This window comes from Plantactinospora sonchi, from assembly GCF_036422035.1.
Classification (GTDB): Bacteria; Actinomycetota; Actinomycetes; order Mycobacteriales; family Micromonosporaceae; genus Plantactinospora; species Plantactinospora sonchi.
Map to the genome: position 1 here is coordinate 115,344 of NZ_JAZGQK010000024.1, position 50,238 is coordinate 165,581.

Consider the following 50,238-nt stretch of genomic DNA (forward strand, 5'->3'; position numbering starts at 1 on the left):
GCCCGGCCAGCACGAACGGCTCGTCCGGCAGCTCGTCCCGGTGCAGCGCCGCCGCATACCGGCTGAGCCCGTCCAGATCCGGGCCGAGGTGGACGGTGCCGGCACCGACGACGTCCCGATTCCGCCACGGCACCGGGCCGGACAACGCCCAGTCCACTTTGACCGTGGAGCCGTCCCAGCGGAAGTGCGCCAGATCCTCCACCAGCCGGGGCGGCAGGTGGGTGGCACCCACCAGGTCGAGGAGGAGCGACGGCGCTGGTACGTCGGCGAGCACCGCCCGCCGGGCCCGCCACAGTGCACCGTCCGCCGTACGCGCGCCCATCGCCCGGCCCCGGGCGACCAGGATCCGGTCGACCGGGGCGCGGTAGTGGATCCGGCCACCCTGGTCCAGCAGGCGGGCGACCAGGGCGTCGGTGATCCGTTGTGCGCCTCCGACCGGCACCGGCCAGCCGACCTGCTGCCCGAGCATGGCGAGCAGCCAGCCGTACACCCCGGAGCCCGCCTCGTCCGGGGAGAGGTCGGTGTGCAGCGCGCAGCCGGCCAGCAGCGCCGGACCACCCGCACCGGTGAAGAGCTCCGCGCCGAGCCGGCGGACCGGCAGGACGAGGCGACGGGCCAGTCGGAGCGCCCCCGCGGTACGCAGCCGCCGGACCAGCGCCAGGCCGGTGCGTACCGGCGGAAAGGGGGTGAAGAGCGCGTCGAGCAGCGGTCCGGAGAGCCCGCGCCACTCGGCGTACGCGGACAGCCACCGCTGCCCGTCCCCGGCGCCGAACCGCTCCAGGGAGGCCGCCGTGACCTCGGGATCGCGGTTGAGCACCACCGCCCGGTCGTCCGGGAATAGGTGCGCCAACACGTCCGGGGCGTGCCGCCAGGCCAGGCCGTGGCGGTCGAGGCCCAGCCCGCGCAGCACGGGCGAGGCGAACCCGAGCGGGTAGAACGCGCTGTAGAGATCGCTGAGGTACCCGGGCGCGGTCACCTCCGCCGACCGGACGGCACCGCCGGCACCGGCGGTCGCCTCGAGGACGAGAACGTCCCAGCCGGCGTCCGCGAGCAGGTTCGCCGCGACCAGGCCGTTGTGTCCGGCGCCGACGACGACGGCATCGGCACTCTCCCCCGCGCCCGTCACCCGGGCACTGTATCCCGCCGCCGGGCCGGCGTTCCGGCCCACGCCGTGACCGGCCCGGCCGCCCGGCCGCGTGACGGCGGCCGGCCCGTCGGCGCTACCCGCGTTGGATCGGCACAAACGACCGAGTTTGGCCGACGCGGACCCGGGCAAGCTGCGCCTCATGTATCAGGTCCAACAACTCATCGCCGGGGTGTGGGGTGCCGGCGGCGACGCCGGCCGGTCGACCGTGCTGGACCCGGCCGACGGGACACCGGTCAGCGAGGTACCGGTGGCCAGCGAGGCGGAGGTCGCGGCCGCGGTGAAGGCGGCCCGCTCGGCGTTGCCCCGCTGGGCCCGGAGCGCACCGGCGGAACGGGCCGCCGCGCTGCGACGGGCCGCCGACGCGGTCGAGGCGGCCGCCGACCAGCTCGCGGAGGCGCAGACCGCCGAGATGGGCCGGCCGCTCGGCACCGCGCGGGGCGGCGTCGAGGCCGGGGTCGCGACACTCCGGCAGTACGCCGAGCTCGCCCCGGTACGTGGCGGTCGTGCCCTGGCCGGCGACAACGACGCGATCGACCTGATGGTGCCCCAGCCGCGCGGTGTCGTCGCGGTGATAACGCCGTGGAACGACGCGGTCGCGGTCTCCTGCGGTCTGCTCGGCGCCGCCCTGGTCACCGGCAACACGGTGGTCTACAAGCCGAGCGAGCGCAGCCCCGCCAGTGGTTGGCTGCTCGCCCGACTGCTCGACGAGCACCTGCCGTCCGGGGTGCTGTCGCTGATCACCGGTGACGGTTCGGTCGGCGCCGCCCTCGCCGGTCAGGAGGTGGACGTGGTCGCGCACGTCGGCTCCACGGCAACCGGCCGGTCGATCGCCGCCGCCTGCGCCCGCACGGGCGCGAAGGCCCTGCTGGAGAACGGCGGCAGCGATCCGCTGATCGTGGACGAGGACGTCGACCCACGATGGGCCGGCGAACAGGCCGCGATCGGCGCCTTCGCCAACTCCGGGCAGCTCTGCGTCGCGGTGGAGCGGATCTACGTACTGCGGTCGATGGCGACCCGTTTCCTCGGCGCGCTGGTGCAGCAGGCCGAGGCACTGCGGATCGGACCGGGACGGGATCCGCTCACCGAGCTCGGCCCGCTGGTCGACCGGCGACACCGGGACCATGTGGACAGCCAGGTGCGGGCCGCCGTCGCCGATGGCGCGCGAATCCTCGTCGGCGGGTCCGTGCCGGCCGGCCCGGGCGCCTTCTACCCGGCGACCGTGCTCGCCGAGTGCACGGACCAGATGGCGGTGATGCGTGACGAGACCTTCGGACCGGTGGCCCCGGTGATGGTGGTGGACTCGTTCGACGAGGCGTTGTCCCGGGCCTCGTACTCGCCGTACGGGTTGGCCGCCACGGTGCTCACCGGCTCGATGAGCCACGCGCAGCGCGCCTGGCGGGAACTGCCGGTCGGCACGGTGAAGATCAACGCCGTCTTCGGCGGCGCGCCGGGCGGGGCCGCCGAGCCGCGCGGTGGCAGCGGTCAGGGCTTCGGGTACGGGCCGGAACTGCTCGACGAACTCACCGCCGTGAAGGCGGTACACATCGAGGCGCCGGGAGGCGAGGGCGGCGGACGCTGGTGACCAGGTCCGCGCCCGCCCCCGCCGGCCAGCCGGTACGGCCGCCGGCCGGCCGGTACGGGTCAACGCCGGTTGCGGCCCTTCTCCCGGCCCCGCGCCTCGGCGGTACTCCGGTTGTTCGCCTTCTCGATCGCACCCACGAGTTCGGCCTTGGTCATCCGGGAGCGTCCCCGCACGTCCAGCTTCCTGGCGACCTCCAGCAGATGGTCCTTGGGCGCGTTGGCGTCCACACCGCCCGCGGTCGGCGCCCGTCGCGCCGGCCCACCACCGGCGGCCTGCCGGTCGCTGGGTCCCTTGCGCCCCTTCTGCTCCCAGTGGTCGCCGACCTTCTCGAACGAGTGTTTGAGCGCGGCGAAGGCCGTCCGGTGCGACCGCTCCCCCTCGCCGTACGTCTCGACGGCCGAGTCGTGGGTCTTCGCCCACGTCCGCTGGGCCTTGTCGGGCGAGCGTCGCACGGTACTGGGCAGAACCTCGCGTCCGGGCATGATCCCCTCCTCCGGCTGGCGATTGGCTTCCCGCCCGGATTCCCGGCCCGGCATCGGCGCTAACCCGTCGCCCCGGACTTCCCACCCGTGTGTCGCCACCCGGCGTTTGTCCGGTTTCCGCCGGGGGTACCGGGCAGCACAGAACCCGCAGGTCTCCGCGCGGCGCGCCACCCGGCTCACGCGCAGGCGCCACGCCACCCGGTCCCCACCGGACGACGGCAGCGGGCGACCCGCACGCCCCGGTCCGGCGGGGCAGACAGGGGAACGACCATGGCCTCCACCACCGATCCCGGTCCCACCGCCGCCGCCGAACACGCTCCACGGCCCCCCGGCCACCTGCGGCAACTGCGGTGGTCGACCTGGCGCGGGGTGCTGGCGCGCAGCGTGAAGAACTTCGTCCAGGACAACTGCGCCGACTGGGCCGCCGCGTTGACGTACTACGCCGTGCTCGCGCTCTTCCCGTCGGCGATCGTCATCGTCGCCCTGGTCGGCCTGGTGTCGAACGGGGAGCAGACGGTCGACACGATCGCCGGGCTGGCCGAGGACGTCGGCGCCGGCTCGGTGGTGGCCAACGAGACCTTCCTCGGCGTACTGCGGGACGTCGTGCACGACCAGAGCTCGGCGAAGGTGCTGCTGAGCTTCGGTCTGCTCGCCGCCCTCTGGTCCGCCTCCGGCTACGTGGGCGCGTTCACCCGGGCCTCCAACGCGATCTACGGCGTCGAGGAGGGGCGTCCGTTCTACCTGCTCCGCCCGTTGCAACTGGGGCTGACCGCGATCGCGCTGATCCTGCTGGCGGTGGTGGCGGCCGGTCTGGTGGTCAGTGGTCCGGTCACCGACGCCGTGGGCGACGCGCTCGGGCTCGGCGACGCGCCCCGGACCGCCTGGACGATCGCCAAGTGGCCGGTACTGGTCGCCATCATGATGCTGCTGCTCTCCCTGCTGTTCTGGATCGCGCCGAACGTACGGCAGCCGCGGTTCCGCTGGCTCACCGTCGGAGGCGCGGTCGCGCTGCTCGCCTGGGCGCTGGCCTCCTTCGGCTTCGGGTTCTACGTCTCCCGGTTCGACTCGTACAACGTGACCTACGGCAGCCTCGGCGCGATCATCGCCTTCCTGGTCTGGCTGTACCTCTCCAACTGCGCCGTGATGCTGGGGGTGGAGATGAACGCGGAACTGCAGCGCGGTCGGGCGCTGCAGGGCGGCGCCGAGCCGCCGGTGGAGCCGGCACTGCCACCCAAGGCGTCCGCCGACTCCTGACCTGGCCGACAGCCGGCGCCCCCGGGCCCGAACCCGGCTTCCCGTTCGCTCCCTGACCTGGCCGACAGCCGGCGGCGCCGGGCCCGAACCCGGCGTCGGCCGACCCCGCGGCCCGGGACCGGACGATCGACGCCAGCGGGTCGGGACCGGACAGCCGTCGTTTAGCCCGACGCCAGCCGGGTAGCGCATTAGGCATGGAACGTGGCAGCAGCAAGCACAGCCCCCGGGTGGACGAGGAAATGGGCCGCGAGGTGAAGGGGGCGGTGCAGAGCACCGCCGGCGGCCGCGCCCAGGAGTGGCGCGACCCGGAACCGGCGGGCGAGGACCAGCCGATCGTCAGCCGGGCGCCGGAGAACGACACCCGGACGGGCGTGCCACAGGGCATGACCCCGGAAGAGGTCGAACAGCGCAGCCGGCTGGGCAGGTACATCCCGCTGTCGGCGCTGCCCGGTGACCGGGAGAGCCTGCGGCTCAGCGCCGAGGACAACGAGGCTCCGGACGACATTCTCGCCCAACTCGACCAACTGCCACCGGACACCGATTTCCAGACCGTGTCCGAGATCTGGGCCGCCCTCGGACACGCGAACGAGACCCACCGCTGGTGACCGACCGACTCGCCAGGAAGTGGCCCGACAGGCCGATCAACGAGAAGGAGGATGGCAGATGAGCGGCGTGACCAAGTCAGTGGACGTTGCGGTGCCGATCCGGACCGTGTACGACCAGTGGACCCAGTTCGAGGATTTCCCCGAGTTCATGGAGGGTGTCGAGGAGGTCCGGCAGATCTCCGACACGATGACCCACTGGAAGGTCGAGATCGGTGGGGTGAGCCGGGAGTTCGACGCCAGGATCACCGAACAGCTCCCCGACGAGCGGGTGGCCTGGACATCGACCGGCGGCACCCAGCAGGCCGGCGTGGTGACCTTCCACCGGCTCGACGAGAACCACACCCGGGTCACCGCCCAGATGGAGTTCGAGCCGCAGGGGATCACCGAGAAGGCCGGCGACAAGCTCGGCATGGTGGACCGGCGGGTCGCCGGTGACCTGCACCGGTTCAAGGAGTTCATCGAGCGGCGCGGCGCCGAGACCGGTGCCTGGCGTGGCAAGGTGTCCCGGCCCCAGCCGTGACCGCCGGCGGTGCCCGCGCGCGGCGGTGACGGGTGACGCGGTGACGACGACCCTACCCAGCCCCGGCGGCCGTCAGGTTGATCCTGACGGCCGCCGGGGCGTTCGCGTCTCCGGTCACGGACGTCGACCCGGCCGCGTCCGCCGTTCCGCCGGGGCGGGCGCCGTTCGTCGGGGCAGGCGCCGCTCGTCGGGGCGGGCGCCGCTCGTCGGGGCGGGCGCCGATCCCGACCGGACCGTCCGCCGTTCCGCATGGGCGGGCGCCGTTTGTCGCTCCACCGGGCCGGGTAGGGCCAGAACATGACCGACGAGAACACGCACGTCTGGCGGGACGAGGAACGTTTGCCACTCTCGGAACTCAACCGGGCGGTGGCCACCTCGACGCCGGACGGTCAGGTGGACGACGTCACCGGTAACGACGCGGGCGAGGAGTCGGCGTTCGGCCACGGTGCGGAGGCCGCCGCCCCGGACCAGCCGGCCGAACCGGGGACGGCGCAGGACCGTACCGCCGAGCGCGGCGACGACCAGCGCCGCCACCGCCCCTCCACCACCGGTCGCAACGGACCACACTGAGCACGTCGCGCCACCGTCCCGGGTCAGCTGGCGGGGCGCGGCCCGGGCCCGCCGGCGTCCCGCGTGTCGCCGGGCCGAACGCCGGTCGGTCCGGGCCGGCGCGACGCCCAGTAGAGCACCAGCATCACGATCGCCGCCACGACCAGCGCCGGCCCGAGCGCGGCCACCGACGTACGACCGATCAGCACGCCGAGACCGGCGGGGATCAGCGCCCCGCCCAGCGCCGCCGCACCGATCTGCACCCCGATCGCGCGGTCGGCATGTCGCCGGCCGACCCGGTCCGCGGTGGTGAGGGTGAGCAACGGAAAGACCGGAGCCGCCCCGAAGCCGAGTACGGCCAGACCGGTGACAGCCAGCCACCCCGGGCCGGGCACGGCCAGCAGGCCGGCGCCCACGAGCATGCCGACCATGCTGCCGAGCAGTGTGAGGCGCGTCCCCAGCCGCTCCGCCAGCACACCCTGGACGACCCGTCCGACGAAGAGGCTGCCCCAGTAGAGCGAGACGCAGAGCCCGGCGGTGGCGGCGGTCATCCCCCGCGCCTCGGTCAGCAGGAGGAACGCCCAGAGTCCGGCGGCGACCTCGATCGCGACGTACATCGCGAAGGTCAGCGCACCGAACCACACCGCCGGAATCGCCAGCGTCTCGCGGATCCGCACCGGCCCGCCGGTCGGTCCCGTCGCCGAGGCGTCCCGCACGGCCGGTTCCTCCTGCCGCCCGGCCTCGCCCGTCGGCTCCGCCAGCGGTGGCGTCAGCACGGTCGCCGGATCCGCCGTCGCCGGGTCGGCCGGATGCCCGGGCGGCCCGTCCACCGGGCGGCGGCTGGTCCAGGTACCGGCGGTCAGGACGAAGGCCAGGGCCAGCACCGCCTGGGCTCCCGCGACGACGCCGTAACCCCAGCGCCAGGAGAGGCCGGCGCTGAGTGCGGTCGTCATGACCAGGGGGCCGATGGCCACACCGAGGCCGAAGCAGGCGTGCATCCAGTTCATGTGCCGGGGCCCGAACGCCCCGGCGGCGTACGCGTTGAGGCCCGCGTCGATCGCGCCCGAGCCGAGTCCGAGCAGCAACGCGCAGCCGATCATCACCGGGAGCGCCGGCGAACTGGCGTAGCCGGTCAGCGCGAGGGAGGCCAGCGCGGTGCTGCCGGCCAGCAGCCAGCCGACGCCGAGCCGGGCGATGCTGAAGCCGGCGACCACGCTGGAGACGAGGTACCCCACCGTGCCCGAGGTGAGGAGCAGCCCGACGGCCTCCGTCGGCACCGTGAACTCGGACCGGATCGACGGCCATCCGACACCGAGCAGGCCGTCGGGTAGGCCGAGACTGACGAAGGCCAGGTAGGCGAGGAGGAGCAGGGAGGCCCGGGTCGTCTGGCGGGCCGGGGCGGAGGAGGAGGACACGGCCGCCGATCATGCCCGATCTCGGGGCGATTCACCACGCCGCCGACCTCCGCGCCCGGTCGCCACGAGCCGGCGGAGAACGGCGGAATCGGATCAAGCCGGGACGGGTCACCCGGAAATCGTCCGAACGGGGGACGGCGATCGCGATCCGCCAGGGCAGAATTTCGGGAATGCATCAGGCTCCTGGTTTCCTCTCCGCGCGTCACCGTCGGCTGGCCTGGCTGGGCTTCGTGCTGAGCGCACTGCAGGCCCCGGTCTCCGCCCGGCTCGTCGACGACGGATCGTGGTTGTTCAGCCTCTGCGTCTCCCTCATGGTCGCCACCGTGATCCTGGCCGACGACGCGCTACGCCGTCGTCCCGTCAAGACCGGCGCGACCGAGTAGTCCCGGCAGCCGCCGGACGGCCCGGTCCCGGGCAGCCAGGGTCACCGACCAGCCCAGCTACACCGACAGCGAGCGCCGTCGGCCGTTCCGGTTAGGCTGCTGGCATGCCAGGCACGGTCGGGCGGATCCCCGCTTCCCCCTCCACCGTCGCCGGCTCCCCGCCGGCCACGGATCCCGGGGTCGTCGCACCTCCGGGCGGCCTCCGCTGGGCGGACACGGCGCTCGGTCCCCCCGAGTCCTGGGATCCCGCCGTGCGGGCGGTCGTCGACCTGGTGCTCTCCGTGCCGGTCGCGATGGCGTTCGCCTACGGTGACGACCTGACGCTGATCTACAACACCGGGTTCGCCGAACTCATCGAGCCCAAGCACCCGGGGGCGTTCGGTCGGCCGGCCGCCGAGGTGTTCCACGAGGTCTGGCAGGTGCCTGGGATCGGCGACGTGATCGAGCGGGTCTACCGGACCGGCGAGTCGTCCCTGGAGCGGGAGAGTCCGCTGCCGATCGTGCGCGACGCGCCCGGCGTACCGGACCAGACGATCTTCACCCGTGGCTACTCGGCGGTCCGGGACTCCTCCGGTCGGGTCGTCGGGGTGCTCACGGTGGCCCCGGAGACGCCCCAGGTCACCCAGCGGTTGCAGAACCTCGGCGAGCTCGCCTCGGCCCTGTCCGGCACCCTCACCCTGGACGACGTCGCCCGGGTCACGCTCCGCAACGCCGTCTCGGCCTTCGGCGCGGACCAGGCGGAGTTCGGTGTCGACGACGGCACCGGTTGGCGGGTGGTCCGACGGATCCGGGGCGAGGTGCTCGACGAGGCCGACGAGCGGCTCCCCCCGCTGTGGCGCCGGCTCCCCGCCGACTCCCCCTCGCCGGTGCTGCTGACCGCCGACAGCGGTACGGCGATGTTCACCAGTGACGGCCAGCCGCTGCTGCGCAGCGCGATCGACCGGCACGACGAGAAGATCCGGGCACTGGCGGCGCTGCCGCTGCGTACCCCCTCGCTGCGGGGTGCGCTCTCGGTCGGCTACCGGCAACCGCACTTCTGGCCGCCGGCGGAGCGCGCACTGCTGACCGCGTCCGCGGAACTGGTCGCCCAGGCCGCCGAGCGGGCCCGTCGGTTCGAGACCCAGCACGGCACCGCGCAACTGCTGCAGCGGAGCATGCTGCCGGAGCACCTGCCGGACCTGCCGCTGCTGCGGATCGCCGCCCGGTACGACGCCGGCGTCGACGGCAACGCGGCCGGCGGTGACTTCTACGACGCGTTCGCGTTGTCGGACGGGCGGCTCGCCGTGGTCCTCGGCGACGTCGCCGGCCACGACGTGCAGGCCGCCGCGCTGATGGGGCAGGTCCGCGCGGCGCTGCGGGCGCTGGCGCTGAGCGACCCCGATCCGACCCTGGTGCTGGCCGGGTTGGACCGGTTGGTGGCGAGCCTCGGCGCGGAGGCGCGCAGCGACGAACTCTTCGTCACCGTGGTCTACGGGCTGATCGACCCGGGCGGCTACCGGCTGACCGTCGCCAGCGCCGGACATCCCCCGCCGCTGATCCGGCGGGCCGCCCCGGGACAGCCGGTCAGCGTCCGGTACGTCGAGGTGCCGCCCGGGGTCCCTCTCGGGCTCGACGGACGCCGGGCCACGGTCACCGTGGACTTCCTGCCCGGGGACACCCTCCTGCTGTTCAGCGACGGGGTGGTGGAACGCCGGCAGCAGAGTCTCACCGAGGGCTTCGCCGCGCTCTCCGCGGCGGTGTCCGGATCAGCCACCGGCGACCCCCGTACGCTCTGCGCGCTCGCCACCGGGGCGGTGCTGGGCAGCACCGAGGACGACGTCGCCGTGCTGGCCGTCGAGCACGCCACCACGCCGAGCCGGTCGGCGAGCATGGAGGTGCCGGCGGAGCCGACCGCCCCGGGACGGGTACGACACTGGATGACCGGGCTGCTGAACCGGTGGGCGGTGCCCGAGCAGGTGGTCGGCGCGGCGGTCCTCTGCACCAGCGAGTTGACCACGAACGCTCTGCTGCACGCCGGGACGGCGGCCCGGGTGGAGATCGATCTGAGTCCGGAGCGGTTGCTGGTGTCGGTCGCGGACAGCGGCACCCGGGGCGCGGTGACCCGGGCCCGCACCGAGAAGCTCAGCAGCCGGGGTCGCGGTCTCGGGTTGATCGAACAGCTCAGCGACGCCTGGGGGACCGACCCGACGGTACGCGGGTCGACGGTCTGGTTCGAGATGCTGATCCCGCGCCCGGAGCCGGGGCCCTCGAACACGCCGGTCTGACCCCACTCCGGTCCGCTCCGCCGGTGTCCACTCTGGTCACGGCGGCGTCCGGTGCCGTGCTGCGGCGGGCTCGCGGCGGCCGGGATTCCGACCGGGCAGGCTTACGGCGGCACGGGATTCCGACCGGGCAGGCTTACGGCACCGGCTCCCGGGGAAGGATCTTCCCCGTCCGGCCGCCACAGAGCCGGCGAGAGGTGGTCGGGTGGAACTCTCCGCGCTGGCGTACGCGTTGCTCGGGCTGGGCGCACTGCTCGCCGGGATCCTCCCGCGACTGCTGGAACGCCGACCGCTCTCCATGCCCATCGCCTTCCTCGGGCTCGGCATGGTGGTGTTCCTGCTCCCGCTCGGGCTGCCTGATCCGGATCCGCTGACCCATGCCGGGATCGCCACCCAGCTCACCGAGATCGGGGTGATCGTGGCGTTGATGGGCGCCGGTCTCAAGATCGACCGCCCGTTCGGCCGACGCCGCTGGTCCTCGACGTTCCGGTTGCTGGCGGTCGCGATGCCGCTCTGCATCGCGGCGGTGGCGCTGCTCGGCTGGTGGTGGGTGGGGCTGGCCCCGGCGGCGGCGCTGCTGCTGGCCGCCGCGTTGGCACCGACCGATCCGGTGCTCGCCTCGGACGTGCAGGTCGGCGAGCCGACCGACGTGGAGGACTCGGAGGACGAGGTACGGTTCGCCCTGACCTCGGAGGCGGGACTCAACGACGGACTCGCCTTCCCGTTCGTGTACGCGGCCGTCGCCATCGCGACGGTCGGCCTGGCGCCCGCGCAGTGGGTGGGCAGGTGGTTGACGGTCGACGTGGCGTACCGGACGGTGGTCGGCCTCGCCGGCGGCCTGCTGGTCGGTTGGCTGCTCGGCCGGCTCTTCTTCCGGGTCCGCTCGGAGCGGCTGCGGCTGGCCCGGCACTCGGAGGGCTTCCTCGCGCTGGCCGCCACCTTCCTCTCGTTCGGGCTGATCGAGCTGGTCGGCGGCTACGGCTTCATCGCGGTCTTCGTCACGGCCCGGGCGATCCGGGCCGCGGAACGGTCACACGACTACCACCAGGTGCTGCACAACTTCGCCGAGCAGGTGGAACGGCTGCTCACCGTCCTGTTGCTGCTGCTGTTCGGCGGGGCCGTGGTCACCGGTCTACTGGCTCCGCTGACCTGGTCCGCGGCGGCGCTCGCGATCGTCCTGATCGTCGTCATCCGACCGCTGACCGGCTGGCTGTCACTGATCGGTACGCCCGGACGCCCGGCCGAGCGCTGGGTCATCGCCTCCTTCGGCATCCGGGGCGTCGGCACCTTCTACTACCTGGCGTACGCCGCCAGCCACGCCGACTTCCCACAGCTGGATCTGCTCTGGGCGACGGCCGGGCTGGTGGTGGTGGTCTCCGTCGTCGTACACGGGGTGGCCGCCACGCCGGTGATGCAGCGGCTCGACCGTGGCCCGGGCCGAACCCGGTCCGGTCCCGACGGGGAGACCCCGCCCGCCGAGCCCGGCGGAGCATCGGAAACCGTTCCGGGCCGGTCGGATCTGCCGAAGCCGCGTGATCCCCGACCCGACAACCGGTCGGTCCGGCCAGCCGGCTGACCCCCGGATCCGGCCGGGCCACTGGGTTCGCCACCGCGCGTACCGGCCCATCCGGTCGGGTCACGGCTGCACGGGTGCGCGTGCCCGTCCATCCGGCCGGGCCACGGGTTCACCGGTACATGTGCAGCCGGACGGTGGTCGACGACTCGTCGGTGTGCACCTGTACCAGATCGCACAGGTAGTTGACCAGCAGCAGGCCACGGCCCCGGTCATTGACCGGCGACGGCGGTATCCGGCCGGCGAGTCGGTCGGTGAGCACGCTGGTGCCGGTGATCTCGCAGATCAGGCCCTCTTCGTCGGACCAGACCCGGACCACCGCCGGCCGACCCGAGTGCACCACGGCATTGGTGGCGATCTCGTTCGCCGCCACCCGCAGGTCATCGACCCGGTCGTCCGTCAGGCCCGCCTCCCGCGCCAGGGCGGCCACCATCGCGCGCATCCCGGAGAGCCCCGACGCGTCGAAGAAGAGGGTGGACGCGGACGGCGACGGCGCGGGAAAGGGCACGTTGTAGGCGTCGACCACACTCTCCGGACGGCCGTAGCCGGCGCTGGGCTGGCGGTCGCCGTCGCGGATCAGGAACGGGTGGGTGCTGGCGGCATCGGCGATGACGTCCGCGTCCAGCCGCAGCGCGTCGTACGGGCAGAGGATGTTCACCGGCAGGTCGGCGAGCGCGATGTTGATCAGCGCCTCGTGCTGCACGCACCGGGGATAGGCGGTCGCCGAACGTTCCGGCCAGACGGGTTCCCCGACGATCCGGACCGGGCGCCCGGTCTGCTCGACGGCAAAGGCGTGCAGCACACCGGGAATGATCCACCCGGGGTTCCGGCCGTCCCGGGCCATGTCCACGTACCGCAGCTCGGTCGGGGCGCCGAGGACCGAGCGCAGCAGGTCGAGCCGGGCGCCGGGGACCGCGACCAGGACAGGCTCGCTGTCGGCCAGCCCGGCCTCCACGAAGGACCGGATTCCGGCGACGTAGTCGTCGTCCCCCCGGTAGAAGAGGGCATTGTGCCGGAGCGAGCCGGCTTCCCGTCGAGCGTCCGACCTGAACGTCATGGTCCGCCCGCCACCCGTGACGCGTTCACCCGCACCTCCGACCAGCAGCGTACGCGCTGACGGCAACGGGTAGCCACGGTGAGTACACGGACACGGGCGGCACACCGGGTTCAACAGGGGCGTCCGGGGCGCCTCGACCGGTCGTCACGGGCTCCCACCGTCACGTCCGTGACCTGCGACGACGCCGGTGCGCCGAAACCGGGGCTTCACACGGACGCAACATGGCCTTACCGTTGTCGATGTCTATGGGAGCGCTTCCATCGGCAGTACTCAATCTCCCACCGTCCCCGAGGGAGTACCGCATGCAGCTCAGACCCGCGCTCACCGCAGCCGGCGCCGTAGCCGTGACGGCGCTCGCCGTGACGGCCGCCGTCGGTGTCGGCCTGTTGCGCCCCAGCCCGGCCCAGGCCGCCGACTCGGCCTTCTACGTCGACCCGGACACCAGCGCGGCCCGCTGGGTGGCCGCCAACCCGAACGACTCCCGCGCCGCGATCATCCGCGACCGCATCGCCAGCGTCCCACAGGGCCGGTGGTACACCCAGAACAACCCCGGCACCGTACGCGGACAGGTCGACTCCTTCGTCGGCGCGGCCGCCGCGGCCGGCAAGATCCCGATCCTGGTGGTCTACAACATCCCCAACCGGGACTGCAGCGGCGCCAGCAGCGGCGGCCTGCCCAACCACACCGCCTACCGGCAGTGGGTCGACCAGGTGGCGGCCGGGCTGTCCGGACGTCCCGCCACCGTCATCCTCGAGCCGGACGTGCTGGCCCTGATGAGCACCTGCATGTCCGAGTCCCAGCAGGCCGAGACCCGCGCCTCGATGGCGTACGCCGGCAAGGCGTTCAAGAGGGCGTCCAGCCAGGCCAGGGTCTACTTCGACGCGGGGAACTCCGCTTGGCACGCGCCGTCGGTGATGGCCTCGCGGCTCGTCGGCGCCGACATCGCGAACAGCGCCGACGGCATCTCGGTCAACGTCTCCAACTACCGGAGCACCAACGAGTCGGTCAACTACGCCAAGGCGGTCGTCGCGGCGACCGGCGCCCCGAACCTGAAGATCGTGGTGGACACCAGCCGCAACGGCAACGGTCCCGCCCCCGACTCCGAGTGGTGCGACCCGCCGGGCCGGGCGATCGGCACCGCCAGTACCAGCAACACCGGCGACTCGGCGATCGACGCCTTCCTCTGGATCAAGCTACCGGGCGAGGCCGACGGCTGCATCGCCACCGCGGGCCAGTTCGTCCCACAGCGCGCGTACGACCTGGCGATCGCGGCCCCCAACCCGCCGACCACGCCGCCCACCACCGCGCCGCCCACCACCCCGCCGGCGACGACCGCACCGCCCACCACCCCGCCCGCGACGACCCCACCGCCGAGCGGTGCCTGCCGGGTGAGCTACAGCGCCAACCAGTGGAGCGGGGGCTTCACCGCCGAGATCCGGATCACCAACAACGGGGCGGCCCTCAACGGCTGGACCCTGAACTTCACCGTCGGCTCCGGCGTACGGCTCGCCAACGGATGGAGCGGCGTGTGGAGCCAGTCGGGCACCCAGATCACCGTCGGTAACGCGGCGTGGAACGGATCGCTCGCCTCCGGCGGCACCGTCAGCGTCGGATACCAGGGCAGCTACACCGGCAGCCTGCCGGCGCCCAGCAACTTCACCCTGAACGGATCCGCCTGCGCCAGCTGATCCGGCGGATCCGCCGGGCCGGGTCGTCGTACATCCCTCCGGCGCGACGACCCGGCCCGCCTCTCCCTCGGCGGGCCGGCGCGCACCCCGCGCTTCTCGAACCCCGGACACGCATCCGGACGATCGGAACGGTGATGACGAGATGACGGTCGCCGAGGCCCGGCAGCGGCCGGTCGGTCGGCTGCTGCGCGGCTGGCGGGTGCGGCGACGGCTGAGCCAGCTCGAACTCGCCATCGCGGCCGACATCTCCACCCGGCACCTGAGTTTCGTGGAGACCGGTCGGGCGATGCCGAGCCGGGACATGGTGCTCCGACTCGCCGACCAGCTGGACGTACCGCTCCGGGAACGAAACCAACTGCTGCTGGCGGCGGGATACGCGCCCGTCTACCCACGGACGCCGTTGGACTCCCCCGCGCTGGATCCGGTCCGTGCCGCGGTCCGCCGGGGTCTCGCCGCACACGAGCCGTACCCCGCCGTGGCGCTGGACCAGGGCTGGCATCTGATCGACACCAACCACGGCGCCGCTCTGCTCACCACGGGTGCCGCCGAGCCACTGCTCGCCCCGCCGGTCAACATGCTCCGGCTGACCCTGCACCCGGCCGGTCTCGCACCACGGATCCTGAACCTGGGCCAGTGGCGGGCCCAGCTGCTCGGTCGGCTCCGTCGGCAGGTCGAACTCACCGGCGATCCCGAGTTGGCAGACCTCTACGACGAACTGCGGGACTATCCCTGCGACCAGCCCGAGCCGGAACTGGCGGTACCGGGCCCGGGCGACGTGCTGGTGCCGCTGCGCATCCGGGACGGCGAACGCCGGCTCTCCTTCTTCAGCACCGTCTCGACCTTCGCCACCCCGCTCGACGTCACCGTGGCGGAACTCTCCGTCGAGTCGTTCTTTCCGCTCGACCAGGCCACCACGGCGGCGTTCTCCCCGGCGGACGGCCCCGGAACGCCGGTCGGCACCGCCGTCGTGGGCTGAGACCGGCGGCCCTCGGCGCGAAGCACACCGGGGGCGGCTGGGTACAGGCGCCACGAAACCGGACAATGCGGCCAGAGGTTGGTCGGGGGCGACGCGGCGGGGCCCGGAAAAGCGTTGCCGTACGACCGGCGGGAGCCGGTTGTTTACCCCGCTCCGAGGACGGGGAATCCGCGGCGACAGAGGAGGCGATGCATGATGTCCAGGAACCCGACGATGTCCTGGCAGTCCGGAATGCCGGGGGTACCCGGTCTGGCGGGTGGCAACAACCTCCCGGCCGGGCCGTCCGGTGACCAGTCCCGGGCGCCGGGCAGCGACGGCACCGAGCCGGCACGGGCCACCGTCACGGTCGCCTCGTTCCCCGACTATCCGTCGGCGCAGTACACCGTGGACTTCCTCTCCGACAACCAGTTCCCGGTCGAACGTGCCGCCATCGTCGGCACCGACCTGACGCTGGTCGAGACGGTGCTGGGCCGGATGACCACCGGCCGGGCAGCGCTGGCCGGGGCGGCCACCGGGGCCTGGTTCGGTCTCTTCATCGGCCTGCTCTTCGGGATCTTCACGGTGGGGAACTGGTGGGCGGTGATCCTGGTGGGTCTGGTGATCGGGGCGATCTGGGGCGCCATCTTCGGCGCCATCGCGCACGCGATGACCGGCGGCCGGCGGGACTTCACCTCGGCCAGCAGCCTGCGGGCCAACCAGTACGCGGTCACCGTCGACGCGACCTTCGCGGACCAGGCACGCCAGCTCATCAGCCGGATGAACTGGCCGGAACAGCAGGCCGCGAACCCCGCCCGGTAAAGCTGTCCGCCCACGCCACGCCCCGGGCGGCGACGGATCCACGAGGCGCCGGAGCGCCCGCTGTCTCGCTCGCCGGAACGGTTCTCGCCGGCCCGCACCGCTCGGTGTGGGCCGGCGCTCCTGTTGCGGAATGTGTCGGCTCAGCCGACCTTCGACGCTAACGTCAACACTCCGTTGACACGGGCGCAACGGCCCGCGACGATGGCCGGCATGACACCTCGTCGTCAGGCCACGTCCGACCCGTCCGACGCCGTGCACGGCGACCGTCAGCATCCCCGGCCCGGGTCCCAGACCGGATCCGAGCGGCTCCTCCGTGCCCACGCGGCGGTACTGGCCGCCGCCGTTCCGGCGGAGGGACAGTCGGATCCACTGGCCGCGCTACAACTGCTCGGCGAGGTACGCAGCGGCCTCGACGAGACCGAACGGTGTCTGATCGAGGCGGCCCGGCAGACGGGAGCCAGTTGGGCGCGGATCGCCGCCGCACTCGGTCTGGGCAGCCGGCAGGCGGCGGAACAGCGCTGGCTGCGGCTGTCCGCGGACTCGGGCCGTGATCCGGCGAGGTCCCGCACTCTCCGGGAGCGTCAACGGTCCGTTGACAATCGGTACGGCGCCACAGTCGCCGGGCTGCGCGCCACGGTGCTCGCCGTACACCGGGAGCTCAGCGCGGCCCCGGGCTGGGACGAACTCCACCCGTTGGCCCGGTTGGCACGTACCACCCTCGGGTTCGCCCGCGACGCCGAGGGCGGTGCACTGTTCGCACTGGCCACGCAGGCCGTAGCCGACCTCGACGCGGTGCCCGCCGATCGACTTCCCGGCTGGTCGGCGACCACCCTGGAGAGCCTTCGGCGGGCCGTCCGGGACGCGGCACCGACCCGGGCTGGCGAGCCCACCCACAGTTGAGTCAACCTCACTGAGGTTCCTGTTGACATCGTGGACGGGCAACCCGGAGGATATGAGTCCCTATGACTCATGTTTCACCGGAGGGGTCACGATGCGGTCGACAGCTCCACCCGGCCCGGACCGTCGCAACGCCGGGATGTTCGTCGGGGTGTCCCTTTTCTCGGGGTTCGGCGGCACCGTCATGTCCCTGGTCGCCGGCATGTGGGTGCTGGACCTGACCGGCTCCAGCAGCCTGGCCGCGCTCACCGGCCTCTGCGTGTTCGCCCCGACCCTGCTCGGCCCCCTGCTCGGCGCACTGGTGGACCGCCTCCCCCGCCGACCGCTGGTCGTCTGGACCCACCTGCTCACCGCGGCCGCCGTCCTCTCACTGCTCGCCGTCGACAGCGCGGCCCAGGTCTGGCTCATCTTCGCCGTGATGCTCGGTTACGGCGTCAGCTACGTACTGATCGACGCGGGCGAGTCGGCCCTGCTGCCGGCCGCGTTACCGGCGGACGCGCTGGGTGGTGTCAACGGCATGCGGACGAGCGCGCAGGAGGGCGTGAAGCTCGTCGCGCCGCTGGCCGGTGCCGGGCTCTTCGGCTGGGGCGGCGGGCACCCGACCGTGGTGCTGACCGCCGTGGTGCTGACCATCGCCGCCGGCCTCTACCTGCTGCTCCGGCTCGCCCCCGCACTGCCCTCCCCCGATCCCACAACACCCGGCACGAGCACACCGGAGTCCGGCAGGACAGCGTCGGGCGGAGGCGATTCGCGGCCCCCCGGCCAGCGGGTCGGCGACGCGGTCCGGTTCCTCGCCGGGCTGCCCGAACTGCGGGTCACCGTACTCGTCGGCTCGGTCACCATGGCGATGGCCGCGTTGACCACCGCGGCGACGTACGCCGTGGTCAGCGACGACCTGCACCGGCCGCCCACCTTCCTCGGCGTGCTGACCTCGGCCCAGGGGGCCGGCTCGATCCTGGGCGGCCTGCTCGTCGGTCGGTTGCTGCGGGTCCGGGGCACCCGGGCCACGAGCGTCGCCGGCGCGCTGGTCTTCGCGCTCGGCGCCGCGTTGCGGTGCGTACCCTGGTGGCCCGCCACTGTCGCCAGCGCCTTGGTCATCGGGATCGGACTGCCCTGGACCGTCGTCGCGGCCGTCACCGCCGTCCAGACCAGGACACCCGCACGGATGCTCGGCAGGGTCGCCGCGACCGCCAACACCCTGCTGTTCGCGCCCGTCGCGATCGCCACCCCGGTCGGCGCGGCGATGATCCTGCTCGATCACCGGGTGCCGCTGGCCCTCGCGGTCGCGGTCTGCGTCGGTGCCGGGTTGGCAGCGCGCCGACTCGGCCGTGCTGACGCGGTCCCGCTCGGGCCGACCGACGCGGCGGCCGACGCTGCCGCCAGCGGGGCGCCGCCGGAACGGAAACCCGCCGGGCCGGTCAGCGTCTGACCCCGTGCCGGGACCGCCACGGACCTCGGGCGGTCACCCGGCGTCGCGTGGTCGGGCCGGGACCGTAAGGTCGGACCGGAACCGCGCGATTTCAGGACGACGGCGCGGCACCTCGGACCGGCCGGGACCGCGTGGTCAGGCCGAAACCGCGAAGATACCGGCGACCCCGAGCACGACCATCACCAGTACCGCGACCAGGGCCCCCCGCTCGCTCTCGACCGCCGCCCGCTCTGGCAGGTCCCGCTCACCATCAGTGATCTCGCCGGACATACTGTTCCTCCCCTGGATTCGCCACCGTTCTCCGCATCGGAATTACCGATCTGGGCCAGCGGAAACCCCGGAGAGCCCGCTATCTGCCGGGTAGCATGCTCGCCCTGGCCCGCTCGGAAAGGCCGCCCGCCACCGACCCTCGCGGTCCCGGACACACGTGATCGGCTGATTGGGCCTGCTCCGCACGAACGACCCTGGTGTCCGGATCACCACCGCCGGCACCGGTGGCGCCAGGGCAGGTCGCCAGTTCCTCACCCCGGCTCCTGCCCCGGGGGCCGGACCGTCGTGGACGCCGTCAACGCCGGACCGGGCCACTGCCGAGCTGGCTCACCGGCGTCGCTGCCAGCCCGACGGCACCAGGATCGGGGTCTCCGGGTCGACGGTCGCGACCAGCGGGACACACCACTCGTCGATCCGGGGGCGACCCTCGTCGACCCACCGGTCCCGCAGCGCCAGCGCGTCGGCGGCGTACCCACCGGCGCTCGGCCCCGCCGCCTGGACCGAGCCGTCGGCGAGAATGCCCGCCCAGCTGGTCCCGGCGCCGTCCAGGAGCACACAACCGCCGGGCCCGCCCCAGCCGCCGGCGGGCCCGGCCCCGAAGCCGGCCCGCCGGTCCCAGGCCCCGACCGCGAACCACAGGTCGTGGTAGCCGAAAACGTCCAGCGGGGGCCGCCACACGGGTGGGTGACGCAGCGTGGTCGGTGCCAGCGGCCCACCCCGGGGTGCTACGTGCGACCACGGGTGCCGGGCGGCCAACGGCCCGGCCGCCGACATGAAGCCGGCGCGCAGCACAGCCCGCCCCTCGACCGCCCCGGTTCTGCTCCGCCACACCCGCAGCACCGGGTGGCTGCCGGCATGCGCGACCGGGGCGAGCACACAACCGTCCGGAACGAGCTGCGCCAGCCAGTGCGGCGAGACACCGGTGAGCCCGACCGTGACGACCACCCGGTCGTACGGGCCGGCGTCCGGCACCCCGAGGTAACCATCGCCGAGCCGGACATCCACGGCTCCCGCCAGACCGATCCGGGCCAGCGCCGCGACGGCCCGGTCCACCACGTCCGGCTGGATGTCCACACTGGTCACCCGGGCGCCGACCGCCGACATCAGCGCCGCGTTGTACCCGGTGCCGACGCCGATCTCGAGCACCCGGCTTCCCGGCCGCAGGTCGAGTGCCTCGATCATGGCGGCCATCAGCGACGGCTGGCTCGACGAGCTGACCGGCACCCCGTCGACCAGCTTCGTCACCAGCGGGGCGTCCCGGTAGACCAGGTCCAGGAAGTCGGCGTCGGTCGGGGCGACCAGACGGCCGTCTCCGGTGGTGAACCCGTCCCTGACGAACTCCTCGCGGGGGACCGCGTCAAACGCCCGGAGCACGTCCTCGCGATGGGTCACGCCTTCGCGGCGCAGCTCCTCGACGTACCGGCGGCGCAGTTCGACGGCCTGGCTCACGGCCGGCCCCGCCGGCCGGACCTCCGGTCGCCGCACCGAACCTCCGTCACACGTCGCAGCGTAGTCGGGACGGCACGGTCGGCTCCAGCCCGGTCACGGCCACCACGCGCCGGCCGGGCGGGCGGCCGGCCCGGCCACCTGCCGGGCGTGGCCCGGTGGCAGCGACTCCGACCAGCGCCGCCGCAACCGGTCCCGCTCCTCCGGGGCGAGCCGCCCCGGCAGTCGCAGCCGGGCCATACCGCCGTCCGGGAAGATGTCCAGTCGGACGTCGGTGGTGGTCGCCGCCCCGTCGACCGGAAACCGGTGCCGGGTGTCCGGCTGCAGACGGGTCCGGGGCAGGATCTCGAACCAGGCCGACGGGTCCGCCGGGTCGGCCAGTCGGGCGTCCAGGCCGCGCAGGCACGCGGTCGCCGGGGCGTTGCCCTTGAAATGGCTGGTGTCCAGCTCGACGAGGCGGATCTGACCGGGGGCGGCGAGCCGGATCCGTACCCAGTCGTTGCCGTCGTCGCGGCGGCGGGCGGTCTCCCAGCCCTCCCCCATCGTCCGGGCCAGGCCGGGCGCGATCAGCTGCTGCGGCGCCCCGTAGAACCTGTTGCTGCAGTCGACCACCAGGCCGCCGTGCTCCAGCGCCGCGAGATCGAGCAGACCGTCGGGGAACAGCGCCGGATCCGGTACGACCACACCGTGCACCCGGAGCCGGGCCACCCCACCGTCGGGAAAGATCCGCAGCCGTACGTGGGTGAAGCGGTGCGGTGCGGTCACCGGGAACACGTTGCGGGCGTCGCCGCGCAGTGGTGACCGGGCCACCAGTGGCAGCCACTGCGTTCCGGCCAACTCGGCGGGGCTCGGATAGCCGGCCATCGCACAGCCCTCGACCGAGGCGTACGGCGGGAAGTTGCCGGTGAAGAAGGAGGTGTCGATCACCACCGCGCGGATGGTCCCGGACGCGCCGAGCCGGATCACGGCGTGATCGTGGCCGGGTTCCCGGCGGCGCCGGGTCTCCCAGCCGTCGTACACCTGTCCCTTGGCGCCGAACGTGCCGGCGGCGAAGGTCGGCGGCTCCGGGTTGACCAGGTTGTCCCGGGCGGCGAAGAACTCGTCGTTGGCCGCCACCACCCCACCGCCGAGCAGCCGGGAGGCCAGGTCGGGGAGGTCGCCGGCCTCGGTCACCCCACTGCCCGACCCGGAGGTGACCCCGTCACCCCGGCCGGCAGGCGTGCCGTCCCGACCGGCGGTCACGCCGTCACCCCGGGCGAGAGCAGCCGGCCGCGCGGCGGATCCTTCGGGCTGACCGGCCGTCCGCCCAACCAGGTCCCCCGGATCCGGCCGGTCAACCGGCGACCGGCGTACGGGGTGACCGGGTGCCGGTGGAACAGCCGCTCCGGGTCGACGGTGAACTCGGCGTCGGGATCGAGCGCGACCAGGTCGGCGTCCGCGCCGACCGCGATCCGGCCCTTGCCGGACAGCCCGGCGATCTCGGCCGGTCGTCGGGCCATCCAGCGCACCAGGTCGGCGAGCCCGTGCCCACGTCGGCGGGCCTCGGTCCAGACCAGCGGCAGACCGAGCTGCAACGACGCGACGCCGCCCCAGGCGGCGGCGAAGTCACCGCTGCCGAACTGTTTCAGGGTCGGCGGACACGGCGAGTGGTCGGAGACCACGCAGTCGATCCCGCCGTCCGCCAGCGCCGCCCAGAGCGCGTCGCGGTTCGCCGAGCCCCGGATCGGCGGGCAGCACTTGAACTCGGTGGCCCCGTCGGGCACCTCGGCGGCGTCGAGGACCAGGTAGTGCGGGCAGGTCTCGACGGTCACCCGTACCCCGTCGCGGCGGGCGGCACGCAGCGGAACCAGCGCGTCGGCGGCGGACAGGTGCAGGATGTGCACCCGGGCACCGGTACGGCGGGCCACCGCCAGTACCGCCTCGACCGCCCGCCGCTCGGCCGATGGCGGCCGGGAGTCGAGAAAGTCCCGGTAGCGGGAGGACGGGGGCGCGGCCCGCAGTTCGGCCGGATCCTCGGCGTGTACGAGGAAGAGCGCGTCGACGGCGGCCAGCGCCCGGCCGAGCCCGGCCGGGTCCAGTGGCGGGAACTCCGGCACCCCCGAGTCGACCAGGAACGCCTTGAAGCCGAAGACCCCGGCTGCGGCCAGGGCCGGCAGTTCGGCGAGGTTGTCCGGCACGGCCCCGCCCCAGAAGCCGACGTCGACGTGGCACCGGCCGCGTGCCGCCGCCCGTTTCTGACGCAGCGCCGGCACGGTGACCGTCGGCGGAACCGAGTTGAGCGGCATGTCGACGATGGTGGTGATCCCGCCGGCCAACGCCGCCCGGGTCGCCGTCTCGTACCCCTCCCACTCGGTGCGCCCGGGCTCGTTCACGTGCACGTGCGTGTCGACCAGGCCGGGCAGCAGCGCCAACGGACCGAGATCCAGTCCCGTCAGGTCGTGGTAGCCGGCGATCGCGGTGATCCGACCGTCCCGGATCGAGACCGCCGCCGGCCGTTCGCCGTCGGGCAGCAGTACCCGGCGGGACCGCAGCACCAGTTCGTCGTCCAATCCGCCCGCTCCCCTCACAGCGCCAGCAGGTCGACGCGGTCGAACCCGACCTCGGTCGGGGTGAGCGCACCGCAGTCGAGTCCGCGCAACAGGAAACCGGCGAGCGCGCGGGCCGTCGCCGGCTCGTCCAGCACCCCGGTCGACTGCCGCCCGAGGTACGCCCGCAGCCGCTGCACCGCCGTCGCCCGCCCGTCCCGGAAGAACGCGTAGGTGGCGGCGTACCGGGTCGGCAGTTGGGCGGGATGCAGGTCCCAGCCCTGGTAGAAACCGCCCTCCAGGGACCGGCGGACCAGCGCGGCGTGCAGTGCCCAACCGGCGTGTACCGCCCCGGTGTCGCCGACCGGCAGCACGTTGGTCGAGCCGTCGCTGAGCCGTACCCCGGTCTCGGCGGCGGCGACCTGCATCACCGCCTTGGCGAAGTCGGCGACCGGATGCGCCAGACTCTGCTGGACCGCCGCCACCCCGCAGGCGGTGCTGTAGTCGTAGGTGCCGTAGTGCAGCCCCGCGCACCGGCCCTCGGCGGCGTCGATCAGCCGGGCCGGGGTGGCCAGGCCGTCCGGACCCAGCACCGCCGCCGGGGTCTCGATCTGGATCTCGAACCGCAGCCACCCGGCCGGCAGGCCGTACGCCGTCTCCAACCGGCCGCAGAGCAGCGCCATCGCCGCCGCCTGCGCCGGCACGGCCACCTTGGGCAGGGTGAGCACAAAACCCTCGGGTGGCGACCCGGCGGCGTCGAGCAGCGCGTCGAGCAGGATGTCGAGGGTACGCACCGCGCGGTGCCGCCCCGCCCCGGTCAGGCTCTTGACCCGTACCCCGGTGAACGGCACCGGGACGGTCCGCAGCAGCCGTCCGGCGGCCCGCGCCGCCGCGTCCTCGGTCGGATCGTCCCGGGTCCCGTAGCCGTCCTCGAAGTCGATCCGCAGGTCCTCGATCGGCTCCCGGCGCAGCTTGCCGGCCACCCGGTCGTGCAGGTCCGCCGGGTACGGCAGCGGTGGGTGGTCGTTCAGCGCGGCCAGGGCGGCGGCGCCCCACTCGGCCACCAGTCCGGGACCGCACCGGTCGGCGGGTACGTAGACGGTGTGCACCGGCTGCCGGTCCCGCCGCTCACCCGGGTACCGGCGGCGCAGGTGTGCGTCGACCGGGCCGAGTCGTTCGTCGAGTTCGGCGTAGACGTCCGCGTCGAGCCTGCCCATCAGCAGGTCCCGGTGAGGTGCTCCGGGCGGACCGGCACCCGGCTCAGCGGCAGCCCGGTGGCGGCCCGGATCGCCGCGACGATCGCCGGGGTGGCGGAGATGGTCGGTGGCTCCCCCACCCCGCGCAACCCGTAGGGCGCGTGCGGGTCGGCCAGTTCCAGCACGTCGACCGCCATCGGCGGGACGTCCAGGATGGTCGGGATCAGGTAGTCGGTGAAGGAGCCGTTACGGACGATCCCGTCGACCACCCGCAGTTCCTCCATCACCGCCAGTCCGAGGCCCTGCGCCGTGCCGCCGTGGATCTGGCCGAGCACCGCCCGCGGGTTGACCGCCCGGCCGACGTCCTGCGCGGTGGCGATCTCCACCACCCGGACCAGTCCGAGTTCGGGGTCCACGTCGACGGTCGCCCGGTGCGCGGCGAAGGCGTACTGCACGTGCGCGTCGCCCTGCCCGGTCATTGGGTCGAGGGGGTGGGTCGGCCGGTGCCGCCAGGTCACCGTCTCCTCGACCGGGCCGGCGGCGAGTAGGTCCACCAGACTGGCCAGCACCCGGCCGGTGTCGTCACGCAGCTGCCCGCCGACCAGTTCCGTCCGGTCCGGGACCGGCCCGGGCAGCCGGGTGAGCAGTCGGGCCCGGAGCGCCTGGCAGGCCGCCCGGACCGCGCCGCCGGTCATGTACGTCTGCCGCGACGCCGACGACGACCCCGCGCTGCCGACCGTGGTGTCGGCGGTCGCCACCACCACCCGGGTGACGCCCAGCTCGGTACGGGCGATCTGCGCCTGCACCGTGACGAGTCCCTGGCCGACTTCGGCGGCGGCGGTGTGCACCAGCGCGGTCGGTTCACCGCCGAGCAGCTCCAGCCGGACCCGGGCGGCAGCGGAGTCGTCGAAGCCCTCGGAGAAGCAGACGTTCTTGATCCCGATCGCGTACCCGACGCCGCGCCGCACCTGGTCGGCGGAGGTGGTGCCGCCCGTCCCGCCGGGAAGTTGCCGGGGGTCCGTACCGGCCGGTGGGGGCGGTGGCCGGTCCCGGACCAGCTCCAGCAGCCGGGCCACCGGGGCCGGCCCGTCCACCCGTTGTCCGGTCGGCAGCACCGAACCCTCGGTCATCGCGTTGCGGATCCGCAGCTCGACCGGGTCCAGCCCGAGCGCCTCGGCCAGTCTGTCCAGTTGGGACTCGTAGCCGAAGCAGGCCTGCACCGCCCCGAAGCCGCGCATCGCCCCGCACGGCGGGTTGTTGGTGTGCACCCCGTACGCGTCCACGGTCACGTTCGGCACCTGGTACGGCCCGACCCCGAGGCTGGCCGCGTTCGCCACCACCGCCGGGGTGGTCGAGGTGTACGCCCCGCCGTCGAGCAGGATCCGGGCCCGGACGTAGACGAGCCGGCCGTCCCGGGTCGCCCCGTGCTCGTAGCGCAGCGTCGCCGGATGCCGGTGCACGTGCCCGACGAAGGACTCCTCCCGGCCGTAGACCATCTTCACCGGGCGGCCGGTACGCAGGGCCAGCAGGCTGGCGTGCACCTGCATCGACAGGTCCTCCCGGGCGCCGAACGCGCCGCCGACACCGGCCAGGCTCAGCCGTACCAGCTCGACCGGCAGGCCGAGGGCGGCGGCGACCTGGCGCTGGTCGGCGTGCAGCCACTGGGTGGCGACGTACAGGTCGACCCCGCCGTCCTGGGCGGGTACGGCGAGCCCGGACTCCGGCCCGAGGAACGCCTGGTCCTGCATGCCGACCTGGTACTCCCCGGTGACCACCACCTCGGCGGTGGCGTCCGGGTCGCCGCGCCGGATCGGCACGTGCCGGACCAGCCGGCCGGCGGCCAGCGCCGCCTCGGGGTCGGTGACCGGTCGGCGCACCGCGTAGTCGACCTGGATCAGCGCGGCGGCCCGGCGGGCGGTCTCCGGATGGTCGGCGGCCACGACAGCCACCGGTTCGCCCTGGTAGCGGACCTCGTCGAGCGCGAGCACCGGCTGGTCGGCGACCTCCAGCCCGTAGTGCCGGTCCCCGGGTACGTCGGCCGCGGTGAGCACCGCGTACACCCCGGGTACGGCCAGCGCGGCGGCGACGTCGACACCGGTGATCCGGGCGGCCGGGTACGGGCTGCGCAGGGTGGACCCCCACAGCATGTGCGCGGCCCAGAGGTCGGAGGAGAAGGCGAACTCGCCCCGGACCTTCAGCGCCCCGTCCGGTCGTACCGGACTCGTGCCGATCCCGTCGGCCGTCTCGGCGGTGGCTGCCCGACCGGGCGTCCCCACCGACGGCACCGGACCACCCGACGGCCTGCTCATCGGCGTACCTTCCTGGTCAGGGCCCGGTGTGCCCGTCGGGTACGCCGGACCAGCTCGTGTTCGTCCACCGTGCGCAGCGCACCGTCGGTCACCACCGGCTCGCCCCCGACCAGCAGCAGTTCGAGCGGGGCGGGCGGGCCGAGGACCAGCGCGGCGACCGGGTCGGCGATGCCGGCGTGGCCGAGCCCGTCCAGCCGCCAGAGCGCCACGTCGGCCAGCTTGCCGACCTCCAGCGAACCGATCTGGTCGGCCCGGCCGAGGCAACGGGCGCCGCCGATGGTGCCCAGCGCCAACGCCTCCCGGGCGGTGAGCGCGGCCGGACCGCCCCGCAGCCGGGCCGTGTAGAGCGCCTGGCGCAGCTCCGGGCCGAGTTGGTTCGCCTCCTGCGAGGCCGGACCGTCGACGCCGAGCCCGACCGGTACGCCCCGGTCGAGCAGGTCGCGGACCCGGGCGGTACCGGCACCGAGCCGGGCGTTCGAGCTGGGGCAGTGCGCGACGGCGGTGCCGGTGGCGGCGAGTCTGTCCAGCGCGGTGTCGTCGAGGTGTACGGCGTGCGCGAGCCAGACGTCCGGGCCGAGCCAGCCGAGCCGTTCGGCGTACTCGACCGGGGTGCAGCCGTGGGTCCGCTGGCAGTACTCCTCCTCGTCGACGGTCTCGGCGAGATGGGTGTGCAGCCGTACGCTCCGACGCCGGGCCAGCGCGGCGGCCTCGGTCATCAGCTTTCCGCTGACACTGAACGGGGAGCAGGGCGCCACCGCGACCCGGACCATGGCGTCGTCGGCCGGATCGTGGAAACGGTCGATCGCCTCCTCGGTGGCGACGAGCGCGGCCTCGGTCTCCTCAACGATCCCGTCCGGTGGCAGCCCGCCCTGGGCGGCGCCGAGGTCCATCGAGCCCCGGCAGGGATGGAACCGGAGTCCGACCTCGGCCGCCGCCCCGACCTGGGCGGCCATCAGGTCCCCGGCGCCCCGGGGATGGATGTAGTGATGGTCGGTGCTGGTGGTGCAGCCGTGCAGGGCGAGCCAGCCGAGTCCGGCGGCGGTGGTCGCGGCGACCACCTCGGCGTCGAGGGCGGCCCAGATCGGATAGAGGGTCCGCAGCCAGTCGAACAGCCCGTCGTCCTGGGCCAGGCCCCGGGTCGCCCACTGGTAGAGGTGGTGGTGGGTGTTGACCAGGCCGGGGGTGGCGAGGCAGCCGGTGCCGTCGACACGTCGTACCGAGCGATGCCGGCGGCCGGCGTGGCCGGGGCCGACCGCGACGATCCGGCCCGCGTCGACCACCAGGTGCCCGTCGGCGTACTCGGTGCCTGCCGCGTCGACGGTGGCGACCGCACAGTTCTCGATGACGATCACGACCCGTCCCCCCGGTCTGCGTCCGCCCGGTGATCCAGCCCGTCGTCCCGGTGGTCGGACCGGTCGGCGGCGAGCCGGACCGCGGCCAGGATCGCCTCGTACCCGGTGCACCGGCACAGGTTGCCGGCGAGTGCCTCACGGATCTCCGGATCGCCCGGATCCGGTCGCCGGGTCAGCAGGTCGTGCACCGCGACCACCAGTCCCGGCGTGCAGAAGCCGCACTGCACGGCGCCGGCGGCGACGAACGCCCGCTGCACCCGGTGCAACCCGTCCGCCTCGACCGGCAGCCCCTCCACGGTCACCACCTCGCGGCCCTGGACCTGGCCGGCCGGGACCAGGCAGGCGCAGACCGGCCGGCCGTCGAGATACACCGTGCAGGAGCCACATTCCCCCTGCTCACAGGCGTTCTTCGCGGCGGGCAGGCCGAGCCGCTCGCGGAGCAGGTAGAGCAGGCTCTCCCCGGCCCACACGTCGTCGGCGCGACGCTGTTCGCCGTTGACCGTGCAGCTGATCCTCACCTCGCACCACCGTTCCGGTACGCCGTCCAGACCCGGTCCAGCGTGCGCCGGGCCAGTACGCCCACCGCGTGCCGCCGGTAGGCCGCGGTGCCGCGTACGTCGTCGATCGGGGTGGCCGCCGCGGCGACCAGCTCGCCGAAGCGCCGGGCCAGTGCCTCCGGCAGCGGCGCCCGGGTAGCCCAGGGCAGCTCGGCGGCGAGCAGGTCCTCGGCTGCCGGTGCCCGGACCGGGGTCGGCGCGGCCGAACCGATCCCGGTGCCGACCCGCCGGACATCCGGGCGCAGCGCCAACCCGAACGAGCAGGCCGCGATCACCATCGCGTTGCGGGTGCCGACCTTGGCGAACCGCTCGGGCCCGGTGGCCGGCGGCAGCAGGATCGCCGCGATCAGCTCGTCGGGGGCGAGCAGGCTGCGCTTCGGCCCGGTGCAGAAGTCGACCACCGGCACCCGGCGTACCCCTCGGACCGAGCCGAGTTCGACAACCGCGTCGGCGGCGAGCAGCGGCGGGAACGCGTCCCCGGCCGGCGACGCCGAGCCGAGGTTGCCGCCGACGGTGCCCCGGTTGCGGATCTGCGGCGAGCCGACGGTCCGGGCCGCCATCGCCAGGCCGGGCGCCCGATCGGCCAGTTCGGTGACGATCCGGTGGTACGGCACGCCCGCGCCGATCCGCAGCAGGTCCCCGTCGGTGCCCCAGTCGGCCAGCCCGGCGACCCGCCCCAGGTCGAGCAGGGCGGCGGGGCGGCGACGGTCGAGGTTCAGCTCCACCATCACGTCGGTGCCCCCGGCCACCGGCACCGCCTCCGGCCGGCCGGCCCGCAGGGCGAGCGCCTCCGTCCAGTCCGTCGGCTGCAGGAAGTCCATCAGTCCTCCCCGTCCGCCGGCCCCGCCGCGTCCGGCGGAGGGTCGGACTTCTCCGCCGGCGCCCGGGTCACCGTCCCCTCGATCAGCCCGTACGGCCGGTCGGTGGCGACGAAGACCTCGCCCGGGTTGTCCAGCCCGAACGGCGTCAGGTCGACCAGCAGGTGGTGCCGGTTCGGCAGGGCCAGCCGCACCTCGGCGACCTCGGGCCGGGTGTCGAGCACCCGGTGCCCCATCGCGTACAGGGTCTGCTGCAGCGACCGGCTGTACGTCTCGACGAACGCCCCGACCAGCGCCGACCTGACCCCGGCGTACGACCCGGCCCAGTCCCGTCCGAGGCTCGGGGCGTCGTACCGCCAGCTCGCCTCGACCTCGGTGGCCAGTACCCGGTCGTCGGTCTCCGGCAACGTCGTGTACGGATCCCTGACGTAGCCGGCGAACTCCGAACCGGTGCTGTTCAACAGGACCAGCCCGGTCAGCCCGGACTCGACCACGGTCTCCGCCCCGCTGACCGTCACCGTCGCGGTACGGGTCTGGGCGCCGTCCCGGGCGAACGAGTGCGGGCCGAGACGACGCCAGCCGTGTTCGGCCAGCGTCACCCGGGCCCGGGTGATCGCCGGTTGGCTGTCGACGAAGTGTCGGGCGAGCCGCAGCCCGAAGTCCTCGACCTGGTCGACGCCGTACCGGCGGGCGAAGGCGTACACCGTGTTCTTCTGCGAGTCGGTGGGCAGTACCCGACTGTTGTCACCGGTCAGGTGGGTGTCGGTGAGGTCGCCGGCGAGGGTGACGCCGACCGTCAGATCCCGCAGGTCGTGTCGGGGAACGGTCCGGTCCACCCGGACCAGCCGGACCTCGGCCTTGCCGTACTGGTTGGCGCCGAGCACGATCCGCACCGTCCACTCCCCTCGTCCGGTTCAGCTGCCGCGGTAGGTGGTGTAGCCGTACGGGCTGATCAGCAGCGGCACGTGGTGGTGCCGGTCCGGGTCGCCGACCTGGAACGCGACGACGATCTCCGGGAAGAACGCCGACCCCGGCGGGTAGTGCGGCGCGATCTGGAACACCAGCCGGTAGCCGCCGGCCTGCCAGCCGCGCAGGGTCACGTGGTCGAGTGCCGGCGCCCAGTCGGTCAACCGCCCGTCGGCGTCGGTCCGGCCGTGCGCGACCGCCGTCCAGCCGCCACTGTCCCGCCGCTCCAATCCGACCTGGAGACCGGCGGCCGGCTGCCCGCTCGTGGTGTCCAGCACGTGGGTGGAGATCCGGATCCGCCCGTCCGGCGCGCCCGTCCGCCCGTCGCTCATGTCCGCTCCTCCCGCCGCGCGGTCACCGCCGCGTCCCGTCCCGCACCCGCTTCCGCCGTCACGACCGCCGGTCGCTCCCGTCGGCCGTGTCGAGCAGCCTGCGCAGCCGCAGCAGCGCGATCTGCCGCAGCTCCTCGTGCACCACGGCCCGCTCGGTCGCGGGGTCGTTGCCGAGCCGGGCCCGCGCGGCGGCGAGCAGCTCGACGTCGCCGCGCCCGTTCGCGAAGACCAGGAACAGGTGGCCGAACCGTCGCTCGTACGCCCGGTTCGCCTCGGCCAGCGCGGCCCGGGTGCTGTCGTCGGCACCGTCCACTCCGGCCTGCTCGCGCCGCGACCACGCCGCCTCCCGACCCGCTCCGGCCGCCCGCTCGCCGATCCGTGGGTGGGCGGCCAGGGCCCGCGCGACCTCGTCCCAGCCCAGCGCCCGCAGCGCGCGGTCCGCGACGTCCAACACCGACGCCAGGTCCGGGTACGGCCGGCCGGCCGCCACCGCCCGCGCCCATTCGGGTACGGCACAGCAGGCCGTCAGCTCCCGCTCGACCACCTCGGCGGGGCCACGGTTGAAGTCCTCCAACCTCATCCCCGACCCCCTCCCGCAAGGAAGGGCCCCTTCTTATCGCTTCTGGTATAGGAAGGGCCCCGCCTAACACCTCTGGCGCGGTAACGAGAAGTACAGCAGCCGGCGGGGCCCCGGGAGAATCGGTGGGAGCACCGAAACCCGGCCGGCCGGCCGTATCGTTTTTGTGGGTTCCTCCAACCGACCTGACCCGGCGACGGAAAGGTTCGGCGATGCGACTGCGCGAGGCACTGGGCAGCCCCCAGTTGCGGCTCACCGTGCTCACCGGCGCGGACGACCTGGACCGTCCGGTAAGCCGGGTGTACGTCACCGACCTGCCCGACCCCCGCCGGTACCTGACCGGGGGAGAGATCGTGTTGACCGGGCTGATGTGGCGGCGGCGGGCCGCCGACTCGGAGCGGTTCGTCACCGCCTGCGCCGCCGCCGGGGTCGCCGCGATCGGTGCCGGTGACGCGGCGTACGGGTCGGTGCCGGTGGACCTGGTCGCGGCGTGCCGCCGACACCGGGTACCGCTGTTCGAGGTGCCGGTCGAGGTGTCCTTCCGGGACATCATCGACGAGGTGACCCCGACACTGTGGGCTCGGCGGGCCACCGGGCTGGCGAACGTGGTCGGCCGGTACCGGGGGCTGGTGGCGGCGATGGCCGGCGGGGCCCGGCTGGCCGACCTGCTCCGGCCGGTCGCCGGCGACCTCGGCGTACGGTGCTGGGTGTTGACCCCGACCGGGCGGATCGTGGCCGGCACCGGTCCACTCGCTCCGGAGACCCGGGCGAAGCTGGCCGGCAGGTTCCTCGGTACCGGCCGACTGCCGGCCGGGATCGACCTGGACGGTCAGTGGATCTGGCTGGTCGCGGTACCCGGCCGGCCGGAGCACCGGCTCGCCTCCTGGCTGTTGGCCTGCACGTCCGAGGTTCCGGGGTCGGACGTGGACCGTCGGCGCTCGCCCGGCCCGACCGGGTCCCCGAAGACCCCGCCGCCACCGGCGACGACTCGACCGGACCCGGCGACTCGACCGCGGTCGGTGGCTCGACCGGACCCGGTGGCGTTGCCGGACGCGGCGGCCGAGCTGGTCAGCCTGGTCACCCTGGAGCGGGCGCACGCCGACGAGACGGGTCGGGTGGAACGGCGACTCGCCGACCAGTTCGGCCTGGCCCTGGCGTCCGCCGCGGGCCCGGCGGAACTACGGGCCGGGCTGCTCTCCGGCGGGCTCGCTGCACAGTCGACGCTGTTGGTGGTCGCGGTCCGGCTCACCGGGCTCGGTACGCCGCCCGAACTGGCGGTCGCGGTCGCCGAGGAGATCGTCCGCTCGGCGGCGGCCCCGGCGATGGTGACCGGCGCCGCGCTGCCCGACGCGGTCCTCGGCGTACTCAGCGTCGCGCCGACCCGGCTGGCCGAGATCGGTGACGCGATCCGGGCGGCGGTCAACGGCCTGGCGCCGGGGCTCGGCACGGGTCGGCTCGTGGTCGGGATCAGCGGGCCGGCTTCGGACGCGGGTGCGCTGCCAGGCGCGGTCGAGCAGGCCCGGCACGCCCTGGCCACCGCGCTCGCCGCTTCCGGTGCCACGGTGGTCGTCTCCTCCGGTGACCTCGCCTCGCACCTGCTGCTGCTCTCCGGCGTACCACCGGAGGCCCGGCGGGCCTTCCGGGAGCGGGTGCTCGGGCCGGTCCTGGCCTACGACGAGGCGCACGACAGCAACCTGGTGGCCACCCTCGACGAGTTCCTGAGCTGTGCCGGTTCGTGGAGTCGTACCGCCGCCCGGCTGCATCTGCACGTCAACACCCTGCGGTACCGGATCGGGCGCATCGAGCAGCTCACCGGCCGGAACCTGGCCCGGTTCCCGGACCGGGTCGACCTGTATCTCGCGCTCCGCCTGCCGCACTGAGCCGGCCCGGCGGGCCGGGCCCTCGGGCACCGTACCCCGCGCGCCGGCCCACCCCGTGGCCTTGCCGCCACGGCGTAAGCCTCACGGTGCGGGCGGGACGTCCAGGTCGGTGTCGTCCGCAACGTCGGCACAGGGCACGACCCGTAGCTGGGTGGCCCGCTCGCGCAGGTAGGCGCGGGCGCCGATGTCGCCGACGGCGGACGCCGTCACTCCGGTCCAGTGGTCGCGGCCGAGGAGCACGGGGTGACCGCGTCGGTCACCGTAGCCGGCCATGGCGAGCGCGGTCGGCCCGGCAAGGTCGGCCAACCGGCGGACCGCCTCGGCGGTGACCCCCGGCATGTCGACCAGGAGCACGATCGCGGCGACCGCGTCCGTCCCGGACAGCGCGGCCAGGCCGGCGCGTAACGAGGAACCCATCCCGGTCGGCCAGTCCGGGTTCTCCACCGGTACGGCGTCGTCCAACTCGGCCTGCTGCCGGACCGTCGTGGCGGCCGCACCCAGCACCGGCACCACCGGGTCACACCCGCCGTCCCGGGCGACCCGGACCACCCGCTCGACCAGGAGTCGCCCGTCGAGCCGGACCAGTGCCTTGGGTCCCCCGTACCGGCGACCGGCACCGGCGGCCAGCACCAGCCCGGCGACCCGGAGCGACCGCCTGGTCGGCGGGGTGAGCGCGGCGGATTCCACGTCCCGGAGCCTAACCAAGCCGAGCGAGTACGAGGAAATGTTCCTTTTGGCGAAAGACACGAAGATTATCCATCAGCCGTTCGGCTAGATTTCGCGGATACGAACGGGCTAAGGTGATGACCTGAACGGGCCACACACCACGTGCCCCGCCCACAAGCCACGAAACACGAACCAGGAACCACACGCGCTCGGTGCAGGGAGGACCACCATGACCGCGACCACCAACCGGCAAGTAGTCACACCCGACACCACCCCGGCCCCGGCACCCGACCCGGCCACCCTCACCGACAGCGCCACCAACCTCCTGCACACCCTCGCCGCCCTGCCCACCAACCACCCCGACCGGGCAACCCTGCGCGAGAAGACCATCGAAGCCTGGCTCCCCCTGGCCAACCACCTCGCCCACCGCTACAGCGGACGCGGCGAACCCACCGACGACCTCATCCAGACCGCCGCCATCGGCCTCATCAAAGCCATCGACAAGTACGACCCCACCCGCGGCGTCGACTTCGCCGGCTACGCCATCCCCACCATCATCGGCGAACTCAAACGACACTTCCGCGACCGCACCTGGGACATCCGCGTCCCCCGCCGCCTCCAGGAACTCCGCCTCGCCATCAGCGAAGCCAACAGCAACCTCCTGCAGACCCTCGGCCGCTCCCCCACCGTCACCGACATCGCCACCCACCTCAACCTCACCGAGGAAGAAGTCCTCGAAGGCCTCGAAGGCGCCCGCGCCTACAACGCCGTCTCCCTGTCCACCCCCACCGGCGACGGCGACCGCACCACCGAACTCGGCGACCTCCTCGGCACCGACGACAACGAATACGAACTCGCCGAACTCCGCGTCGCCCTCGGCCCCGCCCTCGCCACCCTCGACGAACGCGAACAGAAGATCCTCACCCTCCGCTTCTACGGCAACCTCACCCAATCCCAGATCGCCGAACAGATCGGCGTCTCCCAGATGCACATCAGCCGCCTCCTCACCCGCGCCCTCACCAAACTCCGCACCCAACTCGCCGACACGTACTGAGCGAGCGTGGGCCGGCTGGTCGCCAGGGGTCCCGTACACCGCGTGTCGGGGGGCCGCCGCCGTACGCCGGACCCGGGTAATCACGGCCGCGTAGCAGGTCCGGCGTCCGGTACTCTGTACGGGCTGGCGGGCTGTTAGCTCAATAGGCAGAGCAGCTGACTTTTAATCAGCGGGTTCTGGGTTCGAGTCCCAGGCGGCCCACATCAGAGGCCCAGGTCACCGGCATGATGCCGGGGCCTGGGCCTCCGCCGTGGAGGCTGGTGCCATTGCCCGGGCGACACGTCGACCCCGGTCCCGGCGAGGTCGGTGAACGTCACCCCATCGAGAGTGGATCATGAACGATTGGCTGATCCGTGCCGTACGGCGCGCGGATCTGGACAGGCTGACCGAGCTGGCGGGGTCGAGGGAGCGGGCCGAGGTACGTCTCCAGGCCGCCGAACGGGGCAACGAGGACATGCTCGTCGCCGTCGTCGCCGAGGATGTCGTAGGGGTGGTGAGCCTCCGGTGGCTGGACGGCTGCGACGCACCGAATCCGTGGCTGTACGGGCTGGCGGTGGTCCCGTCGGCCCGTCGTCGCGGAATCGGACGTGCGCTGGTCGAAGCTGGCCAGGCGACAGGCGCGGTGCGCGGCGCCGACATGATGAGCCTCGACGTGGATGTCGACGATGATGCCGCCGTCAGGTTCTACGAGCGGTTGGGCTACGTGATCGTCCGCCCGCACGAACACCACTGGCGGGCGATCGACCCGCGTACCGGCGGGATCACCGGTGAAGGAACGGCAGCGACCTGGATCATGCGTCGTCAACTTCGTTGAACGCGACACGGACCCCTCGCGGCACGGACACCGGAGGTGGCCCCGCTGACGACGTGGCACGGACACCGGAGGTGCCCCGCCTCGGTGACGGACGGCGACCGACCCGAGTGCGGCCGGGCTGCCGACGACGGCGACGGGACCGCGACGGAGGCGGACGGAGCGCCCGGCACCAGAAGGCCGCACCTGGTCCCGGAACCAGCCGGTACGACTAGCATTGTCCAGGTCATGCTGCTGCGGGTGCTTGGGCCGTTCGAACTCGAACTCCACAGGGGCGAACCGGTCGACCTCGGTGGCCCCCGCCAGCGCGCCGTACTCGCCCTGCTGCTCTCCGCCCGTGGCGAGGTCGTCTCCGTCGACCGGATGATCGACGACCTGTGGCGGGGCGAGGCGCCGCCCCGGGCCATCGCCTCACTGCAGGCGTACATCTCGAACCTGCGTCGCCTGTTGGAGCCGGAGCGGGAACGCCGGGCACCGGCCCGGCTGCTGGTGACCGCCCCGCCCGGTTACGCGCTCCGGGTGCCCACCGACGCCGTCGACGCCTGGCGGTTCGAGAAACTGCTCGCCGAGGCACGGTCGGTCAGCGACACCGAACCGGTCCGCGCCGGCCGGCTGCTGCGCACCGGTCTCGAACTGTGGCGCGGCAGCCCGTACGCCGAGCTGACCGGGGAGCCGTGGGTGCAGCCGGAGGTGACGCGGCTGGAGGAGCTGCGGATCGTCGCCCGGGAGCTGCTGCTCGAAGTGACCCTGCGTACCGGGAGCGCCGCCGAGGCGGTACCGGAGGCGGAGGCGCTGACCAGACAGGCACCGCTGCGGGAGGAGAGCTGGCGGCTGCTGGCGCTGGCGCTGTGGCGTACCGGTCGGCAGGGTGAGGCGCTCGCCGCGCTGCGCCGGGCGCGCGCGACCCTGGCCGAGGAGCTCGGCCTGGACCCGGGACCGGCGCTGGTCGAGGTGGAGAACGCGATCCTGGGCCAGCGCCTCGACCTGCTGCCGGCCCCGGCAGGGACGACGGCGACGGTGCCGGACGACGCCGCTGTGCCAGCACGCCCGGCGTCACCGCACGGCCGACCGCCGACCGTCGCGGCGCCGGAGGAACTGTTCGTCGGGCGGGAGGCGGAGCTGGCGCAGCTCGCGGAGAGCGCGGCCGAGGCGGTTGCCGGCGGACCCGGGATCGTGCTGCTCACCGGGGAGGCCGGCGCAGGCAAGACCAGCCTGCTGGCCCGGTTCCGGCGGGACCTCGCCGCCCACGGCTGGCTGGTCGCCGTCGGCCGCTGTCCGGAGGTCGACGGCGCGCCACCGGCCTGGGCGTGGGTCGAAGCACTCCGGCAACTGGCCAGGGAGGCGCCACCCGGGGACCTCGCCCCGGCGCTCGCCCCGCTGCTCGACGACAGCGATCGTGACCTCGGCGGCGACGTCGCCGCCGGCCGGTTCCGGCTGCACCGCGCCGTCGGCACCTGGCTACGCGCCGCCGCGGGCCGTGGACCGGTCGCCATCCTCCTCGACGATCTGCACGCCGCCGACGCCGAGACGCTGCTGCTCCTGACCAGTGTCACCGCAATGACCGACGTGGCCGTCCTGTTCGTCGCCGCCTTCCGACCATCCGACAACCACGAGCGGCTCGCCGAGAACCTGGCGGCGCTGGCCCGGCTGTCCCCGCGACGGATCCGGCTGGACGGGCTCGCGGCCGCCGACGTGGAGCGCCTCATCGGGTCGTTCACCCGGACGACCGTCGACCCGGACACGGTCGCCGCGTTGACCGAGCGGACCGGCGGAAACCCGTTCTATGTCCGGGAGGCGGCCCGGTTGCTCGCCTCCGAAGGGGCACTCGTAGCCAGGTCCGAGGTGCCGGCGGGAGTCCGCGACGTACTGCGCCGACGCCTTTCCCGGCTGCCGCAGCCGGCGGTCGCGGTGCTGCGCCTCGCCGCCGTCGCCGGGCGGGAGGCGGACGTGGAGACGCTGGTCGGGGCCGCCGACGCCGGCGAGGACACCGTGCTCGACGCGCTGGAGGCCGGTCTGGTCGCCGGGCTGCTCACCGAACCGGCGCCGGGGCGGGTCCGGTTCGTGCACGACCTGGTCCGCGACACCCTCTACACCGACATCTCCCAACTGCGCCGCTCCCGTCTGCACGCCCGGGTCGCCGCCTGCACCCGTCGGCTGCGCCCCGACGACTACCCGGCGCTGGCCCACCACTACGCCCGCTCCGCGTCGTCGGAGACCGCACGGCTCGCGGTCGACTACGCGGTCCGCGCCGCGAGCTGGCCGAACGGCGCTACGCGTACGACGCTGCGGTCGAACTGCTGGGCAGCGCCGTGGACAGCGCCGCGGCGGTCACCGGGGACCGGGACGCGCTGCGGGTGGATCTGCTGGGCCGGTTGCTCCGGGCCCAGGCCCGGGCCGGCGCGGTCGCCGCCGCCCGCCGGACCCGTGCCCACGCTGTCGAGGTCGCCGCCGCCTCCGGCCGCGACGAGCTGCTGGTCTCGGCGTTCACCGCGTGGAAGGTCGCCACGCCGTGGCTGATCCGGGCGTACGGCGTCGTGGAGCACCGGGTCGTCGAGCTGCTCACCCGGCTGCTGGCCAGGGACGACCTGACCCCGGTCGACCGCTGTCGACTGCTGGAGGCGCTGACCAACGAGCTCGACGGGGAGTCGGATCCACGTGGCCCGGCGGCCGGGCTGGAGGCGTTGACCATCTCGCGCGGCTTCGACGATCCCGAGCTGCGGGCCCTCGGGCTGGCCGCCCGCCTCCGTACCCTGCGGTTCGACCGGGAGGCGCGGCAGCGGCGGGAACTGGCGCGGGAACTTCGCGACCTCGCCACCAGGCACGGCCTGGTGACCTACCAATGGCTGGCCGAGCAGGCGCTCAGCCAGAGCGCCGCCGCGCTCAACCAGCCGGAGGAGCTACGCGCCAGCATCGACCGGCAGGCGGCGATGGTCAGCACGTACCAGCTCAACGAGGCGAAGGCGATCGGTCTCGCCACACAGGGCGCGTTCGCGCACATCGCCGGAGACTTCGTGACGGCGCAGCGCCGCTACGACGAGGCCGCCGAGCAGATGCGGCGACAGGGTTCGCTGCACGCCGACGCCCTCCGCTACTACGCCACCGCGACGCTGCTGATCAGCCAGCGGCGCCTCGGTGAGCATCTGGAGCCGACCCGGGCCGCACGGGAGATGTTCGGCCCGATCGTCGACGACCTGCTGGCGCTGGCACTCGTCCAGAGCGGCAGGCTCGACGAGGCCAGGGCGGTGCCGGTCGGCGTCCACCCCTACCGTCCCGACTACTTCCAGTCGACGCTGCTCACCGTACGGGCGATGGTCGCCGTGGCGCTGGACCGCAGGGATCTGGCCCAGCCGGTCATCGACGGGCTGCTGCCGGTCCGTGCACAGTTGGCCGGCTTCTCCAGCAGTGCGATCACGCTACGCCCGGTCGCGTTGACCCTCGGCGAGCTGTTCCGACTCCAGGGCCGCCCGGAGCTGGCGGCCTGGCACTTCCGGTTGGCGGCCGAGGTGGCCCGCCGGTGGGAGGCGCCGTACTGGCTGGCGGAGGCCGAGTCCGCGCTCGCCGCCTGACCGCGCTTCCCGGTCCGGGCTCGTCGCCTGACCGCGCTTCCCCGTCCGGGGTGCCGCACAGCGGGGCGGCGCGCGTTTGGTGATCTCCAAGTCGGCTGCAAGTCGCGTCGGGCAGGCTTCCACGGGCGGCGCCGGCGCAGGATCCGACGCCCCACGACATCAGAACAGTCATACCGGCAGCACCCCTCGGAAAGGTCGCAGTGAATCCCCACCACAACGAACCCATGGCCGACGTACGCGACATGTACATGGCACACGCCAACCTCCGTCGTGAGATCAGCCTGCTGCCGAAGCTCGTCGAAGGTGTCGCTCCCGGTGACACCAGGCGCGCGGAGGTCGTCGGTGCCCACGCCGAGCTGGTGTGCGGCGTCCTGCACCAGCACCACGAGGGCGAGGACCTGCTGCTCTGGCCTCGGTTGGCCGAGCGGGGCGGTGCGGAGGCCGAGGCCGTCGTTCCCGTGATGGAGGCGCAGCACCACGCCATCGAAGGAGCCAACGCGGAGGTGTCCCGGCTGCTCCCCGGCTGGCGGGCCACCGCACAGGGTGGTGTCGAACTCGCCGCCGCCTTCGAACGGCTGCGCGCCGCACTGATCGAGCACATGGCGATGGAGGAGAGCGAGATCCTGCCGCTGGCGGAGAAGTACGTCACCGCCGCGGAATGGAAGCAGATGGGCGAGCACGGAATGCGCGCGACCCCGAAGAAGCACCTCCCGGTGATCGTCGGCATGACGATGTACGAGGGGGACCCCGAGGTGATCAAGGGAGTTCTCGCCGAGGCTCCGCTGCCGGTCCGGCTGCTCATGCCGATCATCGGTCGGCGCGCCTACGCCGCCCACGCCAAGCGTGTGCACGGCACCGCGACCCCGCAGCGCTTCTCCACCGCCGCACGCTGACCGATAACCGGAGGACCACCGTCGGATGGCGGTGGTCGAGCCGCGGACGTCGGTGGCCGCCAACGGCAGGCGGTCCCGGCCGTGGCATTCCGCCATCGGCGGCTGAGCCGTACCGCAGAGGCGGTCACCCGCCGCACGCGGCGTAACCGATCGACGGCCTGCCGCACCACCATGACGGTGCGGCGGCCCGGTCGGGCCGGGCGACGTGCGGGGTCAGTTCGTCGGCAGCCGGTCCACCAGTTTGTCGGACTGGATCGGCAGCTCGCGGACCCGGATCCCGGTGGCGTGGTAGACCGCGTTGGCGACCGCCGCCGCCGAACCGACGATCCCGATCTCACCCAGTCCCTTGACGCCGAGCGGGTTGACCCGCTCGTCCGGGTCGTCGACCCAGCCCGCGTCGATCTGCTCCACGTCCGCGCAGGAGGCGATGTGGTACGTCGCCAGGTCCCGGTTCACCCAGTCGCCGAAGCGCTGGTCGAGTGCCCCCTCCTCGTGCAGGGCCATCGACAGTCCCATGGTCATCCCGCCGATCAGCTGGGACCGGGCGGTCGTCGGGTTCACCACCCGTCCGGTGGCGAAGACCCCCAACATCCGGGGGACCCGTACCTCGCCGCTGTCCATGTCGACCCGGACCTCCACGAAGTGCGCGCCGAAGGCGTACCGGGCGTACCGGGGCTGTTCCGCCGCCTCGGTCATGGTGTCCACCCGAACCGTCAACCCGTCGGCCGGCACGGTGCCGCCGTGCTGCTCCTGGAGTTGCCGACGCAGCGTCCGGCACGCCTTGTCCACCGCCCAGCCCCAACCGGCGGTACCGAACGATCCGCCGGCGACGAAGGCAGCCGGCAGGTCGCTGTCGCCGATGTCGACCGTCACCCGCTCACCGGGTACGGCCAGCGCGTCGGCGGCGATCAGCCACAGCGCCGTCCGGGCGCCGGTACCGATGTCGGTGGCGTTGATGCCGACCTCGTACGTCCCGTCCGGGTTCACCCGGGCGCAGGCATGCGCACCGGCTGCCCGGGCCGGGTAGATCGCCGAGGCCATCCCGGTGCCGACCAGGCAGCGGCCCTGTCGACGGACCCCCGGGGCCGGGTCCCGGTCCGCCCAGCCGAACCGGCGGGCGCCCTCCCGGAGACAGGCGACCAGGTTGCGGCTGGTGAACGGCAACCCCTCCTCCGGGTCGACCTCGGTGTCGTTGCGGATCCGCAACTCGACCGGATCCGTCCCGCAGGCCACCGCCAGCTCGTCCATCGCACACTCCAGCGCGAACGAGCCCGGACACTCCCCGGGTGCCCGCATCCAGGACGGCGTCGGTACGTCGAGCCGGGTCACCCGGTGGGTGGTCCGCCGGTTCGGCGCGGCGTACAGGCTCCGGGTCAGCACCGCGGTCTGCTCGGTGAACTCGATGCTGGTGGAGGTCTGGCTGATCGCGTCGTGGCAGATCGCCGCCAGCCGCCCGTCGGCGTCGGAACCGAGCCGGACCCGCTGGATGGTCGGGGTGCGGTAACCGAGCGGTCCGCAGATCTGCTGTCGGGTCAGGGCCAGCCGCACCGGCCGGCCGAGGTGCCGGGCCGCCATCGCGGCCAGCACCGGGGTGCAGCGCGGCGAACCCTTGCCGCCGAAGCCGCCGCCGACGTGCGCGGAGATCACCCGTATCCGGTCGACGGGCAGGTTGAAGAGCTGGCCCAGGGTGTCCCGGACCAGAGTGCCGCCCTGGCTGCTGTCATGCACCAGCAGCCGCCCGTCCAGCCACTGCGCGGTCGCGGAGTGCGGCTCCATCGGGTTGTTGTGGTACGCCGGGGTCCGGTACGTCTGGTCGAGCTGGACCTCGGACGCGGCGTACCCGGCCTCGAAGTCGCCGAGCCCGGTGTCGGTCGGGTACGACGGGTTCACCTTCTCCGGTTTGTACAGGCCCGGATGGTGTTCGGTGAGCAGGCTGCTGTGCGGTTCGGTGTCGTAGTCGACCCGCAGCAGCAGTGCCCCCTCCCGGGCCGACTCCAGGGTCTCGGCCAGCACCAGTGCCAGGAACTCGCCCCGGTAGTGCACCTGCGGGTGCTGCAACAGGAAGAGTTCGCTGCTCGCGGTCGACTGCAGTCGGGGGGCGTTCTCGTACGTCAGCACGTCCAGGACCCCCGGTTCGGCGAGGGTCGCCGTCGGGTCGATCCGGACGATCCGGCCCCTGGCCACGCTGGACTGCACCGCCCAGCCGTAGACCATGCCGTCCGCCGGGTACTCCGCCGCGTACCGGGCGGTGCCGGTCACCTTCGCCGGCCCCTCCAGCCGGGGGTGGGCCTGGCCGATCCCGACCGTCGAAGCGCTCACGTCCTCACCTCGCTGCGCTCGGCGCCGCCGTGAGCTGTGGGGCGGAGTTGGCTGGTTCGCTCGCTGCGCTCGCTCACGTCGTCACCTCGCTGCGCTCGGCCAGCTCGGTCAGGGTCCGGACGGTCAGGTTGCGGATCAGGGGGATCTTGAAGGCGTTGTGCGACAGCGGTCGGGCCGCCGCCAGTTCCTCCTCGGCGGCGAGTCGGAAGGTCTCCTCGGTGGCGGGCCGGCCGCGCAGGGCGTCCTCGGCAATTCGGGCCCGCCAGGGCCGGTGCGCGACCGCGCCGTACGCGATCCGGACGTCCCGGATCAGCGGGCCGTCCAGGTCGAGTGCGGCCGCGACCGAGCCGAGGGCGAACGCGAACGACGCCCGGTCCCGGGCCTTCCGGTACGTCGACCGGCGTGCGAACGGCAGCGCGGGGAGCCGTACGGCGGTGATCAGGCCGCCCCGGGCCAGCGTGGTCTCCTGGTCCGGGCGGTCCTCGGGGAGCCGGTGGAGGTCGGCGAGCGGGATCTCCCGGGGACCGGTCGGTTCTCGGACCTCGACCACCGCGTCCAGCGCGGCGAGCGCGACCGCCAGGTCGGACGGGTGGGTCGCGACGCACTGCGGCGACCAGCCGAGAATGGCGAGGTCGCGGTTCTGGCCCTCGATCGCCGAGCAACCGGTACCGGGTTCGCGTTTGTTGCACGGCCGGCTGACGTCCTGGAAATAGACGCAGCGGGTACGTTGCAGCAGGTTGCCGCCGATGGTCGCCATGTTGCGCAGCTGCCCGGTGGCGCCGGCGAGCAGCGCGCGGGACAGCACCGGGAAGTCCCGGCGGACGGTCGGGTGCGCGGCCAGGTCGCTGTTGCGGACCGTCGCGCCGATCCGCAGCCCGCCGTCGGGCAGCGGATCCACCGAGCCGAGCGGGAGTCGGGTGACGTCGACCAGCAGCCTGGGGCGGGCCACCCCGAGTTTCATCAGGTCGACGAGGTTGGTGCCGCCGCCGAGGTACGCCGCCTCCGGCTCGCCGGAGACCAGCGCCACCGCCTGGCCGGGGTCGAGCCCGCGTTCGTACCGGAACGCCCTCATGACGGGGGACTGATCTGGGACATATGCCCAGATTACTGGGAAATGTGGAGTCTGACCGGCTACTCGTAGCGCCAGACCCGCACCTCACGCTCGTCGGCGTGACAGGCGACCACACCCGGCACCACCGCGCAGAACGAGAGGGCGTGTGGGACAACGTCCAGGGTCCGGACAGCCGTCGCTCCCGGGGCGAGCAGCCCCAGCCAGGTCTGCCGCGTGTCGGTCTGGCGACGCAGCAGCAGCGGCGCCGGTTCCGACGGGGAACTGTCGGCCTCCCGCCACGCCGTCAGATCGGCCACCGTCCGGCCGGTGCCCGGGTCGACCACCCGGTGGACCCGGGGCTGTTCGTCGGACACGACCAGACCCGATCCGCTCGGCTGCAGCGATCCCGTCCTGGCCATCCGCCAGGCGACCGCACCGGTGGCCGGATCCCGTACCTCGACGCCGTTGTCGGGATCGCTCGTGCAGAGCATCGGTGCGCACACCCCGAAGTGCGGGCTGTGCAGGTCGGGTTTCGTCGCCTCCCACAGCCGCTGCCCGAGGTCCGTCGAGTACGCGGCCAACCCGGCGTCCCGTCCGGTCCGACTGAGCAGGAGAACGTCACCGAACTGTGCCGCGTACCGGACCGGCGGGACGGACCGGTCGAGCGACCAGCGGACCGCCCCGGTCCGGGGATCACGCAGCTCCACCCCGCCCTCGCGCGGGCTGACCAGCACCACCGGCTCCCGGCCGCCGCCGGCCGGCAGCGCGATCGCGGCGGAGACCAGCGGCGTCCTCCAGAGCACCGCCCCGGTGGCCAGGTCGACCACCTGGGCCGTCACCCCGATCGACTCCGCCGTGTAGGTGGTGCCGTCGGAGGCGACGTGCAGCACGGGCGCCGCAGGCACCGGCTCGCCGGGCTCGAACCGGGACTCCGGCGGGAAGACGTCGTTGGTGACCAGTGCCGTACTGGTGCCGGGAAGCGCCGTCAGCCAGTCGGGGAAGGACCAGAGCGGGCGGCCGGTCACGGCGTCCAACGCGGTGGTCCGGACCGACCGGTCGCCGGGATCGTTGCTGGTGGACAGCAGCAGCCCAGGTGCCTCGGACAGCTGGAGAGGTTCGCCGGCCGGCTGCGGAACACTCCAGATCCGCCGTCCCGTCAGGTCGTACGCGGCGATCCTGGCCTCCCCGCCCGCCGGCCGGTCGGCCACGTAGAGCCGGTCCCCGGTCAGCAGGAAGCGGTCGTCGACCGTCAACGGCACGGCGTACACGTCCCGCAGCGGCGACGGTGCCGGCGGGGCGGCTCCACCGGCGGTGAGCGCCAGGGCACCGACCAGGGCCAACGCGGCGGCCCGCCAGCGGTGTGCCGGCAGTGCCAGTGGCCGGCCCTCGTCCTCCACCGGCGGGTCGTACCGGTCGCTACCGAGGTCGATCACGACGGTCCCGTTGTCGTCCATCCGACCTCCGCGTCGATCCGACCGGCCGCCGTGCGGTCGTCCGCAGGACCGCCGGTGGCGTCCGGCCCGGCGCGTCGGGCACCGTCCGGAATGGTCGCCGGCTCGGCGTGCCGTCCGCACCCCGGGTCGGCCCATTATTCGTCATCAACCCGGCCAGCGGGATCCCGCCGGTCCGGCCGGGCGACTGACGGCGGGCGGCGGGTCAGAGCGGAGCGGCGGCGGTTGCGGTCGGCTCGTCGGCGGCCGGGACGACGTCCGCCACCACCAGGGTGACGTTGTCCGGCGCGCCCGCCTGGTGAGCCAGCTTCACCAGGTGGTTCGCGCACTGCTCCCGGTCCGGGTAGCCGACCAGCACCAGCGCGATGAGGTCGTCGGTGACGACGTCGGAAAGCCCGTCGCTGCAGAGCAGCAGCCGGTCACCCGCCGCCACGTCCAGTACGGCGACCGCCGGATCCAGCAGTTCACCCTGCACCACCCGGGTCACCAGGGAACGCTGCGGATGGTGGCGCGCCTCCTCCGGGGTCAGCCCGCCCTGGTCCACCAGCGTCTGGACGAAGCTGTCGTCCCGGGTCAACTGCCGCAGTACGCCGTCGCGGAGCAGATAGCCACGGGAGTCGCCGACGTGCGCCACGGCGAGTCGCCCACCGTGCAGCAGCATCGCCGTGACGGTGCTGCCCATGCCCCGGGTCGCCGGGTCGGCGTCGATCACCGCGCTGATCCGCTGGTTGGCGGTGCGGACCGCCTCGGCCAGCGCGGTGAGCGGTTCCCGTTCGTCAGCGGCCTGCTCGATCGGCGCCAGCGCGGTGATGACGATCTCGCTGGCGACCTCGCCGGCGGGGGCGCCACCCATGCCGTCCGCGACGGCGACCAACCGGGCGCCGGCGAAGGCCACGTCCTCGTTGTTGGCCCGGACCAGACCAGGGTCGCTGACGGCCAGGCTGCGCAGGATGAAGCTCATCCCCAGAGCTTGCCCCGCGACCGCGCCGATGTCTCTACGCAGTACTGCGTAGGGTGGACGCCATGATGCCGGTGTCGATGGTGGGACGCGCCGGCGAACTGGCCGAGTTCGCCCTGGCCTGGGCCGCCGTCGCCGGCCAGTCCCGCCCGCCCGGCGCCAGATCCGCCGCCGGTCAGCGCTCGTCGGGCGCCCGGTCCGCCGCGCCGGTCACCGGCCAGTCCCGCGCAGTGGTCGCGGGCCAGTCCCGCTCGTCGCTCACCGGCCAGTCCCGCACGCTTCGCGCCCGGTCCGCCACCGGCCGTCCCCGGGCGACCGGCACGGTGGTGGTCACCGGTGACGCCGGGGTCGGCAAGAGCCTGTTGATCGCCGCCGCGCTGGACGGGCTGGCGCCCCGACCGGCGACCATCCTGACCGGCGCCGCCCGGCTGCACAGCCCGGCCCCGTACGACTGGCTGGCCGCCGTGCTGAGCGGTCGGGACACCCGGGACATGCCGTTGCCCGCCGACGCGCTCGCCTGGCTGGCCCAGCACCCGAACACCCCCCGGGAGCGGTACGCCCCGGACGCCCTGCTGCGGCTCGCCGTGCGCACCGTACGGGCACTGGTCGGCACCGGCCCGGCGGTTCTGGTGGTGGAGGACCTGCACGCGCTCGACCCGGCCAGTCTGAACCTGATCGGTGAGCTGGCCACCGCGTCCGACCTGCCGGCCCTGCTGGTGGTCGCGAGCCGGCCGGCGGAGACGGCGGTGTCCCCACCGATCGTCGAGGCGACCCTGGCCCGGCTGGCCGGAGCACCCGGCGCGGTACGACAGCACCTCGCCCCGCTGGCCGTCGAGGACGTCGCGCAGGTGCTCGGCCAGGTCTACCCCGGTCCGGTCGAGGTGCCGGAGGACGTGGTGCTGGCGGTGTGGCGACGTACCAGGGGAAATCCGTACCGGCTGATCGAACTGCTGGCCACCGAGGGCAGGCGGGGAGTGGCGGAACTGGCCCGGGAGGTGCGGCCGGCGCCGGCCCCGTCGGTACGACCGGCCGCGCTGGTCGAGGTGACCGGCCGGGACGTCGAACTGACCGGACGGGAGGTCGAGGTGCTCGCCTGCCTGGCCGCCGGGATGTCCAACAAGCAGGTGGCCCGGTCGCTCGGGATCTCGGTCCGGACGGTCACCGTGCACGTGTCGAACCTGCTGCGCAAGACCGGCTCCGCGTCCCGGACCGAGGCCGCCCTGTGGGCGGTCCGGCAGCGGGTGGCCGACCCGGCGCGGCAGGGATGACGGCCTCCGACGGGCCGGCGGTCGCCTCCCCGGCCCGCGGACCGGGCCGACGGCCGGTCACCGCCACCCGGCGCCGGGCGGGCGGGGGGAGAGTTCCCGCCAACTGTCCGTGCCGGCCAGCAGGGCGCGGATCGTCTCGTACGCCGCTTCCTCGGTGTTGAACTCGTAGAACCGGGAGATCCCCTCGGCGCCGCCCGCGCGCTGTTCCACGTGCCACTGGTCGGCGTCGGCCCGTAGGTAGACATCGCGCCGTGCCAGGCGTCCCCACTTGCCGTTCCACCAGTGCTTCCGCTGCTCCACGACGGGAGCTTATCGAACGTACGTTCGAGTAGATCCCCGGGTCGGGGAAATCCGTCGCGGCGGGCCGGCCGTGCCTCGGCCGGCCCGTCCACGGCGGCGCGGGTCAGGGGCGGCGGGGCGCCGGCGGGTAACCCTGGCCGTACGGTTCACCGGGGTGACCCGGTTGCCCCGGCGCCGCTCCCGGGTGCTGGCCGGGGTGCTGTCCCGGCACCCGGCCGGCGGCGACCAGTGCGTCGCGGATGTCGGTGAGCAGCTTGATCTCCTCGCTCGGGGCGGCCGGCGGCGGTACCTCGCCGCGCTTGCGCCGCTCGGCGAGCTTGTTCATCGGGAAGACCACGAGGAAGTAGAGGACGGCCGCGGTCATGAAGAACGTGATGACCGCGTTGACGAACGCGGCCCAGTCGATGAGGACGTCGTTGGGCAGCTTCCACTTGCCCGCCGTGATCGCCGTGCCGCCGCCGATCAGGCTGATCAGCGGTTTGAGGAACGCCTCGGTGAACGCCGTGACCAGGCCGGTGAAGGCCGCGCCGATCACCACGCCGACCGCGAGGTCGACGACGTTGCCACGCATGATGAAATCTCTGAAACCCTTGAGCATCCGCGCCTCCGTGAGGGGTGTCGTTTCCGGGGTGTCGCCGATGGACAACCTATGCCCAGGGCGGCGTACTCGATCACGCGTGTCCCGGTCGTCGAATCGACGCCCGGCGGTGCCGCGGGTGTGGCCGGCCGCCCGGAGGTTTCGGCCGCCGATTGTCCGGCGTGACCGCTGCGGACCGTCCGGCGGCGGCGCGGGATGCGGATCGTCCGGCGCGGCGCGGCGCGGGATGCGGATGGAACGGCGTATACCGCCGAGACCGGGAGAATATCCGCATTACTAGGATCCTCGGCCATGATCATACTGCGTCGGTCCATCGGAGTCCTGTTAGGACTGATGGCCGCCATTGTGCTGCCGGGCACTCCACCGGCGATCGCCGACGAACCCGGCGCCGAACCGCCCAAAGTGGAGCTCGTGCTCGACGTGAGCGGTTCGATGCGGGCGAACGACATCAACGGCCGTAGCCGGATCTCCGTCGCCCAGCAGGCGTTCCGCGAGGTGGTGGACGCGCTGCCGGACGAGACCCACCTCGGCATCCGGGTGCTGGGCGCCACCTACCCGGGCGACGACAAGGAGAAGGGCTGCCAGGACACCCAGCAGATCGTGCCGGTCGGCCCGGTCGACCGGGAGCAGGCCAAGGGCGCCATCGCCGGGCTGCGACCCACCGGATTCACCCCGGTCGGACTCGCACTGCGCGGCGCGGCCCAGGACCTCGGTACCGGCGGCACCACCCGCCGGATCGTTCTCATCACCGACGGTGAGGACACCTGTGCGCCGCCCGACCCCTGCGAGGTGGCCCGGGAACTGGCCGCCCAGGGCACCCATCTGGTGGTCGACACACTCGGTCTGGCCCCCGACGAGAAGGTACGTAAGCAGCTCGTCTGCATCGCCGCCGCCACCGGCGGTTCGTACACCGCGGCACAGAGCGTGGAACAGCTCACCGACCGGATCAAGCAGCTGGTGGACCGGGCCAAGGACACCTACACCCGGACCCCGGCGATCGTCGCCGGTGCCGGTGAGTGCGCCAAGGCGCCGCTGCTCACCCCCGGCGTCTACACCGACCGGGAACGGTTCTCGGAACACCGGTGGTACCGGGTCGCGGTCCGGCCCGACCAGGAGCTGCGGGCCTCGATCAGCGTGGGTCTCGACCGCCCGCTGAACCGGGACTACGGCGTACTGCTGCGGGCCACCGCCGCCGACGGACGGGAACTCGTCCGGGGCACGGACGCCGGCAGCGGTCGTACCGACGTGCTCTCGGCCGGGCTGCGCTGGTCGGCGACGGATCCGGAGGAGGAGGTCGACGAGGAGACAACCGACGAGGAGGAACCGACAGCGACCCCCACACCCACGGTCTGCCTGGTGGTGAGCAACTCGTTCTCCGCACCGGGCCCGGTCGACGCCCAGACACCGGGAATGCCGGTCGAACTGACCATCGACGTGGTGGAACGTTCGCCCGCCCCGAACAGCCCGGGCCTGGGCCGGGGCTGGCTGCTGCTCGGCGTACTCACCGTGGCCGGGCTGCTCACCGGGCTGCTGGCCGGCTGGCTGACCCGCTGGTGGGTGGCCACCTGGAGGGAGAACTCGTGAACCCGACCATGCTCCGCCGTGCCGCGCTGCCGTTGCTGGCGGTCACCGCCGGCCTGCTGCTGCCGGCCGCCCCCGCTGCCGCCGCCCCGACCACACCCACCCCGTCACCCGGTGCGGTCACCGTGACCAAGGCCGGCACCTCGTTCCTGACCGCGACCGGGATCTCGGCCGGCCAGCCGGTCAAGGTGGCCGCCTCGACCGGCGACTACCTGTACTGGTCATTCCCGGCGTCCGCCGGCGAGACCAACAGCATCACGGTCACCGTGACACTCCCGACGACGGGCGGCCGGCACGGCGCCGCCACCTGGACCGTCGACGTCTTCGACGGGCTCCGCCGCCGTCAGGCCTGCACCGCCGGGGCGCAGACCCCGAGCGTGGGGAAGGACGACCCCCGGGTGGCGCTCGGCTGCACGCTGCGTACCGTCCGTCCGTGGGCCGAACCGTGGTCCGGTGACCCGCTGCCCGGCACGTACTACGTACGGCTCTCCGCCACCGATCTGCCGGAGCAGGACCTCGGACTCCCGGTGCAGGTGGAACTGCTGGTCAGCACCGTGGACGACGGTGGGACGGCGCTTGAGGACGGCAGGCTGAAGGCGCCACTCGTACCGGCGGTCGAACCCGGTGCGGTGCTGGCCGACGGCGCCACCCCGCAGAGCGCCACCCCGCGCCCCGACGCGTCCGGCCAGGCGGGAGGCGCCACCGGAGCGGACGACGGCTGGTTCGACGGGTGGTTCGACGGCTGGTTCGACGGGTTCTCCAGCCGCTGGATCTGGACCACGGCCGGAGGGATCCTGGCCGCAGTCGCGGGTGTCGTCGGCTTCGGCCTGACCCGGCGGCCCCGCCGCGTCGCCTCGCGCTGACGATCCGGCCGGCCC

At 73.5% G+C, this 50,238-nt stretch carries 44 protein-coding genes and 1 tRNA gene (1 of these 45 cut by a window edge); 22 read left to right on the top strand and 23 right to left on the bottom strand.

The annotated features are described in order from the left end of the window. On the bottom strand, positions 1–1,126 hold the 5' portion of the coding sequence (locus V1633_RS26250) for a phytoene desaturase family protein (RefSeq protein ID WP_331217068.1). It extends 476 nt beyond the left edge of the window; 1,126 of the gene's 1,602 nt are visible here — the first part of the coding sequence; the start codon lies at positions 1,124–1,126; its stop codon lies beyond the left edge, outside the window. 160 nt (positions 1,127–1,286) lie between these two features. Between V1633_RS26250 and V1633_RS26255 the strand changes: the two genes are divergently transcribed. Continuing rightward, positions 1,287–2,729 (top strand): aldehyde dehydrogenase family protein, encoded by a 1,443-nt coding sequence (locus tag V1633_RS26255; RefSeq protein ID WP_331217069.1) that lies wholly within the window; start codon positions 1,287–1,289, stop codon positions 2,727–2,729. Between the two features lie 59 nt (positions 2,730–2,788). On the opposite strand, the gene V1633_RS26260 is transcribed toward V1633_RS26255, so the two are convergent. Then, positions 2,789–3,211 (bottom strand): ChaB family protein, encoded by a 423-nt coding sequence (locus V1633_RS26260; RefSeq protein WP_331217070.1) that lies wholly within the window; start codon positions 3,209–3,211, stop codon positions 2,789–2,791. A gap of 270 nt (positions 3,212–3,481) precedes the next feature. On the opposite strand from V1633_RS26260, the gene V1633_RS26265 reads away from it, so the two are divergent. The 4 genes from V1633_RS26265 (at position 3,482) to V1633_RS26280 (ending at position 6,160) form a co-directional block, all read left to right on the top strand. Next, positions 3,482–4,465, top strand: a complete 984-nt coding sequence (locus tag V1633_RS26265; RefSeq protein ID WP_331217071.1) for a YihY/virulence factor BrkB family protein — start codon at positions 3,482–3,484, stop codon at positions 4,463–4,465. Between the two features lie 194 nt (positions 4,466–4,659). Next, positions 4,660–5,070, top strand: a complete 411-nt coding sequence (locus V1633_RS26270; protein WP_331217072.1) for a DUF2795 domain-containing protein — start codon at positions 4,660–4,662, stop codon at positions 5,068–5,070. A 58-nt stretch (positions 5,071–5,128) separates the two neighbouring features. Continuing rightward, on the top strand, positions 5,129–5,590 hold the full coding sequence (locus tag V1633_RS26275) for an SRPBCC family protein (RefSeq protein ID WP_331217073.1): 462 nt from the start codon (positions 5,129–5,131) through the stop codon (positions 5,588–5,590). Positions 5,591–5,887: 297 nt separating this feature from the next. After that, positions 5,888–6,160: a hypothetical protein gene (locus V1633_RS26280; RefSeq protein ID WP_331217074.1), complete on the top strand. Its 273-nt coding sequence runs from the start codon at positions 5,888–5,890 to the stop codon at positions 6,158–6,160. 23 nt (positions 6,161–6,183) lie between these two features. On the opposite strand, the gene V1633_RS26285 is transcribed toward V1633_RS26280, so the two are convergent. Continuing rightward, on the bottom strand, positions 6,184–7,554 hold the full coding sequence (locus V1633_RS26285) for an MFS transporter (RefSeq protein WP_331217075.1): 1,371 nt from the start codon (positions 7,552–7,554) through the stop codon (positions 6,184–6,186). Between the two features lie 170 nt (positions 7,555–7,724). Here V1633_RS26285 and V1633_RS26290 point away from each other — a divergent pair, with 170 nt between their 5' ends. From V1633_RS26290 to V1633_RS26300, 3 genes are all read left to right on the top strand, one after another. Next, positions 7,725–7,937, top strand: coding sequence for a hypothetical protein (locus V1633_RS26290; RefSeq protein ID WP_331217076.1), 213 nt, complete (start codon positions 7,725–7,727; stop codon positions 7,935–7,937). 104 nt (positions 7,938–8,041) lie between these two features. Next, positions 8,042–10,201, top strand: a complete 2,160-nt coding sequence (locus V1633_RS26295; RefSeq protein WP_331217077.1) for an ATP-binding SpoIIE family protein phosphatase — start codon at positions 8,042–8,044, stop codon at positions 10,199–10,201. 202 nt (positions 10,202–10,403) lie between these two features. Continuing rightward, positions 10,404–11,774 carry a cation:proton antiporter gene (locus V1633_RS26300; protein ID WP_331217078.1) on the top strand — a complete coding sequence of 457 codons (1,371 nt, stop codon included), beginning with the start codon at positions 10,404–10,406 and terminating at the stop codon, positions 11,772–11,774. Between the two features lie 109 nt (positions 11,775–11,883). Here V1633_RS26300 and V1633_RS26305 read toward each other — a convergent pair whose 3' ends face one another. Beyond that, positions 11,884–12,828 carry a sensor histidine kinase gene (locus tag V1633_RS26305; RefSeq protein ID WP_331217079.1) on the bottom strand — a complete coding sequence of 315 codons (945 nt, stop codon included), beginning with the start codon at positions 12,826–12,828 and terminating at the stop codon, positions 11,884–11,886. Positions 12,829–13,130: 302 nt separating this feature from the next. Between V1633_RS26305 and V1633_RS26310 the strand changes: the two genes are divergently transcribed. The 5 genes from V1633_RS26310 to V1633_RS26330 all read left to right on the top strand — a co-directional run bounded on the left by V1633_RS26310 (position 13,131) and on the right by V1633_RS26330 (position 18,616). Then, positions 13,131–14,516 carry a glycoside hydrolase family 6 protein gene (locus tag V1633_RS26310; RefSeq protein WP_331217080.1) on the top strand — a complete coding sequence of 462 codons (1,386 nt, stop codon included), beginning with the start codon at positions 13,131–13,133 and terminating at the stop codon, positions 14,514–14,516. 142 nt (positions 14,517–14,658) lie between these two features. Next, positions 14,659–15,492 (top strand): helix-turn-helix domain-containing protein, encoded by an 834-nt coding sequence (locus V1633_RS26315; RefSeq protein WP_331217081.1) that lies wholly within the window; start codon positions 14,659–14,661, stop codon positions 15,490–15,492. A 192-nt stretch (positions 15,493–15,684) separates the two neighbouring features. Continuing rightward, positions 15,685–16,290 (top strand): general stress protein, encoded by a 606-nt coding sequence (locus tag V1633_RS26320; protein WP_407952113.1) that lies wholly within the window; start codon positions 15,685–15,687, stop codon positions 16,288–16,290. A 210-nt stretch (positions 16,291–16,500) separates the two neighbouring features. Further along, positions 16,501–17,190 carry a hypothetical protein gene (locus V1633_RS26325; protein WP_331217082.1) on the top strand — a complete coding sequence of 230 codons (690 nt, stop codon included), beginning with the start codon at positions 16,501–16,503 and terminating at the stop codon, positions 17,188–17,190. Between the two features lie 91 nt (positions 17,191–17,281). Continuing rightward, entirely contained in the window at positions 17,282–18,616 is a 1,335-nt protein-coding gene (locus tag V1633_RS26330) for an MFS transporter (RefSeq protein ID WP_331217083.1), read from the top strand. 135 nt (positions 18,617–18,751) lie between these two features. Here V1633_RS26330 and V1633_RS26335 read toward each other — a convergent pair whose 3' ends face one another. The 12 genes from V1633_RS26335 to uraD all read right to left on the bottom strand — a co-directional run bounded on the left by V1633_RS26335 (position 18,752) and on the right by uraD (position 30,967). Beyond that, positions 18,752–18,886, bottom strand: a complete 135-nt coding sequence (locus V1633_RS26335) for a hypothetical protein (protein WP_331217084.1) — start codon at positions 18,884–18,886, stop codon at positions 18,752–18,754. A 327-nt stretch (positions 18,887–19,213) separates the two neighbouring features. Further along, the gene (locus tag V1633_RS26340; protein WP_331217085.1) at positions 19,214–20,371 is read right to left on the bottom strand and encodes a protein-L-isoaspartate O-methyltransferase family protein; all 1,158 of its coding nucleotides are present in this window, start codon (positions 20,369–20,371) and stop codon (positions 19,214–19,216) included. 57 nt (positions 20,372–20,428) lie between these two features. After that, complete coding sequence (gene alc / locus V1633_RS26345) at positions 20,429–21,574, bottom strand: allantoicase (RefSeq protein WP_331217086.1); 1,146 nt, start codon at positions 21,572–21,574, stop codon at positions 20,429–20,431. Then, positions 21,571–22,881 (bottom strand): allantoinase AllB, encoded by a 1,311-nt coding sequence (gene allB / locus V1633_RS26350; protein WP_331217087.1) that lies wholly within the window; start codon positions 22,879–22,881, stop codon positions 21,571–21,573. Before allB ends, alc begins: the two co-directional genes overlap by 4 nt. Positions 22,882–22,895: 14 nt before the next feature. After that, entirely contained in the window at positions 22,896–24,074 is a 1,179-nt protein-coding gene (locus tag V1633_RS26355; RefSeq protein WP_331217088.1) for a DUF6986 family protein, read from the bottom strand. After that, a complete protein-coding gene (pucD, locus tag V1633_RS26360) occupies positions 24,074–26,362 on the bottom strand; it encodes a xanthine dehydrogenase subunit D (RefSeq protein WP_331217089.1) in 2,289 nt (762 codons plus the stop codon). Before pucD ends, V1633_RS26355 begins: the two co-directional genes overlap by 1 nt. Next, positions 26,359–27,714 carry an 8-oxoguanine deaminase gene (locus V1633_RS26365; RefSeq protein WP_331217090.1) on the bottom strand — a complete coding sequence of 452 codons (1,356 nt, stop codon included), beginning with the start codon at positions 27,712–27,714 and terminating at the stop codon, positions 26,359–26,361. Before V1633_RS26365 ends, pucD begins: the two co-directional genes overlap by 4 nt. Then, positions 27,711–28,232: a (2Fe-2S)-binding protein gene (locus V1633_RS26370; RefSeq protein ID WP_331217091.1), complete on the bottom strand. Its 522-nt coding sequence runs from the start codon at positions 28,230–28,232 to the stop codon at positions 27,711–27,713. Before V1633_RS26370 ends, V1633_RS26365 begins: the two co-directional genes overlap by 4 nt. Further along, positions 28,229–29,092 carry an FAD binding domain-containing protein gene (locus tag V1633_RS26375; RefSeq protein WP_331217092.1) on the bottom strand — a complete coding sequence of 288 codons (864 nt, stop codon included), beginning with the start codon at positions 29,090–29,092 and terminating at the stop codon, positions 28,229–28,231. Before V1633_RS26375 ends, V1633_RS26370 begins: the two co-directional genes overlap by 4 nt. Beyond that, positions 29,092–29,982, bottom strand: a complete 891-nt coding sequence (pucL, locus tag V1633_RS26380) for a factor-independent urate hydroxylase (RefSeq protein ID WP_331217093.1) — start codon at positions 29,980–29,982, stop codon at positions 29,092–29,094. Before pucL ends, V1633_RS26375 begins: the two co-directional genes overlap by 1 nt. Before the next feature lie 21 nt (positions 29,983–30,003). Continuing rightward, on the bottom strand, positions 30,004–30,387 hold the full coding sequence (gene uraH / locus V1633_RS26385; RefSeq protein ID WP_331217094.1) for a hydroxyisourate hydrolase: 384 nt from the start codon (positions 30,385–30,387) through the stop codon (positions 30,004–30,006). Positions 30,388–30,445: 58 nt separating this feature from the next. Continuing rightward, positions 30,446–30,967, bottom strand: coding sequence for a 2-oxo-4-hydroxy-4-carboxy-5-ureidoimidazoline decarboxylase (uraD, locus tag V1633_RS26390; protein ID WP_331217095.1), 522 nt, complete (start codon positions 30,965–30,967; stop codon positions 30,446–30,448). 209 nt (positions 30,968–31,176) lie between these two features. Here uraD and V1633_RS26395 point away from each other — a divergent pair, with 209 nt between their 5' ends. Further along, positions 31,177–32,844: a PucR family transcriptional regulator gene (locus V1633_RS26395; protein WP_331217096.1), complete on the top strand. Its 1,668-nt coding sequence runs from the start codon at positions 31,177–31,179 to the stop codon at positions 32,842–32,844. Between the two features lie 81 nt (positions 32,845–32,925). Here V1633_RS26395 and V1633_RS26400 read toward each other — a convergent pair whose 3' ends face one another. Next, complete coding sequence (locus V1633_RS26400; RefSeq protein WP_331217097.1) at positions 32,926–33,531, bottom strand: nucleotidyltransferase family protein; 606 nt, start codon at positions 33,529–33,531, stop codon at positions 32,926–32,928. Between the two features lie 208 nt (positions 33,532–33,739). On the opposite strand from V1633_RS26400, the gene V1633_RS26405 reads away from it, so the two are divergent. The 5 genes from V1633_RS26405 to V1633_RS26425 all read left to right on the top strand — a co-directional run bounded on the left by V1633_RS26405 (position 33,740) and on the right by V1633_RS26425 (position 39,834). Further along, positions 33,740–34,564: a SigB/SigF/SigG family RNA polymerase sigma factor gene (locus tag V1633_RS26405; RefSeq protein WP_331216226.1), complete on the top strand. Its 825-nt coding sequence runs from the start codon at positions 33,740–33,742 to the stop codon at positions 34,562–34,564. A 128-nt stretch (positions 34,565–34,692) separates the two neighbouring features. Next, positions 34,693–34,765, top strand: a tRNA-Lys gene (locus V1633_RS26410). Positions 34,766–34,898: 133 nt separating this feature from the next. Further along, the gene (locus V1633_RS26415) at positions 34,899–35,378 is read left to right on the top strand and encodes a GNAT family N-acetyltransferase (protein ID WP_331216227.1); all 480 of its coding nucleotides are present in this window, start codon (positions 34,899–34,901) and stop codon (positions 35,376–35,378) included. Between the two features lie 225 nt (positions 35,379–35,603). Then, complete coding sequence (locus V1633_RS26420; protein WP_331216228.1) at positions 35,604–37,892, top strand: BTAD domain-containing putative transcriptional regulator; 2,289 nt, start codon at positions 35,604–35,606, stop codon at positions 37,890–37,892. Positions 37,893–39,165: 1,273 nt separating this feature from the next. Then, complete coding sequence (locus V1633_RS26425) at positions 39,166–39,834, top strand: hemerythrin domain-containing protein (RefSeq protein WP_331216229.1); 669 nt, start codon at positions 39,166–39,168, stop codon at positions 39,832–39,834. A 213-nt stretch (positions 39,835–40,047) separates the two neighbouring features. On the opposite strand, the gene V1633_RS26430 is transcribed toward V1633_RS26425, so the two are convergent. The 4 genes from V1633_RS26430 to V1633_RS26445 all read right to left on the bottom strand — a co-directional run bounded on the left by V1633_RS26430 (position 40,048) and on the right by V1633_RS26445 (position 45,616). Further along, positions 40,048–42,153, bottom strand: coding sequence for a xanthine dehydrogenase family protein molybdopterin-binding subunit (locus V1633_RS26430; RefSeq protein ID WP_331216230.1), 2,106 nt, complete (start codon positions 42,151–42,153; stop codon positions 40,048–40,050). 73 nt (positions 42,154–42,226) lie between these two features. Continuing rightward, positions 42,227–43,225 (bottom strand): FAD binding domain-containing protein, encoded by a 999-nt coding sequence (locus tag V1633_RS26435; protein ID WP_331216231.1) that lies wholly within the window; start codon positions 43,223–43,225, stop codon positions 42,227–42,229. 59 nt (positions 43,226–43,284) lie between these two features. After that, on the bottom strand, positions 43,285–44,658 hold the full coding sequence (locus V1633_RS26440) for an outer membrane protein assembly factor BamB family protein (protein WP_331216232.1): 1,374 nt from the start codon (positions 44,656–44,658) through the stop codon (positions 43,285–43,287). A gap of 202 nt (positions 44,659–44,860) precedes the next feature. Continuing rightward, positions 44,861–45,616, bottom strand: a complete 756-nt coding sequence (locus V1633_RS26445; protein WP_331216233.1) for a PP2C family protein-serine/threonine phosphatase — start codon at positions 45,614–45,616, stop codon at positions 44,861–44,863. Between the two features lie 62 nt (positions 45,617–45,678). Here V1633_RS26445 and V1633_RS26450 point away from each other — a divergent pair, with 62 nt between their 5' ends. After that, on the top strand, positions 45,679–46,881 hold the full coding sequence (locus V1633_RS26450) for a LuxR C-terminal-related transcriptional regulator (protein ID WP_331216234.1): 1,203 nt from the start codon (positions 45,679–45,681) through the stop codon (positions 46,879–46,881). A 57-nt stretch (positions 46,882–46,938) separates the two neighbouring features. Here the strand turns inward: V1633_RS26450 and V1633_RS26455 are convergent, their stop codons facing one another. Next, complete coding sequence (locus V1633_RS26455; RefSeq protein ID WP_331216235.1) at positions 46,939–47,181, bottom strand: hypothetical protein; 243 nt, start codon at positions 47,179–47,181, stop codon at positions 46,939–46,941. 103 nt (positions 47,182–47,284) lie between these two features. Further along, positions 47,285–47,779 carry a large conductance mechanosensitive channel protein MscL gene (gene mscL, locus V1633_RS26460; RefSeq protein ID WP_331216236.1) on the bottom strand — a complete coding sequence of 165 codons (495 nt, stop codon included), beginning with the start codon at positions 47,777–47,779 and terminating at the stop codon, positions 47,285–47,287. Positions 47,780–48,070: 291 nt separating this feature from the next. On the opposite strand from mscL, the gene V1633_RS26465 reads away from it, so the two are divergent. Both V1633_RS26465 and V1633_RS26470 read left to right on the top strand, forming a co-directional pair. Beyond that, entirely contained in the window at positions 48,071–49,363 is a 1,293-nt protein-coding gene (locus V1633_RS26465; protein WP_331216237.1) for a VWA domain-containing protein, read from the top strand. A gap of 8 nt (positions 49,364–49,371) precedes the next feature. Beyond that, positions 49,372–50,223 carry a peptidase gene (locus V1633_RS26470; RefSeq protein ID WP_331216253.1) on the top strand — a complete coding sequence of 284 codons (852 nt, stop codon included), beginning with the start codon at positions 49,372–49,374 and terminating at the stop codon, positions 50,221–50,223. The last annotated feature ends 15 nt before the right edge of the window (positions 50,224–50,238 follow it).

Excerpts from the sequence above, each read along its gene's own strand:
- V1633_RS26255 (WP_331217069.1), top strand. The coding sequence starts at position 1,287 with ATGTATCAGGTCCAACAACTCATCGCCGGGGTGTGGGGTGCCGGCGGC.
- V1633_RS26260 (WP_331217070.1), bottom strand. The coding sequence starts at position 3,211 with ATGCCCGGACGCGAGGTTCTGCCCAGTACCGTGCGACGCTCGCCCGAC.
- V1633_RS26265 (WP_331217071.1), top strand. The coding sequence starts at position 3,482 with ATGGCCTCCACCACCGATCCCGGTCCCACCGCCGCCGCCGAACACGCT.
- V1633_RS26270 (WP_331217072.1), top strand. The coding sequence starts at position 4,660 with ATGGAACGTGGCAGCAGCAAGCACAGCCCCCGGGTGGACGAGGAAATG.
- V1633_RS26275 (WP_331217073.1), top strand. The coding sequence starts at position 5,129 with ATGAGCGGCGTGACCAAGTCAGTGGACGTTGCGGTGCCGATCCGGACC.
- V1633_RS26280 (WP_331217074.1), top strand. The coding sequence starts at position 5,888 with ATGACCGACGAGAACACGCACGTCTGGCGGGACGAGGAACGTTTGCCA.
- V1633_RS26290 (WP_331217076.1), top strand. The coding sequence starts at position 7,725 with ATGCATCAGGCTCCTGGTTTCCTCTCCGCGCGTCACCGTCGGCTGGCC.
- V1633_RS26295 (WP_331217077.1), top strand. The coding sequence starts at position 8,042 with ATGCCAGGCACGGTCGGGCGGATCCCCGCTTCCCCCTCCACCGTCGCC.
- V1633_RS26305 (WP_331217079.1), bottom strand. The coding sequence starts at position 12,828 with ATGACGTTCAGGTCGGACGCTCGACGGGAAGCCGGCTCGCTCCGGCAC.
- V1633_RS26310 (WP_331217080.1), top strand. The coding sequence starts at position 13,131 with ATGCAGCTCAGACCCGCGCTCACCGCAGCCGGCGCCGTAGCCGTGACG.
- V1633_RS26315 (WP_331217081.1), top strand. The coding sequence starts at position 14,659 with ATGACGGTCGCCGAGGCCCGGCAGCGGCCGGTCGGTCGGCTGCTGCGC.
- V1633_RS26320 (WP_407952113.1), top strand. The coding sequence starts at position 15,685 with ATGATGTCCAGGAACCCGACGATGTCCTGGCAGTCCGGAATGCCGGGG.
- V1633_RS26325 (WP_331217082.1), top strand. The coding sequence starts at position 16,501 with ATGACACCTCGTCGTCAGGCCACGTCCGACCCGTCCGACGCCGTGCAC.
- V1633_RS26330 (WP_331217083.1), top strand. The coding sequence starts at position 17,282 with ATGCGGTCGACAGCTCCACCCGGCCCGGACCGTCGCAACGCCGGGATG.
- V1633_RS26335 (WP_331217084.1), bottom strand. The coding sequence starts at position 18,886 with ATGTCCGGCGAGATCACTGATGGTGAGCGGGACCTGCCAGAGCGGGCG.
- V1633_RS26355 (WP_331217088.1), bottom strand. The coding sequence starts at position 24,074 with ATGGGCAGGCTCGACGCGGACGTCTACGCCGAACTCGACGAACGACTC.
- pucD (WP_331217089.1), bottom strand. The coding sequence starts at position 26,362 with ATGAGCAGGCCGTCGGGTGGTCCGGTGCCGTCGGTGGGGACGCCCGGT.
- V1633_RS26375 (WP_331217092.1), bottom strand. The coding sequence starts at position 29,092 with ATGGACTTCCTGCAGCCGACGGACTGGACGGAGGCGCTCGCCCTGCGG.
- uraH (WP_331217094.1), bottom strand. The coding sequence starts at position 30,387 with ATGAGCGACGGGCGGACGGGCGCGCCGGACGGGCGGATCCGGATCTCC.
- uraD (WP_331217095.1), bottom strand. The coding sequence starts at position 30,967 with ATGAGGTTGGAGGACTTCAACCGTGGCCCCGCCGAGGTGGTCGAGCGG.
- V1633_RS26395 (WP_331217096.1), top strand. The coding sequence starts at position 31,177 with ATGCGACTGCGCGAGGCACTGGGCAGCCCCCAGTTGCGGCTCACCGTG.
- V1633_RS26405 (WP_331216226.1), top strand. The coding sequence starts at position 33,740 with ATGACCGCGACCACCAACCGGCAAGTAGTCACACCCGACACCACCCCG.
- V1633_RS26415 (WP_331216227.1), top strand. The coding sequence starts at position 34,899 with ATGAACGATTGGCTGATCCGTGCCGTACGGCGCGCGGATCTGGACAGG.
- V1633_RS26420 (WP_331216228.1), top strand. The coding sequence starts at position 35,604 with ATGCTGCTGCGGGTGCTTGGGCCGTTCGAACTCGAACTCCACAGGGGC.
- V1633_RS26425 (WP_331216229.1), top strand. The coding sequence starts at position 39,166 with ATGGCCGACGTACGCGACATGTACATGGCACACGCCAACCTCCGTCGT.
- V1633_RS26435 (WP_331216231.1), bottom strand. The coding sequence starts at position 43,225 with ATGAGGGCGTTCCGGTACGAACGCGGGCTCGACCCCGGCCAGGCGGTG.
- V1633_RS26440 (WP_331216232.1), bottom strand. The coding sequence starts at position 44,658 with ATGGACGACAACGGGACCGTCGTGATCGACCTCGGTAGCGACCGGTAC.
- V1633_RS26445 (WP_331216233.1), bottom strand. The coding sequence starts at position 45,616 with ATGAGCTTCATCCTGCGCAGCCTGGCCGTCAGCGACCCTGGTCTGGTC.
- V1633_RS26450 (WP_331216234.1), top strand. The coding sequence starts at position 45,679 with ATGATGCCGGTGTCGATGGTGGGACGCGCCGGCGAACTGGCCGAGTTC.
- mscL (WP_331216236.1), bottom strand. The coding sequence starts at position 47,779 with ATGCTCAAGGGTTTCAGAGATTTCATCATGCGTGGCAACGTCGTCGAC.
- V1633_RS26465 (WP_331216237.1), top strand. The coding sequence starts at position 48,071 with ATGATCATACTGCGTCGGTCCATCGGAGTCCTGTTAGGACTGATGGCC.
- V1633_RS26470 (WP_331216253.1), top strand. The coding sequence starts at position 49,372 with ATGCTCCGCCGTGCCGCGCTGCCGTTGCTGGCGGTCACCGCCGGCCTG.